Consider the following 54,253-nt stretch of genomic DNA (forward strand, 5'->3'; position numbering starts at 1 on the left):
CGTCCAGACCCTTGGTGCAGGCGAGCGTGTTGGTGCCGTCGATGTTCATCGCGCAGGAGCCGCAAATGCCTTCGCGACAGGAGCGGCGCAGCGTCAGCGTCGGATCGATCTTGTTCTTGATGTAGAGCAGGCCGTCGAGCACCATCGGACCGCAATCGTCGATATCGATGTAGTAGGTGTCGATGCTCGGGTTCTGGCCGTCATCCGGGCTCCAGCGATAGACGCGGAATTCGCGCGTGTTCTTGGCGCCGACCGGCTTCGGCCAGACCTTGCCTTCGCGCATCTGAGAGTTCTTGGGGAGAGCGAGTTCAACCATGGTCAGTTCCTCTCAGATCAGTACACGCGTGCCTTCGGCTCGATCTTGTGCGGATCGATGCCTTCGGCGATCAGGTCGGTGTGAACGGGACGATAGTCGAGCTTCACGTCACCGGCGTCGTTGACCCAGGCAAGCGTATGCTTGCGCCAGTTCTCGTCGTCACGGCCGGCAAACTTGCCCTCGGTGTAGTCCTCGCGGGCATGCGAGCCGCGGCTTTCCTTGCGGGCCTCGGCGCCGTAGATGGTCGTGATGGCGTTGGCCATCAGATTGTGCAGCTCCAGCGTTTCGACGAGGTCGGAATTCCAGATCAGCGAACGGTCGGTTACCTTGATGTCGGACATGTCCTTCCAGATCTCCGAAATGCGGCGGCAGCCGGATTCCAGCGATTCCTGGGTGCGGAACACGGCGGCATCTTCCTGCATGGCGCGCTGCATCTTCTCGCGAAGGGCAGCCGTCGGCGTGCCGCCGCTGGCATGGCGCAGGCGATCGAAGCGTTCCATGATCTTGTCGCAGGCGGCCACGTTGACCGCCGGAACCGGGCTGTTGCGGTCGATGACCTGGGCGGCGCGAATGGCGGCGGCGCGGCCGAACACCACGAGGTCGATCAGCGAGTTGGAGCCCAGGCGGTTGGCGCCGTGCACCGAGGCGCAGCCGGCTTCGCCGACGGCCATCAGGCCCGGCAGGATTCGCTCGGGATTGCTGCTGTCGGCATTCAGCACCTCACCCCAATAGTTGGTGGGAATGCCGCCCATGTTGTAATGGACCGTCGGCAGCACCGGGATCGGCTCACGGGTCACGTCGACGCCGGCGAAGATGCGCGCGCTCTCGGAAATACCAGGCAGGCGCTCATGCAGCACGGCCGGATCGAGATGGTCGAGATGCAGGAAGATATGGTCCTTATTCTTGCCGACGCCGCGACCCTCGCGGATTTCCAGCGTCATGCAGCGCGAAACCACGTCGCGCGAGGCAAGGTCCTTCGCCGAAGGAGCATAGCGCTCCATGAAGCGCTCGCCCTCGGAATTGACGAGATAGCCGCCTTCGCCGCGCGCGCCTTCGGTGATCAGACATCCCGAACCGTAGATGCCGGTCGGATGGAACTGCACGAATTCCATGTCCTGCAGCGGCAGGCCGGCACGGGCCACCATGCCGCCGCCGTCGCCGGTGCAGGTGTGGGCCGACGTCGCCGAGAAATAGGCGCGGCCGTAGCCGCCGGTCGCCAGCACCACCATCTTGGCGGCGAAACGATGGATCGTGCCGTCATCGAGGCACCAGGCAACGACGCCTGTGCAGCGGCTGCCATCGTCGGACATGATGAGGTCGAGCGCGAAATACTCGATGAAGAATTCGGCGTTGTTGCGCAGCGACTGGCCGTAAAGCGTATGCAGGATGGCGTGGCCGGTGCGGTCGGCGGCTGCGCAGGTGCGCTGCACCGGCGGTCCCTCGCCGAAGTTCTGCATGTGGCCGCCGAACGGGCGCTGATAGATCTTGCCTTCTTCGTTGCGCGAGAAGGGCACGCCGTAGTGCTCGAGCTCGTAGACGGCCTTCGGCGCTTCCATGACCATATACTGCATGGCGTCGACGTCGCCGAGCCAGTCCGAGCCCTTGACGGTGTCGTACAGGTGCCACTGCCAGCTGTCCGGCGTCATGTTCTGCAGCGAAGCCGCGATGCCGCCCTGGGCTGCGACGGTGTGCGAACGCGTCGGGAAGACCTTGGTGATGCAGGCGGTGCGGAAGCCCTGCTCGGCCATGCCGAGCGTTGCGCGCAGGCCGGCGCCGCCGGCGCCGACGACGATCACGTCATAGGAGTGATCGACATACTTGTAGGCTTTCCCGTTTTGAGCAGGCCCATTCTGAGTGGATGAGTTCGGTGCCATGATGCATTTATCCTACGAACGCGATCTTCAGAATGGCGAAAAGACAGAGCCCCGCCATGACGATCGCGAAGAACGTGTTGAGCATGAGAAGGACGATCTTGCCGAATTCGCCGTGGACATAGTCCTCGATGATGACCTGCATGCCGAGCTTCATGTGAATGATGCCGGAGACCACCATCAGGCCCATGATGACGGCGACGAGCGGGTTCGACAGCGCGTGCACGACTTCCGCGTAGGGCGCGCCGGCGTAGATCATCAGGAAGATGACGAAGAAGAGGAAGAGTGGAACGTTGGCAACCGCGGTCAGGCGCTGACGCCAGAAATGATCGGTGCCTTCCTTGGCGGAACCGAGACCGCGGACTTTGCCCAGAGGAGTGCGCATATCCATGAGAAATATCCTTTAAAGCACATGATCCCGAAAAGCGTTCGAACGCTTTCGGGAACAATCATGCCAATCAACCCAGCCGGATGACGATGCCGATGATCCAGACCAGCGCGGTCAGACAGATCGAGGCGACGAGCGTGAGCTTGGCCATCCTGGTCGAGACGGCGGGATCGAAGCCGTGCCCGAGGTCCCAGACGAAGTGACGCAGACCGCCGATCAGATGGTGCAGCAGCGCCCAGGTGTAGCCAAGCAGGATGATCCGGCCGATGATCGTGCCCATGATCCAGTTGACCAGGTCGAAATAGGCCTGGCCCGTCGCGGCGGCGATCAGCCACCAGGCGACCAGCAGCGTGCCGAAGTAGAGCGCACCACCGGTAATGCGGTGGACGATCGACATGACCATGGTGGGAATGGGTTTGTAGATTTGCAGATGCGGCGACAGTGGCCGGCTTTGTGTGACGTTCGCCATCAGAACCTCGCGGCGTTACGATACGCTTAGAACCCGGATCTCCGGGGCAACGCGCGCGCAAAGACGTGCAGTGTGCGTTGCATCATTGCGACCATTAATCGCCGAAATGCCTATCGACAAGCACAATTGATGCCTGCATTGAATTTAATCGATTGGGGTCGCTCTGCACTTTAGCGAGCATGCAACGACGAGCTTCCCATTCCGGGCTATTTACCATTTCGGCAACCCTGACGTGGACTTCGCGCCAGTCTTGGGGCAATCTGCCGTTAAGTTTTCATTAACGGACCGAAGCGGAGGACGAATCATGACGCCGCATCTTTTAAAGGCAGCAGCGCTCGTTTTGGCGGCAGCAGCCATTCTTTCCTCGACGCAGGCGTCGGCGGACGACTATCGACACAGGCATCATCACAACCATTCGGGCATCGTACGCCTGCACCAGATTTCCGAGCCACAGGGCGCCGGGCTGCAGCAGCCGGCCAGGATCGTGGTCATGGAGCGGCGCGACGCCGCGAACGCCGGCACCTATGCCGGGACGGCCGACGTCTATCATGCCAATGGCGGCACGTACGTATTGGGCTATGGCGGCTACAATCCCTATGCCCGCCCCGCCGTGACGCAGCCAAGGCCGCGGGCAAAGGTCATCAACGTCCGCTATGCCGGTAATCCTTGCTCATACGAAGCCGGCGTGTGCGTTATCCGGCACTGACGGGCCAGAGCATTTTCAGAAGAGATATGAAGCGGCGTTCTAGCCGGCGAGAAATCGCCAGACCGTGGTTTTCTTGACCTCGCTGTCCTCCAGCGCCCGCGTCACCGGCACCTGGTAAGTCGCCTGCTCTTCCAGGCGGTCCTTGGGAAGATAGGCCCTGCCGGGATCGCCGACCAGAACGGCCCTCCCTTCGCCCGCCAAGCGGCGCAGCCAGGGAACGAGGCCGGCGGCAAAATCGCGATCATAGAAGACGTCGCCGGCGAGAATTACGTCCGCATCCACGGCCCGGCCGACGATATTCTCACTGGAAAATTCGAGAGCGACGCCATTTTCGACGGCATTAAGTCGGATGGCAGTACCTGCCCACGGGTCGATGTCGACGGCAAGCACATGGCTTGCGCCCGCTTGCCTGGCCGCGATGGCGACAAGCCCGGAGCCGCTGGCAAAGTCGAGCACGGTCCTGCCGACCACGGCCTCGGGATGATCGAGGATATAGCGTGCCAGGCCTTGGCCGCCCGCCCAGGCGAAGGCCCAGAAGGGCGGCGGCAGGCCGATCTCTTCCAGCTCCTCTTCCGTCTTCAGCCACAGCTCATGCGCCTCGCTCGCCAGATGCAGCCGGATCTCCGGCACATGCGGCGGCGCCATCAGGCTGGTGTTGGCGCGGATGAAGCTTTCAGGATCGGTTTTCAAGGAGCCCGCACCCACCGAATCAGGCCGGATCAGACCGGCGGATTGTCCAGGCCGCCCATGCGGCAGACTTCGGCATATTCCTCATCTGTGACAGGTTGAACGGAGAGCCGCATGGAGGTGACGAGTGCCATCTGCGAAAGCTTCGGATTGGCCTTGACGTCCTTTAAGGACACCGGCTTCGGCATGTCGCGGACGGCGCGGATATCGACGCATTCCCAGCGCGGATCGTCCTTGGCGGTCGAATCGGGATGTGCCAGCGCGCAAACCTCGACGATGCCGACGATCTCCAGCCCGTCGTTGGAATGATAGAAGAAGCCCTTGTCGCCGATCTGCATGGCCCGCATGTTGTTGCGGGCGAGATAGTTGCGCACGCCGGTCCACTCGGTTCCCTTGTCGCCGGCATCCTTCTGCTGCTGCCAGGACCAGGAGGACGGCTCGGATTTATAAAGCCAGTGCGCCATGTCTCATGCCCCCGGATTGTTGAAGACCCAGTTGAACGGCTTGATCTCGACGCTCTCGAACAGGCCGGCCTTCGTGTAAGGATCCGCATCGGCGATCGCGACGGCCGCTTCGACGCTTTCGGCATCGACGATGACCAGGCTGCCGTTCGGCTTGCCTTCCGCGTCGAGGAAAGGACCCGCCATCTTCAGCGTCCCTTCGGCATTGAGCTTGTTCAGGTGTTCCACATGCGCCGGGCGCGTCTCCATGCGGACATTCAGGTAACCGGGCTTGTCCTTGCAGACAAAGGCGAACAGCATGGTTTGGTTCTCCCAATAAAATCGAAACTATCGATAGTGACGGATAAAGCCTCAATCGCGAGAGGTCATCACATTTCTGCGCGAAGGGGATTGATGATATCGAGGCCCCAGAAATCGGCTTCGTTATGGGTAGCGATAATGCAATCATTCGCAATTGCAACAGAGGCAATCAACATGTCCATAGGATCACGTTGCCTTCCCACCGCCTTGCCTTCCGCCATGAGTTGAGCCCAGATCAAAGCAGCGTTCTCCTCGAACGGGAGGATACGCCCGGCAAAATAGACTTGCGGTCCCTGACTACCAAGAAACCAGGATTCGAGATCATCACGCTTGCGCCCCTTCGACATGATCAGGATGCCGCGCCGAATTTCGGCGATCGTGGACGCTGCGATGAAAAGATTGTGATCCAATTGAGCCTCAAACCATCGCACGAGATACGGCGACGGTTCGGGTTTGATAGTGTTGCTGATGATATTGGTATCCAGCAAATAGCGCGTCAAAGATCGATCTCGCGCACTTCGGTTCTTACCCTTTCGAGATCGATGTCGGCTCCGACGAGCGGCGAACTGCGTAGCCAAGCGTAAACGCCGCCCTTTTTCGGCGGTTCGCCCGAAACTGTTTTCATCAGGACATCGCGAATCTGGGCCGATTGCGTTCCGCCCTCTGCCAGTCGCCGCGCCATATCCCTGATGAGAGCTTTATCACTATCGAGCCCAAGCACCTCAAAACGAGCGAGACCGCGCTCGCCAAGACGGGAGCGGTAGTTCTGAATTGCGCGTTTTTGCGAGTTGCTCATCAGACCCTCCGATATATCCAGTAATATATCCAGAGCGTCGGTGACATTCAAGCTATTCCGTGGTGATCGGCCGCGTCATCAATTGCCCGATAGCGGCCGTGATGTCGAGCTTGCCGTCGATGATGGCGGAAACTGCGTCGGTGATCGGCATGTCGACGCCGAATTCGTGGGCGAGCCGCGCGGCGATGGATGCGGCATAGGCGCCTTCGACCAGTGTGCCGTGCGCCGGGTCGACGATGTCGCCCTGGCCAAGCGCGATACCAAATCTGAGATTGCGGGATTGATGGCTGGTGGCCGTCAGCACGAGGTCGCCGAGGCCCGAAAGCCCGCGCACCGTTTCCGCCTTGCCGCCCTTGGCCGCGACGAAGCGCGACATTTCGGCGAGACCGCGGCTGATCAGCGCCGCGCGCGCGGAATCGCCGATCCCTCGGCCCTCGACGATGCCGCAGGCAATGGCGAGAACATTCTTCAGCGCGCCGCCGAGCTGCACGCCGATGCGGTCGTCCGATGCATAGAGACGGAAGGTCGGGCCGGAAATAGCCTGGGCAAGCCTTTCCGCCACGGCCATGTCGGCCGCGGCGATCGCCATGGCGGTCGGCAGGCCCTTGGCGATATCGGCGGCAAAACCCGGCCCGGAGAGAACGGCGACGGCGTGCTCCGGCAGCTCCCGCTCCAGCATGTCGGTCAGCAGATCGCCGGAAACCTTGTCGATGCCCTTGGCGCAGGTCACGACGATGGCATCCTCGGCAAGATAAGGACCATAGTGCCGGGCAGCATCGGCCTGCGCCTGCGAGGGCATGGCGAAAAGCACGATGCCGGCATTGGAAACTGCATCCGGCTCGGCGGAAAACTCCAGCGAATCCGGAAGTTCGATGCCGGGCAGCACGGCATCATGCATGCGATCGGCGGCAAGATCCGCCATCAGCCCGGCGTTGCGTCCGACGAGCGTCACGTCGCTGCGGCCGGTGAGCGCGATGACGGCTGCAAGCGCCGTGCCGAAAGCGCCTGCGCCGATGACTGCGATCCGCTCCCTGCCGCTCATGCTTTCGCTCCTCGCTTGCCGTGCCCGAGCAGAGTTTCCGCCTTCTGATCCAGCGGCCAGCGCGAACGCGGCTGCACGTCGAGATCGTCAGGTGCCCTGCCCGTCGCCATGCGCTCAAGTCCCGCCCAGGCGATCATGACGGCATTGTCCGTACACAATCTCAATGGCGGCGCGATGAAGCGGAAGCCGTTGGCATCGCAAAGCTCCTGCAGCGTGCGGCGCAGCTCGAGATTGGCGGCAACGCCGCCTGCCACCACCAGCGACGGCTTGTCCGCCATCTTCGGGAATTCCGCCTTGAACCGTTGCAGCCCGCGGCCGATGCGGTCCTTCAAGGTGCGCGAGATCGCCTTCTGGAAAGATGCGCAGATATCGGCGATATCCTGCTCCGTGACAGGCGCAATCGCCGTCGCCGCCTGCCGCACGGCCGTCTTCAGGCCGGAAAAGGAAAAGTCGAGGCGCGCCTCGCCGACCAGCGGCCGGGGAAGATCGAAGCGGTCCGGATTGCCGCTTTTCGCGGCGGCTTCCACGGCCGGGCCGCCGGGATAGGGCAATCCCAGCAGTTTCGCCGTCTTGTCGAAGGCTTCGCCGAGAGCATCGTCGATAGTCGTCCCCCAGCGCTCGTATTCGCCGACGCCGCGCACCAGGATCAGCTGGGTATGGCCGCCGGAAACGAGCAGCATGAGATAGGGAAAGCCAAGCCCGTCCGTCAGCCGCGCCGTCAGGGCATGGCCTTCCAGATGGTTGATGGCGTATAATGGCTTGCCTGTGGCACGCGAGATCGCCTTGCCGGTCATCAGGCCGACGAGCAACCCGCCAATGAGGCCCGGGCCTGACGTCGCGGCGATGGCGTCGACGTCCGAGAGCGACACATTGGCGCGTTTCAATGCCTCGTCGATCAGCGTATCCAGCGCCTCGACATGCGCCCGCGCGGCAATTTCCGGCACGACGCCGCCATAGGCGCTATGCTCGTCCAACTGGCTGAGGACGACATCGGAACAAACCGTGGGCGTGCCGTCATCCCGGCGCTCGACAATGGCTGCAGCGGTTTCGTCGCAGCTTGTTTCGATGCCGAGAATACGAAGAATGGGTGCCATGGAGAATGTTCGTTGCCTACAGGTCGATTGCGGTAAAGCGGAAATATGGTTACGGGAACTGTCGGTAACAACGGATCAAAGCGGATGCAAACAAAACCTTTCCGGATCGGCACGCGCGGCAGCCCGCTGGCGCTCGCCCAGGCGCACGAGGCACGCGACCGTCTGATGGCGGCCCATGGCCTTCCGGAGGAGATGTTCGAAATCGTCGTTCTCACGACCAAGGGCGACCGCATCACCGACCGCTCGCTGGCGGCAATTGGCGGCAAGGGCCTGTTCACGGAGGAGCTTGAAGAGAAGCTGACTTCGGGCGAGCTCGACTTCGCCGTGCACTCGGCCAAAGACATGGCGACCAAGCTGCCGCAAGGCCTGGCGTTGACGGCCTACCTGCCGCGCGAGGACATTCGCGATTCCGTCATCGGCCGCACCGCGCCGAAACTGACCGAGCTGCCGCATGGCGCGACCGTCGGCTCGGCCTCGCTGCGCCGCCAGGCGCTGATCCGCCGCCTGCGCCCGGATATCAACGTCATCACCTTCCGCGGTTCGGTCCAGACCCGTCTCCGCAAGCTGGAAGAGGGACAGGCCGACGCGACATTGCTGGCGCTCGCCGGCCTGAAGCGGCTCGGCATGGTCGAAATCATCACGGATATTCTCGACCCGGACGAATTCCCGCCGGCACCTGCGCAAGGCGCGATCGCTATCGAAAGCCGAATCGACGACGCGCGGATGAACGACCTGCTTGCCGCCATCAACGACGGGCCGACCTTCGATACCGTATCCTGCGAGCGGGCCTTCCTGGCCGCGCTTGACGGCTCCTGTCGCACGCCGATAGCCGGCTACGCAATCTGCGAAGGCGATCATCTGCGCTTCTTCGGCATGATCCTCACCCCGGATGGCAGGCAGGTGCACACGACCACCATCGAAGGCCACCGGCGCGATGCCGAGGCGCTCGGCATCAATGCCGGCCAGGCGATCCGCGCCGAGGCTGGCAGCACCTTCTTCGAAGACTGGACCTGACGAACGATGCGCGTCGTCGTCACCCGCCCTCGGCATTCGGGTGAACGCACCGTGCGGCGGCTGGCGCAGATGGGACACGAGCCCCTGCTGCTGCCGCTGGCAGAACCAGTCCATCGCCTGGAGGAGGCGAAGCAAGCGCTTCGACAGACTGAGGGCGCCATCGCCGTCACCAGTGCCGAGGCGATCCGGGTGCTGGCAGCATTGTCATCGGATCTGAAACCGCATCTGTCTCGTCCGCTCTTTGCCGTCGGCAAGGCAACGGCCAAAGAAGCGGCGGGCCTGGGATTTGACACTATCGTCGTATCGGAGGGTGGGGGCACCGAACTCGCGACCCTTATTTCAAGCCACCCGGCAAGCCTGAACGCCACCCCTCTCCTTTATCTCGCCGGCTCTCCCCGCGCAGCCGGGTTCGAAACGAGATTGGAGGAATTGCGCCTGCCGTTCCTAACGGTCGAATGCTACCGCATGCGCGACCTTAGCCCCGACGATGCCGTTCTCCGCCGGCTTTTCGTCGAGATCCGGGCGGATGCCGTACTGCTTTATTCCCATCAGACGGCCAAACGCCTTTTCAGCCTGCCTTTCGTCGAAAGGAACCCCGAAGTCTTCGCGGACATGCGGTTCCTCTGCCTGAGCGAGGCCATCGCCGAAGCGATTCCCGCATCGATGCGTTCGCATGTCGATATCGCCGACATGCCGACCGAAGACCGGCTTCTGACGCTTCTGATCCACGCGTGAGGCCGCAATTTTGATGTAAGGCCTTTCCATAATCGTCTTGTCTGTCTAACTTCGTTCCAGCGCATGAAAAGAGGACCTCATGGTACCGGGAAAACCGCCTAACCATTCGAAGCCCAACGACGAGCCGGTCACGATCGACCTGGAAGCCGAAAAAACTGCGCAGGACGCGGCGCCCGAAGATATCACCGAGCGCAGTCACGACGAATTCGGCTCCTCATCCGCCAATGAAGTGGAAATGCCGCTCGAAGCGGAGAGGGAGCCGCTTCGCAAAGACGTGCAGGAGCCTGTCTCCGCTTCCGAGCCGGAAGAGCCGCAGGCATCGGCACGGCACGCCGATCCCGCTCCTTCCTATGCCGAGCAGCCACAGCAGCCGCGGCGGGAAGGGTCGACCTCCGGCCTTGTCGCGGCCGGCATCGTCGGCGGTTTGATTGCGCTCGTCTGCGCGGGCGCCCTGCAATATGCCGGCGTCTTGCCCGGCGGCCGTAGCGGCAAGGACACGTCCGCCGATATCGCCGCATTGAATGCAGAGATCGATGGCCTCAAGCAGAGCGTCGCCAATCTCGCCGCCGCGCCCGCGGCCAAGCCGGACGAAACGCTTGCGGCCCGCGTCGCCGCCCTTGAGACCAGCGCTGCCAATGGCGCTTCGGCGGGCGGATCGGGCGAAACAAATGCGGCATCGGACCAGAAGATCGCTTCGCTGAGCGGCGAAGTCGAGCAGCTGAAGGCGGATCTCAGCAAGGCGACCCAGACTCAGGCCACATCCGATGCCGAAGTCAGCAAGCGTCTCGACGATGCCGAAAAGAAGCTGAGCGGACCGAGCCAGGAGAGTGCCGTTGCCCGCGCGATCGCGGCGGCTGCGCTGAAGGCCGCCATCGACCGCGGCGGCCCCTTCCAGCCCGAACTCGACACCTTCGCCAATGTCGCATCGGACGATCCAGCCGTCGCCGATCTCAAGAACTTCGCCCAGACCGGCGTTCCCTCCCGCGCCGACCTGATCCGTCAGGTTTCCGACGTGGCGACGGCGATCGTCGCGACGGCCCAGACCGACGATCCGAACCAGAGCTGGAGCGACCGCCTGATGTCGAGCGCCAAGTCGCTGGTCCAGGTTCGTCCCGTCGGCAACGTCCCCGGCGACGGCATCGATGCCATCGCCGCCCGTTTCGAGGACAAGGTCAGGAATGGCGATCTGCCGGGTGCCGTGACGGAGTGGAACAACCTGCCCGACGCAGCCAAGTCGGCTTCCGCCGCCTTCAAGCAATCGCTGGAGGCCCGCATCCGCGTCGAGGATCTGGTAAGCGATGCCCTGTCGAAGGCGATCGCCAATACCGGGAAACAGAATTAAGGACGGAGCGCGGCAATGATCAGACTGCTTATCTTCGCCATTCTTATCCTCGCTCTCGGCTATGGTTTTTCCTGGCTGGCGGACCGCCCCGGCGATCTCTCGCTGGTGTGGGAAGGCCAGCTTTACCAGACCAAGCTGATCGTCGCCGCCGCGATCCTGATCGCATTGGTCGCCGCCGTCATGATTCTCTGGTGGTTCGTGCGGCTGATCTGGACGTCGCCGCATTCCGTCACCCGCTATTTCCGCGCCCGCAAGCGCGATCGCGGCTATCAGGCGCTTTCGACCGGCCTGATCGCGGCCGGCGCCGGCAATGCATTGCTCGCCCGCAAGATGGCCGCCCGCACCCGTGGCCTCATCCGTGCCGATCAGGAGCCGCTCATCAACCTGCTGGAAGCGCAGGCGGCGTTGATCGAAGGCAAGCACGACGAGGCACGCCAGAAGTTCGAGCTGATGGCCAACGATCCGGAAACGCGCGAGCTCGGACTGCGCGGCCTCTATCTCGAAGCCAAGCGCCTCGGTGCCCATGAAGCTGCGCGGCAATATGCCGAGAAGGCCGCCGACCAGGCGCCCTATCTGCCCTGGGCAGCGCAGGCGACGCTGGAATATCGCAGCCAGGCCGGCCGCTGGGACGACGCCATCAAGCTTCTGGACCAGCAGAAGGTCGCCCACGTCGTCGACAAGACGACGGCCAACCGCCAACGCGCCGTGCTCCTGACGGCGCGCGCCGACGACAAACTGGAAAGCGATCCGGCCGGCGCCCGCGACGATGCGCTGTCCGCGCTGAAGCTTGTCGCCGATTTCGTGCCCGCGGCGCTGATTGCGGCAAAGGCCCTCTTTCGCGAGGACAAGGTGCGCAAGGCTGCCTCCATCCTCGAGCAGGTCTGGAAGACACATCCGCATCCCGAGATCGGCAGGGCCTATGTGCGGGCTCGCAGCGGCGATTCCGTCACCGACCGCCTGAAGCGCGCCGAACGACTGGAAGCCATCCGCCCGAACAATGTCGAAGCGCTGCTGCTGACGGCCAAGGCGGCCATGGACGCCGGCGATTTCGGCAAGGCCCGGGCCAAGGCCGAAGCCGCAGCGCGGATCGATGCGCGTGAAGGCGCTTTCCTGCTGCTGGCCGACATCGAGGAGGCCGAAACCGGAGATCAGGGCCGCGTCCGTCACTGGATGGCGCAGGCGTTGCGTGCGCCGCGCGATCCCGCCTGGGTCGCCGATGGCTTCGTATCGGAGAAATGGTTGCCGCTGTCGCCGGTCACCGGCCGTCTCGACGCCTTCGAATGGAAAGCACCCTTCGGCCAGATCGAGGGGCCAGTGGAAGAGGGCTCCACGGTATCGGTCGATGCGGCGCTGAAGTCGCTTCCCCCCATGCGTGAGGCAGCGCCTGCAACCACGACGGAGGCGCAGAATTCACCGAAAGTTGCATCGCCGACGGCCGATACCTATGTCATGGAATTGGAGCCCGCAACGGCAAAGCCCGCGCCGAGCGCGGCTGCCGCAACGCCGCAGCAGCCGTCGGAACAGCGACCCTTCTTCGGTGGCGCGCCGGACGATCCGGGCGTGAAAGATAGAAGGCTTGAACCGGAACCCAAGACACGGCTCAAGTTGTTCTGATGCAATTCCAGCAAAAGTGCGCAGCGGTTTTGCGTCCGGAATTGCATGGAAACAAAAAGATGGAGCATGGTGCCCCAAGAACCCTGCTCGGTTTGCTTTGAGAATGGATACGGATGTTTGAACGCTTTCAGGAATTCCTTCATAACCTGACCCAGGACCACCCCAGATCCGGCTTTGCACCCGACGACCCGCGCGTCGCCGTCGCGGCGCTCTGTATCCAGGTGATGGAGGCGGACGGCAAGATCGAGAACAGCGAGAAGAAAAGGCTGCGCAAGCTCCTGAAGGACCAATACGGTCTGGATGGCCGCCAGCTCGACCGTCTGATCGCCGCCGGCGAGGAGGCTGAAAGCGAGGCTGTCGACTATTATCGCTTTACCTCGGACCTGAAGCGCCACCTCGACAGCACCCAAAGGCTCGAACTCCTCGGTATCCTCTGGGATATCGTCTATGCCGATGGCGAGCGCAGCGAGATGGAAGACCACGCGATCTGGCGCATCGCCGATCTCATGGGCATTTCCGACCGCGAGCGCATCATGAAGCGCCAGGAAGCAGCAGCACGCGCGCCCGGTTCCAGGGTGGAGACAGGCAATGATGATTGAAGCGCCGAAGAGCGCTGGCCGCCCGATATTGATCGTCCTGCATCAGGAACGCTCCAGCCCCGGCCGCGTCGGCCAGATGCTGCTGGAGAAGGGCTATGATCTCGATATCCGCCGCCCGGTCCTTGGCGATCCCCTACCCCAGACGCTCGAAGCGCATGCCGGCGCCGTGGTCTTCGGCGGCCCCATGAGTGCCAACGATCCCGACGACTTCATCAAGACCGAGACCGACTGGCTGAAGATTCCGCTCAAGGAGAACCGGCCCTATCTCGGCATCTGCCTCGGCGCGCAGCTGCTCGCCCGCCACCTCGGCGCCAAGGTAAAGGCGCGCGACGATGGCAAGACCGAGATCGGCTGGTATGCATTGCAGCCGACGGAAAAGGGCCGGCTGCTGATGCGCTGGCCGCAGATGGTCTATCACTTCCACCGCGAGGGTTTCGAACTGCCGCACGGCGCCGATCTGCTGGCGACGGCCGAGACCTATCCCAACCAGGCCTATCGCTACGGCCCCAACGCCTGGGGCCTGCAGTTCCATGCCGAACTCACACGCGCCATGATGCAGCGCTGGGTGGTGCACGGCGAACATCGTTTCTGCATGCCGAACGCCCAGCAGGGCCGCGAGCACCTGGAAGGCCGGATGATCTTCGACGCCGCGCTGAAAGCCTGGCTATCGGAATTCCTCGACCATGTCTTTGCGGGCAAGCACGCGATGGCGGCCTGAAGCGGCGGCATATCGCCTTGAAGATCTGCTCGAACGCCCCTTAGCACCGCTCTGTACGGCTCCGCATGCCATGGAATTGCGGCTGCGTTCCGTCTCTTTGCTTTCATGCAATTCCGGACGGAAAGCCGCTGCGGACTTTTGCTGGAATTGCTCTAAGCCGTCTGCGGCTCGCCCTCGCGATCGGGCGCATTCAGGCTGTCGATCCGGCGAAGCTGCGGGAAGCCTGCGGCCCAGAGGCCAGCGACCGCAAGCGTGCCGATACCGCCAATGACAACGGCGGACACGGCGCCGAAATAATGGGCCATGGTGCCGGCGCGGAATTCGCCGAGCTCGTTCGAAGCGCCCACGAAAACCATGTTGACCGCATTGACGCGGCCGCGAACATGGTCGGGTGTCCAGAGCGTGATCAGCGTTTCCCGCACATAGACCGAGATCAGGTCCGATGCGCCCATGAGGGCGAGAGCAACGATCGACAGCCATGGCGTATGGGAGATGCCGAAGACCAGCGTTCCCACCCCGAACATGGCGACGCCGGCAAACATATAGAGGCCGGCGCGATGCCGGATGGGATAGGTCGCCAGAAACAGGCCCATGGCGATCGCGCCGAAGCTCGGTGCCGCGCGCAGCAGGCCAAGCCCCCAAGGCCCCAGCGTCAGGATATCGCGCGCATAGACCGGCATCAGCGCCACCGCGCCGCCGAGCAGCACGGCGAAGAGGTCGAGCGAGACGGCGCCGAGCACCACCTTCTCCGACCAGATGAAACGGAAGCCCGCCAGGATTTCGTTCATGCTCTTCGATTGGTGCGCGACACGCTGCTGCGGCTTCGGAATGAGAAAGGTCAGGATCGAGCCGGCCGTCAGGAAGACCACCGCGACCGTATAGGACACGCCGGCACCCACGCCATAGAGCAAGCCGCCGGCCACAGGCCCGAGAACAGCCGCCGCATCCCATGACATGGAGTTCCAGGTCACGGCATTCGAGAGATCCTGCGGCGGAATGAGATTGGGAGCAAGCGACTGCATGGCCGGCGTCATGAAGGCGCGCTCGACGCCAAAAACGGCAAGGATCAGAAAGACCGGCAGGGGCGCAAAGGTGCCGGTCACCGTCAGGAAGAGCAGTGCCGCCGTACAGAGCATGCCGACGAAGATGCAGACCGCGGCAACCCTGCGCCTGTTATAGCGGTCGGCCACCGTGCCGGTAACCAGGATCAGCAGCAGGGAGGGAAGGAATTGCACCAGCCCGATCAGCCCGAGATACACCGGATTTCCGGTGTGATCGTACATTTGCCAGCCAACCGAGACACTGACGATCTGGGTCGCAAAGCCCGTCAAAAACCGCGCGAAGAAGAAATAGGTATAGGGGATATGCCTGAAGGCGGCAAACCGGTCTCCGCTGGCAGCGAACGACATGGGGCGAGACTTTCCGGCGCGGCAGGCGACACAAACGCACGCACCGGCCTTTTAAACATGATTCAACATGCTTCGGAGCATGGGACTTGCTCGTTTAGTCGCCAATGTCTACATGTCTGTCAACCGCGAAATGGAGACGGACATGCTCGCCTTATTTCAAACCATTGATCTGGCTTTGAATCTTTATACCTGGATACTGATCGGCAGCGCCATCTTTTCCTGGCTCTATGCGTTCAACGTCATCAATTCGAGCAATCAGTTCGTCAGTTCCGTCGGTAATTTCCTCTATGCGGTCACGGAGCCGGCCCTGCGCCCGATCCGGCGCATCCTGCCCGATCTCGGCGGCATCGATATCTCGCCGGTCATCCTGCTGCTGATCATCTTCTTCATCCGCTCGCTCATGTGGAATTCGATCGTCCCCATGTTCCTGCGGTGAGCAAGCCCTGGCAGGCTTTTCCGGATCACCTGCGGCTTTCCGTGCGGCTCACGCCCAATGGCGGGCGTGACGCGATCGACGGGCTGGAAACCGGCAGCGACGGCGAATCCTATTTGAAGGCGCGTGTTTCGGCAGCACCCGAAAAGGGCAAGGCCAACAAGGCGCTGATCGTATTGCTGGCAAAGAGCCTCGGCATCCCGAAATCCTCGCTTGCCCTGCTGAGCGGCGACACGGCGCGCAAAAAAATCCTCCGGATCGAGGGCGAACCGGAGGATTTGATAAGGAGGCTTTGCGCCGTAACCGAAGGCCGATGATCAGGCCTTCTTGGCGCGCTCGATCGCTTCGAGAATGAGTTCGCCGGCTTCCTTCGAACCCTTCCAGCCGAAGATCTTGACCCACTTGCCGGGCTCCAGATCCTTGTAGTGCTCGAAGAAGTGCTCGATCTGCTTCAGCGTGATCTCGGGCAGGTCGGTATATTCCTTGACCTTGTCATAGCGCATCGTCAGCTTCGGCGCGGGAACGGCGATGATCTTCTCGTCCTTGCCGGAATTGTCTTCCATCATCAGCACGCCGATCGGGCGAACATTGATGACGCAGCCCGGCACCAGCGGACGGGTGTTGGCGATCAGCACGTCGATCGGGTCGCCGTCGTCGGAGAGCGTGTGCGGAACGAAGCCGTAATTGCCCGGATAGGTCATCGGCGTGTAGAGGAAACGGTCGACGACCAGCGTGCCGGCCTCCTTGTCCATTTCGTACTTGATCGGATGACCGCCGACCGGCACTTCAACGATGACGTTGACATCTTCGGGCGGGTTCTTGCCAATGGAAATCGCGTCGATACGCATGCTTGTCCCCTAAATAGGATGGTTGCCGCCAGCCAAATAATCGGATTCATGCGGCAACGCAACAACGCATCGGGAAAGAGGCGGATTTACTGCATAATTCCTTAAATCCGACTCGGTTTAAGGAATTATGCAGCGGGTTCAAAGTGCCACAGCGCCGCTCACGGCCAGACGAAACCGATCTTCCTGAGCTGCCTGTGGTCGAAAGTTTCGATGCCTTCGCAGAAATCCGCACCGCCCTGCCCGCGATAGAAGCGGTAGGCATTTTCATTTTCCTCGAGGCACCACACGACCAGTCCCTTGCAGCCGAGAGACTTCAGCAGCCGGCGCGCCTCGCCGAAGAGCATGCGCCCCAGGCCGAGGCCCTGATATTGCGGGCGCAGATAGAGTTCGTAGATCTCGCCTTCCTGAGGGAGCGCGCGGGCACGATTGAGCCCCAGCGTGGCATAGCCGGCAATTTCACCGGCGACATCCAGAACCAACAGCGTGGCCGGGCCGCTGGTCGCCTTGCGCCACCAGGATTCGCCGCGACGCTCGATCATCTGGCCGAGCGCGCGATGCGGAATGATGCCGGCATAGGTGTACTGCCACGACTGGCGGTGCACCTCCGAAATGGCTCGGGCATCATGGGGTTCTGCCCGCCGAACATCAATCGACAACGTCTTCATAACGTCTACTCTGGTCTCGCCAACGCGAATTAACCATCCTCATTCATAAAGATGGCGAACTTGCCCACAGGCTTTATCCGTGGATCATTAATAAAAATTAACGACTTTTTAACCTTTAGGACAAGGGCTCAAAAACCGAACACACAAATAAAAACCCCGGCACGATGGCCGGGGTCGAGTGGTTCTGGACGATACGCGATCAGGCCAGGCGGGCCTTCTCGAAGCGCTTGCGCTCGTTCGGATCGAGATACATCTTGCGCAGGCGAATCGACTTCGGCGTAACTTCCACCAGCTCGTCGTCCTGGATCCAGGAGAGCGCGCGGTCGAGCGTCATGCGGATCGGCGGCGTCAGCTTCACGGCTTCATCCTTGCCGGCGGCGCGGATGTTGGTGAGCTTCTTGCCCTTCAGCACGTTGACTTCGAGGTCGTTGTCGCGGGTGTGGATGCCGATGATCATGCCGGCATAGACCTTCTCGCCGGCATCGATGATCATCGGACCGCGGTCTTCCAGGTTGAACAGGGCATAGGCGACGGCTTCGCCGGCTTCGTTGGCGAGCAGAACGCCGTTGACGCGTCCGCCGATCTCGCCCTTGTAGGGCTGGTAGTCGTGGAACAGGCGGTTCATGACGGCGGTGCCGCGCGTATCGGTCAGAAGTTCCGACTGGTAACCGATGAGGCCGCGGGTCGGCGCCCAGAACACGAGTCGGACGCGATTGCCGCCCGAAGGACGCAGCTCGGCCATTTCGGCCTTACGCTCGGACATCTTCTGGACGACGATACCGGAATGCTCTTCATCGACGTCGATGACGACTTCTTCGATCGGCTCGAGAAGCTGGCCGCTCTCGTCCTTGTGCATGACGACGCGCGGACGCGACACGGCAAGCTCGAAGCCTTCGCGACGCATGGTTTCGATCAGAACGGCGAGCTGCAATTCGCCGCGGCCGGAGACATAGAACGAGTCCTTGCCTTCGGCTTCCTCGATCTTCAGCGCGACGTTGCCTTCGGCTTCCTTGAACAGGCGGTCGCGGATGACGCGCGAGGTGACCTTGTCGCCTTCGGTGCCGGCATAGGGGCTGTCGTTGACGATGAAGGACATGGTGACGGTCGGCGGGTCGATCGGCTGCGCGATCAGCGGCTCGCTGACCTGCGGATCACAGAAGGTATCTGCAACCGTACCCTTGGAAAGGCCGGCGATGGCGACGATGTCACCAGCCTGCGCTTCTTCGATCGGCTGGCGTTCGATGCCGCGGAAGGCGAGGATCTTGGAGATGCGGCCGGTTTCGATCGTGTTGCCGTCGGCGTGCAGAACCTTGACGGCCTGGTTCGGCTTGATCGAGCCGGAATGGATGCGGCCGGTGATGATGCGGCCGAGGAAGGGATTAGCTTCCAGGATCGTGCCGATCATGCGGAACGGGCCTTCGCCGACGGTCGGCTCCGGAACGTGCTTGACGACGAGATCGAGAAGCGGGCCGAGGCCTTCGTCCTTCGGACCTTCGGGCGAATAGTTCATCCAGCCGTTACGGCCGGAACCGTAGAGGATCGGGAAGTCGAGCTGTTCGTCGGTCGCGTCGAGATTGGCGAAGAGATCGAAGACTTCGTTGATGACTTCGTCGGCGCGGGCGTCCGGACGGTCGATCTTGTTGATCGCAACGATCGGGCGCAGGCCAACCTTGAGAGCCTTGCCGACGACGAACTTGGTCTGCGGCATCGGGCCTTCGGCGGCATCGACGAGAACGATCGCGCCATCCACCATCGACAGGATACGCTCGACTTCGCCGCCGAAGTCGGCGTGGCCGGGGGTATCGACGATGTTGATGCGGGTATCCTTCCAGACGACCGAGGTCGCCTTGGCGAGAATGGTGATGCCGCGTTCCTTTTCCAGATCGTTGGAATCCATGACGCGCTCAGCAACGCGCTGGTTCTCGCGGAAGGAGCCGGACTGCTTCAGGAGCTCGTCGACGAGGGTGGTTTTCCCATGGTCAACGTGCGCGATAATCGCGATGTTGCGAAGTGCCATATGTCTTAATCTCTGAGGCTGGGGCGCTGTATAAAGCAAACAGGCCAATTACGTTTGGCGCGCTCATACCCTTTTTTTCGCGAATGCGAAAGGGGGGAGGCAAGAAAGCAGCCGAAAGCCAGCTTTTCGTGCCTCACGAGCGCATCAACCTCGCAATTATAGTGAGGGTTCTCCGTTCTCCCTGCCGCCAACATCAAAGGCTGCGCCCGCCTTCTTTAGGACCACGCCATCCGTCAAGCGGCGCGCTTCAGCAGCCAAGCGTCATGATTGACCAGGAAAACCTTGAGACGATCCGCATAGTCGTGCGTCACCGCGTCCCGCACGCTTTGCCGCAAAGCCAATTCCTTGCGCCACGCCATGACACGCGGTAGCCGGTCGAAGACGCCGGTCGGTGTTATGGTGTCGAACACGTCAAAATAACGAAAGATCGGCGCAAAGACCGCATCGACCAGGCTGAACGCCTCGCCCGAGAAAAAGGGACCATCCTTCAACTCTGTCTCGACGCGAGCGAACTTTTCGGCCAGCGCTTTCCGCTTGATCTCGTAGATTTCCTCAGCCTTGGCGGTCTCGAATCCCCACAGGTCCGAAAGGATGGAAGAGCCGAATTCCATCCAGCCGCGATGCTGGGCACGGATCAGTGGATCGGCCGGATGGAGCTTTGCGCCGGACTGGGTTTCCTCGAGATATTCGCAGATCACGGCACTCTCGAACAGGACCGTTTCCGCTCCACCGTCTTCCCGCACGATCAAGAGCGGCACCTTGCCGAGCGGGGAAATGGCTAGAAACCAGTCGGGCTTGGCCGACAGATCGACATAGCGGAAATCGAATGGCGCACCCTTTTCGGCAAGCGTGATTGCGGCTCGCTGGACGTAGGGGCAAAGGTGATGGCTGATGAGGGTCAGCTTGGCGTCGGGCATGATCAAATCTCCTGGAGCCTTCGCTCAATATAGATGCATTTGCATCTATATGCGCACTTGCCAGCATGGTCAATATAGATGTAATTGCATCCATGTCCGATTGTTCAGATACCAAGACCCCGCAGCCCTCGCCCGCCGTCACCCGCGCGTGGATAGGCCTCATGCGGACACAACAGATCGTCCTGGCTGCAATCGAGCAAGACTTGAAAGCAGCCGGGCTGCCGCCGCTCGGCTGGTATGACGTGCTGCTGGAGCTGGTGCGGGCCACCGGCGGCAGACTGCGACCCTACGAAATCGAGGAGCGGACGCTACTTGCCCAGCATAACCTGTCCCGCCTGCTCGACCGGATGGAAAAGGCAGGCCTTGTCCGCCGCGAAGTGTTTTCAGAGGATGGCCGGGGCCGTTGGGTGGTTATCCGCGAGGCGGGCAGCGCCATGCGGGACCGCATGTGGACCGCCTATGCCTCGGCCCTTCAACGTCACCTCGGCGACAAGCTCGATGATGTTCAAGCCGATCAACTGACCGAGCTGTTGGCGCTGCTCTCGCGCAAATCCTGATTTACAGGGCAAAATCGGTCCGGGCACACAAATCGGCGGTAAGCAGATCTCAAGATCACTGACATGCCAATTTCACGGCGCTCAAAACAACTGCCACCCCACAGAGGCACATATGTTTAGAATTCTCTATCAAGGCGATCTTTTTGCTGACTACTTCCAGATATATCTGCGCGACGAAACCCACCCCGATCTGCCGGATAATTATACGGACGAGACGCTGGCACGCCGCCTTACCGTCGGACCCTATGCAATCATCTTCCATACGGCGCGCAACATGATGGTGCCAGTCAGCGTGGAGTGGCACGATCAGTGCCCAACTCCTGAGCTCGACGCCCAAAAGTATGTGGTCGAAGCCGGGTTCGACTGCCCTTCAGGCCAGCTCGTATTAGCCGGATTGACCGATTACGAGCCCGACGCTCCCCGACTTCCAGTGAAAGTGGGGCCGCTCGGCGTGCGCGTGAGCATGTTCGGCCTCGATACCCTTAGCGAAGACGGGCTCGATGGGGACGACCGCTATCTCGTGCAGCTTTGGCCCGAGGCTAAGAACGGGCGGCAGGGCTAGTTAGAGCATCCTCCATCGCGAGAATTCGTGTCCGGCCGTTAAATCAGGCCGCCAGCCCCTTCTTCTTCAGCATCGCATCCGGGCTCGGCAGCTTGCCGCGGAAAGCCTTGTAGGCGTCCTCCGGGTCGATCGACCCGCCGACCGAATAGATGTTGGCCTTCAATTTTGCGGCCATCTCCGGATTGAAGGCATCGCCGGTTTCCTCGAAGGCGGCGAAGGCATCGGCATCGAGTACCTCCGACCACATGTAGGAATAGTAGCCGGCCGAATAGCCGTCGCCGGAAAACACATGCTGGAAGTGCGGCGTCGCATGGCGCATGACGATCGATTTCGGCATGCCGATCCCCGCCAGCACTTCGCCCTGCACCGCCATCGGATCCTCGACTGCGCCGCGGGTATGAAACGCCATGTCGACCAAGGCCGACGAGGTGAACTCGACGGTGTTGAAGCCGGCATTGAAGGTGCGGGCTGCCAGAACCTTGTCGAGCAGCGCCTGCGGGATCGGCGCGCCGGTCTCGTAGTGGACGGCATATTGCTTGAGGATCGCGGGTACGGTCAGCCAGTGCTCGTAGAGCTGCGACGGCAGCTCGACGAAATCGCGGGAAACGCCCGTGCCCGAAACGGATGGGTAGGTGACGTTCGACAGCATTCCATGCAACGCATGACCGAATTCGTGGAACAGCGTGCGCGCGTCGTCGAGCGACAGCAGCGCCGGCCGGCCTTCCGCAGGCTTGGCGAAGTTGCAGACATTGTAGATGATCGGCAGCTCGCCGACCTCGCCGTTCTTCAGCGGCAGCTTGTGCTGCGACTGGAACGAGCTCATCCAGGCCCCGGAGCGCTTCGAGCTGCGGGCGAAATAATCGCCGAGGAACAGCGCGACCAACTTGTCCGAGCGGTCACGGATCTCGAAGACACGCACGTCGGGATGATAGGCGGGGATGCCCTTCTGCTCGACAGCCTTGATGCCGAAAAGGCGGCCGGCGACATCGAAGCAGGCGGCGATGATCTTTTCGAGCTGCAGATAGGGCTTCAGCTCCGTTTCGGAGAAATCGAACTTCCGCGTCCGGATCTTCTCGGCATAGTGCCGCCAGTCCCAGGGCATGACCTCGTGATTGCGGCCTTCCTCGGCGATCAGCGCGGCAATATCCTTTTCCTCCTCGCCGGCACGAGCCGCCGCCTTCGACCACACGGCCATGAGCAGATCGTTCACCGCTTCCGGCGTCTTCGCCATGGTGTTGTCGAGCTTCAGTTCGGCGAAATTGGCATAGCCGAGCAGCTTCGCCTTCTCCGCCCGCAGCGCCAGCGTCTCGCGGATGATCTCGCGGTTGTCGGTTTTGCCGCCATTGGCGCCGCGCGCCACCCATGCGTTGAAGGCCTGCTCGCGCAGGTCGCGGCGCTCGGAGGAGGTCAGGAAGGGTTCGATGATCGAGCGCGACAGCGTGACCGCGTACTTGCCGTCCTCGCCGCGCTCACGCGCGGCCGACGCCATCGCCTCGCGCAGATAGTCCGGCAGGCCGGCGAGATCGGCTTCTTCCGACAGCAGAAGCACCCAGCCCTTTTCATCGGCAAGCACGTTCTGGCCGAAATGCGCGCCAAGACCCGCAAGCGTCTCGTTGATCGTCGACAGGCGCTCCTGCTCGGCCTTCGGCAATTTCGCGCCCGATTTGACGAAACCTTTCCAGTGCCGCTCCAGCACACGGGTTTCTTCCACCGTCAGCCCGAGAGCGTCACGCCCCTCCCAGAGGGCGTCGAGGCGGGCAAAAAGAGCCGCATTCGTGCCGATCTTCGAATAATGCCGCGCCATCTTCGGCGCAATCTCGCGCTCCAGCGCCTGGATCGTCTCGTTCGTATGCGCGCCGGCCTTGTTCCAGAACAGCGCCGAAATACGCGACAGCTCGTCGCCGGCGATTTCGAGCGCGATCACCGTATTGGCGAAGGTCGGCGGCTCGCCGTCACCGGCAATCGCGTCGATCTCCGCCTCGTGCGAGGCAAGCGCCGCGTCGAAGGCGGCGGCAAAATCCGTATCCTTCACGGCATCGAAACGCGGCAGCCCCTGATGTCCGGTCCATTCGACGAGCGCAGGATTGACGGCGGTAAGGGAAGACATGCGGGGCATCCTTTCGACAGACATCTGATCGAAGCACGATATAAGGCGACCCCCGCCGAATTGGTATGGCGGCGAGCGAACAAATTGGAGGAGGACGATCAGGCCTTGCGCCAGCCGAGCAGGCCGGGCGTAGCATGCCAGAGCGCCTGCGCGGCAAAGCCCATGAAGAGCACGCCGGAACAGCGCACGATCAGCCGTTCATGCGCGCGATAGAACCGCCGCACGGCGCCCGCTCCGATGATGCCGATGAGAATCAGGTCCGCCGTTATGAAGCCGACGAAGGAGACGACGAGCAGCAACGGCAGCGCGCTGAAGGTCAGCGCGCTCGCAGAGCCTGCGACGAGGGCCGTGAAGGTCGCCAGCGCAACGGGATATCCCTTGGGATTGGTGACGCCGAAGATCAGGCCGCGACGGAAGGGACGGTCGACATTGACGAGCGATTTGCCGTCACCCTTCGGCTTGGCCGTCACCGCGTTCCAGCCGATCCAGGCAAGATAGAAGCCGCACAGCAATCCCAGCAGGTCGAAGACGAAGGTGCCGATGGTCTTGGCGCCGACGATGGCGACCAAAGCAAGCGTGGACCAGATGATATCGCCCAGCAGGTGACCGCTGACGAAGAGCGCGCCGGCCTTGCGCCCCTGCCCCGCTCCGATGCCGAGGAGAGCCAGGAAAGCGGGCCCCGGAATGAGCACATAAAAAAGCGCGGCAAGAAAGGCGCCGACAACAAGCGATTGCGTCATGATGGATGTTCCCGCTGGTAATCGCGTGAGAGTAGCAATCTGCGGAATCCGGTCAAGCCGCAGTTCATTTTAAGTCTGAAGAAGCCGTTGTGTTCGGGGAACGAAAACAATAAGAACGTAGCGGGGCCCCAAAAATTAAAGAGCGTAGGTAGGGAAGCGCTTATGAACAGCAGGATTAATACGGACTCGCTCGCTTTTCTTGTAAGCGATTGCGCCCGACTGATCAGAGCGGCCTTCGAGCGACGCATTCTTGTCGCGGGGCTCGGACTGACGGCGGGTGAAGCCCGAACACTGATGCAGGTCGCCGCCATCAATGGCAGCCGCCAGCTAGACATCGCCTCCCGGATGGGGCTGGAGCCGATGACCGTCAGCGCCTTTCTGGACAAGCTGCAGGCACGGGGCCTGATCGAACGCCAGCCGGACCCGCTCGACCGCCGCGCCAAGCGGATCGTGCTCTCGGAATCCGCCGACGCCAAGTTGAAACAGATCGACAGGGAAGTCTGCGAAGTCGAGCGCAATGCGACGCAGGGCTTCGACAAGGAGCTGCAGGTGCAACTGCATGACGCGCTCTGCGCCTTCCGCAGCAATCTGCAGAAGGCCGAAGCGCCTGCCGAAGTCGAACGCGAACTGCGGCCGGTCGACTAACCCGACCACCACCTTTCACAAAGAGAAAGCCCGCCTCCGGCGACCGGAAGCGGGCTTTTCTGTATCTGTTATATGATTTACTTCGACAGATTACGCTTGGCGAGCGTGCGCAGGCGCAGCGCGTTGAGCTTGATGAAGCCGGCTGCGTCCTTCTGGTCGTAGGCGCCCTGGTCGTCCTCGAAGGTGACGAGCTTGTCGGAGTAAAGCGACTTCGGGCTTTCGCGGCCGATCGTCATGACATTGCCCTTGTAGAGCTTCAGCGTCACTTCGCCTTCGACATGCTCCTGGCTCTTGTCGATCAGGGCCTGCAGCATCTCGCGCTCCGGCGAGAACCAGAAGCCGTAATAGATCAGCTCGGCATAGCGCGGCATCAGCTCGTCCTTGAGGTGCGCCGCACCGCGGTCGAGCGTGATGGATTCGATGGCGCGATGGGCTGCGAGCAGGATCGTGCCGCCGGGGGTCTCGTAGACACCGCGCGACTTCATGCCGACGAAGCGGTTCTCGACGAGGTCGAGGCGGCCGATACCGTTGTCGCGGCCATACTCGTTGAGCTTTGCCAGCAGCGTCGCCGGGCTCAGGCGCTCACCGTTGATCGACACGGCATCGCCCTTTTCGAAACCGACCTTGATGACGGTCGCCTTGTCCGGAGCCGCTTCCGGGGAAATCGTGCGCATGTGCACGTATTCGGGTGCCTCCTGCGACGGATCCTCCAGAACCTTGCCCTCGGACGAGGAGTGCAGCAGGTTGGCATCGACGGAGAACGGCGCCTCGCCCTTCTTGTCCTTGGCAACCGGAATCTGGTGCTTCTCGGCGAATTCGAGCAGGTCGGTGCGGCTCTTGAACGACCAGTCGCGCCACGGAGCGATGATCTTGATATCCGGGTTCAGCGCATAGGCCGACAGCTCGAAGCGAACCTGGTCGTTGCCCTTGCCGGTCGCGCCATGCGCGATGGCATCGGCGCCGGTCTTCTTGGCGATCTCGATCAGGTGCTTGGAGATCAGCGGACGGGCGATCGAGGTGCCGAGCAGGTAGACGCCTTCGTAGACGGCATTGGCACGGAACATCGGGAAGACGAAATCGCGCACGAATTCCTCGCGCACATCCTCGATATAGATTTCCTTGATGCCGAGCAGCTCGGCCTTCTTGCGCGCCGGCTCCAGCTCTTCGCCCTGGCCGAGATCGGCGGTGAAGGTCACGACTTCAGCGCCCAGCTCCGTCTGCAGCCACTTCAGGATAATCGAGGTGTCGAGACCGCCGGAATAGGCGAGAACGACTTTCTTCACGTCTTTATGTGATGCCATGATGAGTTCCGTTTCAAAGCGAGCCAGAGGAGAGGCCCGCAAACCTGTGTCGCGAAACTTTTAGCGAGATTATCGTGAGGCGCAAGGGGAAGCGCGGCATAGCGCCTCGCGCGGGTTCGACGCGGGTTTGACTCGCCTCCGGAAAGCACCATATTCGGCGCCGAGCAAGCAATGCCTCGGAGGGCACCCCTTTGACCGATATTCAGGACATTTTCAAGAAATCCAATGTTGCCGTTATCACCGGAGGCGCATCCGGCATCGGCTTCGCAGCCGCGAAATATTTCGCCTCGCTCGGCATGAGCGTCGCGATCGCCGATCTCGGCGGCGACAGGCTGGCGCAAGCAGCGGCCGAGCTCAAGGCGATCACAGGCGAGGAACACGTCCTGGCCGTCGAGACCGACGTCGCCAGCAAGGAGGCTCTGGAAGCGCTGGAGCGCGCCGTTCTGCAGCGTTTCGGCCGTGTGCATGTGCTGATGAACAATGCCGGCATCGGCCCGGAAACCTCGATCTTCAGCGCCCAGACCGGCTGGGACGCCATCCTCGGCGTCAATCTGCTCGGCGTCATCAACGGCACGCGGGTCTTCGGGCCAGGAATGCTGGCGCATGGCGAACCGGGCGTTATCATCAATACCGGCTCGAAGCAGGGCATCACCACGCCGCCGGGCAATCCGGCCTACAATGTCTCGAAAGCCGGCGTGAAGGTGTTTACCGAAGCGCTGCAGCACGAGCTGCGCAACACTGCGGGCGGGAAGATATCGGCGCACCTCCTCATTCCCGGCTTCGTCTTCACCGGCCTCACCAAGGGCGAGCGCAAGGAAAAGCCGGCCGCCGCCTGGACGCCGGAGCAGACGGTCGAGTTCATGGTGGAAAGCCTGGAACGCGGCGATTTCTACATCCTCTGCCCCGACAACGACGTGGCCCGTCCGACCGACGAACGCCGCATGCTCTGGGCGGCGGGCGATATCGTCGAGAACCGGCCGCCGCTGTCGCGCTGGCACCCCGACTATGCCGATCAATTCAAGGCCTTCCTCGAAAAGAAGGATTGATTTGCAATCCCCCGAAAGCCGGATAAGAAAACACGCATCCCGCCATCCGGCTTTCGGAGCATCCCATGGACTTCATACCCAGCCTGCCGACCCTTCTCGCCTTTTCGGCAGCAAGCCTGTTACTGGCGATGACGCCCGGTCCCGACATGACGCTGTCGATCAGCCGCGCACTGGCGCAGGGAAAGAAGGCCGCTCTCTTCGTCGTCCTCGGCACCACGCTCGGCGTGGTCGTCCACACCTGCCTGGTGGCCTTCGGCATTTCGGCGCTGATCACGGCCTCGCCGGTCGCCTTCACGGTACTCAAGACAGGGGGTGCGGCCTATCTTCTGTGGCTGGCGATCCAGGCGATCCGCTTCGGCTCCAGCCTGTCGGTCAAGAAGGTCGATGCGGTCAGCGGAACGCCGCTCTCCAACATCTCCAACGGCTTCTGGGTCAACCTGCTGAACCCCAAGGTCATCATCTTCTTCATGACCTTCCTGCCGCAGTTCGTCACGGCAGGCGATCCCGCCGTCACCCACAAACTGCTCTTCCTCGGCTTCTTCTTCATCGTGGTCGGCATGCCGGTGAACGTCATCGTCGTTCTTGCCGCCGACGGCCTGTCATCCTGGCTGCAGAGGAACCGCGGCGTCATGCGCGGTCTCGACTACGCCTTTGCCAGCGTCTTCTCGATTTTCGCGGTAAAGATCTTCTTCACTCAGGCTCGCTGAGGATAGGGTGCCGGCCGGCAATCAACCAGTAGACGGTAGCGCAGGCCGCTCCCAGGAAGGCGAAGCAGACCGCGATCGTGATCAGATTGAGGGGCTGCGGCTTTTCCATGGCACCTGAAATCAGGATGGAAGCCACCGTCGACAGGGCGGCGCCGTAGATCGCATAGCCGAACCAACGGCGGACGCCGCGCCATTCCATGATCGGAATGACGACCAGAGACGGCAGAATGCTGACGATCATCGCCGCCTTGGTCATCTCGACGGTCAGAGCCAAAAGCTCCGGCACTCCGGTCCCAGGCAGGGTATAGGCGGCGACGCAGGCCAGCACGAAGCCCATCAGCGCGCAAGCGGCGACATAGCCCCAAAGGAGCCTGATCGGCTTGCGCAGTCCGAGGAGCATCGATCTCAATCCTCGCCGTGATTGGCGATCATCATGGCTTCGAACGCCAATCGCTCCGTCTTGCGCATGCGCTCGGACTCCGACTTCAGCTGACCGCAGGCGGCGAGAATGTCGCGCCCGCGCGGCGTGCGGATCGGGGAGGCATAGCCGGCCGAATTGATGAAATCGGCAAACTTCTCGATCTGCTCCCAGTCCGAACACTGATAGTTGGTGCCGGGCCAGGGGTTGAAGGGGATCAGGTTGATCTTGGCCGGGATGCCTTTCAGCAGCTGGATCAGCCCCTTCGCATCCTCCAGGCTGTCGTTGACGCCCTTCAGCATCACATATTCGAAGGTGATGCGCCGCGCATTGGACAGGCCCGGATAGGCGCGGCAGGCGTCCATCAGCTCCTTCAGCGGATACTTCTTGTTGATCGGCACAAGCATGTCGCGCAGGTCGTCGCGCACGGCATGCAACGAGATTGCCAGCATGACGCCGATCTCGTCGCCTGTGCGATAGATTTCCGGCACGACGCCCGAGGTCGAAAGCGTGATGCGACGCTTCGAAAGAGAAAGGCCGTCGCCGTCCGACGCGATCAGCAGCGCCGTCTTGACGCTGTCGAAATTATAGAGCGGCTCGCCCATGCCCATCATGACGATATTGCTGACCTTGCGGCCCTCGGCCGGCATGATCGTGCCCTGCGGAGCCTCGCGATCCGGGAAATCGCCGAGACGATCGCGCGCCAACAGCAGCTGCGACAGGATTTCCTCCGCCGTCAGGTTGCGCACCAGGCGCTGCGTGCCGGTATGACAGAAGGAACAGGTGAGCGAACAGCCGACCTGGCTGGAAATGCAGAGCGTGCCGCGCCCCTCTTCGGGAATGTAGACCGCCTCGATCTCGACGGGCCGGCCGGCGCCGCGCGGCGGGAACCGCAGCAGCCATTTGCGGGTGCCGTCGTTGGAAACCTGCTCCTCGACGATTTCGGGACGCGCGATGGTGAAATGCGTCTTCAGCATCTCGCGCATGTCCTTCGACACATTCGCCATGGCATCGAAATCGGAGACGCCGCGCACATAGATCCAGTTCCAGAGCTGGCTGACACGCATCTTGATCTGCTTGTCGGGGACGCCCTTTTCCTTGAGCGCGGCACCCATTTCCTCGCGCGTCAGGCCGATCAGCGACGGCTTCGGCGAAAGTTCGACCGGCTGCGACACGGGCATCGGCTTGAGCTTGGGATGGGTCATGACATCGGTGGCGGACATAGGATCATTCCAACGGTTCACATCGGCGATGCCGCAAAAGCTGACGAAAGCTGCGGATGCGGGCAAGGCACGGAAATCTGAAGATTCATGCGGTGGCGGGACAAGCTGTCTGCCGCACACCTGCTGTTGGCGCGGCCTTTAGCATTAATTTCCGCCCGCGTCATCCCTTTCCCTCAAAAGCGCAGGCTGGCCCTCAAAAAGCGAAAGGCCGGTCCATACGGCCGGCCTCGTCTTTGCGGTCGCGGCGGCGGGAGGATCACGTTACCGTGATCTCTCGACGCTCGATCTTACTTGCAGTTTTCGATCTGCTTCAACGCGGCGCTGACGCCCTTCAGCGAATAGGTGTAGGAGGTCGCCGTCCCCTTCTTCGATGTCGCCGAAACCTTCAGCGAATGGCCGGACTTCAGAGCCGCCACCAGCGCGGGCTCCTGCGCCGCGTTCTCGACCCAGGCAGCCTTGTCCTTGGTGAACATCACGAAGGTCTTGTTGTCGATGACGACGTTGACCTTGGAGTTGTCCTTGAGGGGATAGCCCATCATCGCCTGCGGCTCATAGGAAATGTTCTGGCCCGGGCGCTGCGACACGATGAAGAAATTGTCACCATGGTCGATGCCCGTTGCCGGCATCTTCGCGGTCGGCACGGACAGAACGTAGCAGACCTTGCCGCCGGCGGACTGGTAGGAATAGGCGCCCCAGGCGTCGAATTGCTGAATGCGCGACGGAGAGGCCGGCGCCGCTGCTGCCGCTGCCTGCGTCTGCTTCTTGGTCTGTGCGGACGCGATACCGGTGCCGGCCAGAACGAGCGAGAGGGCGATTGCGAAGCTTTTTACAAACATGGTTTCCTGCCGATTTCTTGCGGTCCAGAGCTCATGGCGATTCGATTGACGCACGCCTATGCTCGTGAGCTGCCTCATTTTGACTTTATTCAGGTTACCAAACCGTCAACGGAGCGCTGCCCACCATCGGCTCCGTGTCATTTCAATCCAGATATCGTGCTAGGTTTGAAACACATCAGAAGGAATTGGAAAACCCGGATGGTGGAGCACCATCCTACGGGTTCGATTTAAGACAGAAAGATTCGGGCAAGAATTTGACCTCGCTAAAATCAGAGGAGCCTCATAAAGCTCTGGAAACCCGAGAGGATTCGGATCTCCCTCGCGGAGCCCGCATCAGACCGTCTTCATGCCCTCGGGTTCGTTCTCCAGAGCCCGGTCGGCGGCATCGTAATGTTCCTGGCGGATATGGCCCCTGATCATGCTGAAGGCGAGCGTCAGTACCGCGACGTCATCGGAGTAGCCGATGACGGCAAAAAAATCGGGAATGATGTCGATGGGCATGACGAAATAGCCGAGCGCCGCCAGCAATATGCCGCGAACACGCGTCGGCGTCTGCGGGTCGAGCGCGCAATAGAAGGCGGCCACGACATCGCGGGAAAACGGGATATGGCGAGCCGCCTTCCGCAAGGTCGGCCAGAATTTCCTGCGCACCGATTTCTCCTGCTCTTTTTGGGTCTCTTCGTCACCAGGCAACAGGATTTCCCCGTACTTGATGTCATCCATTCCATTCACCTCTACCGGGGCCCGTCGCCCGGGCCGTGTAAACATATGGTGATCGCCTGGCGCGATTCAATCGAGCCGACGCACGGCGGCCTTCTCCATCGCCTTGGCCAGCTTGACGTCATGGTCGGTCAACCCGCCGACATCATGCGTCGTCAGCTTCACTTCGACACGGGAATAGACGTTGAACCATTCCGGGTGATGGTTGAACTTTTCGGCGGCAAGGGCAGCTTCCGTCATGAAGCCGAAAGCCTCGACGAAATTGCGGAACTTGAACGTCTTCGAAAGCGAAAGACCATCGGCCGCAAGCGCCCAGCCATTCAGCTCGGCAAGGTTTTCATCGATTGCCGCGCGGTCCAGCTTCTCGTATTTCATGACAAATCACTCCTCTCTAGCGGTTGAACGATAGCATGGATCGTCACAGGATTCTTTTCGTCTGCGCCGGCAACATCTGCCGGTCGCCTCTCGCCGAAGGCATATTCAGGCATCTGGCGAGCGCGGCCGGCCGCGCGGGCGAATTCGAAATCGATTCGGCCGGCACCGGCGGCTGGCATCAGGGGCAGCGTCCGGATCGCCGTTCGATTGCCGCCGCGGCCGATCATGGAATCGATATTTCAGGCCAGCGTGCCCGACGCATCGCATCGGCCGACTTCGGCGGGTTCGATCTGATCCTGGCAATGGATCAAGACAATTTGAAGAACTTGCGCAAGACAGCGCCTGCCGATGCTCTCGGCAAGCTGCATCTTTTCAATGCCCTTGCGCTTGGCAGCAACAAGGACATTCCCGATCCCTATTACGGCGACCGCGAGGATTTCGAGATGGTCTACACCATGCTCTTGGCTGGCTGCAGCGCGCTGTTGCCCAAAGTCGGATAAGTGCTTCTGGGCTCGTGAAGCGGGAATATCTCTTCCGTCAGATAGGGACCGCCGCCGACCGACTCGCGCGACGACAGAAGCACGAAGCGCCCGACCGTGAACGGCTGGGTGTAGAAATTGCCGCGGCCGGAGAGATAGTGCACCACATCGTCGACCCGCGAGGATTTCAACCTGGCGAGCGTGACGTGCGGCGTGAACTTGCGTGGATCCGGCTGCAGGCCGATCCGCTGGCAGATGCGCTCGATTTCACCTTGCAGGGCGGACATGTCCGGTGACTGGGAGACCCCGGCCCAAACCGAATGCGGTTTCTTGGAGCCGAAGGAACCTATGCCCTCCAGCCGAAGCTGGAACTCAGGGCGATCTATCCGGTCCAGCCTGTCGACGATCTCATCAGCCGTCCGGCCATCGACATCGCCGATGAACCGCAGAGTGATGTGATAATTTTCAACGTCGATCCACCTGGCTCCCGGGAGACCACCGCGCAACAATGACAGGCTCATGGCCGCGTTGCGCGGAATTTCGAGGGCGGTAAAAAGTCTCGGCATGACGAGGACTCCCCGAATCTCTTGCAGGTTTGAGTAGGGAATCACGCATTTGCAGTCGGTGCAAGCATCTATTTCGCACCTGCGTCAATCATCCCTACAAAACTCATAACAGCCGGCAACATGCGCTCGACCATGACATCGACACCCTTTGGGTTCGGATGCATGCCATCCGAGAGTTGCAGATCCGCATGCGCGGCGACGCCGTCGAGAAAGAACGGATAGAGGGCAAGCTGGTATTTGCCGGCCAGACGCTTATAGATCGGATTGAATTTCTCTGCGTAGTCCGACCCCATGTTCGGCGGTGCCAGCATGCCCACGAGAAAGATCGGAATCTTTCTGTCCTTCAGCCGCTCGATCATCGTCTCGAGGTTCTTTTCCGTCTGCTCCGGCGGAATGCCGCGAAGCGCGTCGTTGGCGCCGAGCTCGAGAACGACGCCATCGGTGCCGTCGGGCACCGACCAGTCTATGCGCGAGAGCCCGCCCGACGTCGTATCGCCCGAGACGCCGGCATCGGCGACGGCCACGTCCAGCCCCTTGGCCTTCAGCGCGGCCTCCAGCTTGGCGGGAAATCCATCCCCGGGCGGCAGCTGATAGCCTGCCATCAGGCTGTCGCCGAAGCCGACCAGCTGGATCGTCCGCGCTTCTGCAGCGCCCACCGCGCCAAACAAAAGACCGAAAGTGATGACAGCGAATTGAAACGCGGCAACTTTAAAACCCATGATCCATTCCCTAAATTCGCTGCTCGGGCCTATCGCGCCCGCCATTGTCTCTGATGTTCTCTGATATATAGGGCGTTCGCATTGGCAAAAACCATTATCGAGCTGAAGAAGGCGGATTTGACGCTCGGCAATGCCGCCGCGTCGGTCCATGTGCTGAAGAGCATCGACCTCACGATCATGGAGGGTGAATCCGTCGGCATCGTCGGCCCCTCCGGCTCCGGCAAGTCCACCCTGCTGATGGTGCTGGCCGGCCTCGAAAAGCTCGACGGCGGCGAACTGGTGATCCGCGATACGCCGTTGCACAGCCTGAGCGAGGATCGCATCGCCGATTTCCGCGGCCGCAACATCGGCATCGTCTTCCAGTCCTTCCATCTCATCGCCAACATGACGGCGCTGGAAAACGTCGCCGTGCCGCTGGAGCTTGCCAACAACAAGGACGCCTTCGACATCGCCCGGCGGGAGCTGGAGGCGGTGGGGCTGGGCGAGAGGCTCACGCACTATCCCGGCCAGCTTTCCGGCGGCGAGCAGCAGCGCGTGGCAATCGCCCGCGCGCTCGCCCCCTCGCCGGCCGTCCTGATCGCCGACGAGCCGACGGGCAATCTCGACACCGACACCGGACGCCAGATCGCCGACCTGCTTTTTGCCCAGCAGGCCGAACGTGGCACGACCATGCTGCTCGTGACCCACGATCCGGCGCTTGCCGCGCGCTGCTCGCGCCAGATCCGCGTTCGATCCGGCGAAATCGAGAACGACAGCACGCGCACGCGCGCCAACCAGGCAGCCATTGCATGAGCCCGGCGGGACTTCGCCTGCCGCTCGCCTTCCGCCTCGCCCTGCGTGAACTGCGCGGCGGCCTTGGCGGCTTCTACATCTTCCTCGCCTGCATCGCGCTCGGCACCGGCGCGATCGCTGCCGTCAATTCCGTATCGCGCTCGATCACCGACGCGATCTCGACACAGGGACAATCGCTGCTGGCAGGCGACGTCCGTTTCGAGCTGCGCAACCGGGAGGCATCCCCCGAGGAGCTCGCCTATCTCCAGGGCCTCGGCACGCTCTCCCGCTCCACCAACCTGCGCTCCATGTCCCGCCTGCTCGATGGCTCCGACCAGGCGCTGGTCGAGGTCAAGGCGGTCGACGGCGCCTATCCGCTCTACGGCAGCTTCCAGGCCGATCCCGAGCAGCCGCTATCGACCCTGCTTGCCGCCAGAGATGGCGCCTATGGCGCCGTGGTCGCGCCGCTGCTGCTCGAACGGCTGAACCTCAAGGTCGGCGGCGATCTGCTGCTGGGCAACACCAGACTGCGCATCACCGGCACCATCGCCAATGAACCGGATGCCGTCTCCGAAGGTTTTGGCCTTGCCCCCCGACTGCTCACCAGCCGCGACGCATTGACGGCCTCCGGCCTGATCACCACAGGCAGCCTCGTCGAGCAGGCCTACAGGATCCGCATGGACAATCCTGCCGCCGGTCTGCGCAATATCGGCGATCGCGCCAATGCCGCCTTCCCACAAGCGGGCTGGTCGATCCGCACCAGCAGCCGTGCCGCGCCCGAGCTTGCCGACAACATCACCCGCTTCTCGCAGTTCTTGACGCTGGTCGGGCTGGCGGCCCTCATCGTCGGCGGCGTCGGCGTCGCCAATGCCGTGCGCGCCTTTCTCGACTCGAAACGCACCACCATCGCCACCTTCAAATGCCTGGGCGCACCGGCCTTCGTCGTGGTGCTGATCTATCTCATCCAGATCGCTGTCATCGCGCTGGCGGGCGTCGCCGCCGGTCTTGTCCTCGGCGCCATCGCTCCAGTGATCGCTTCGCAGTTCATGGCGGAATTCCTGCCCATTTCGACCGCACCCCGGCTCTATCCCGGCGCGCTGACGCTTGCTGCCCTCTTCGGCCTGCTGACGACCCTTGCCTTTGCCATTCCTCCGCTCGGCCATGCCCGCGAGGTGCCGGCGACGGCGCTGTTCCGCGAGCAGGGCTTCGAAACCCGCCGCCTGCCCGGCTGGCCCTATCTGCTCGCCGCGGGCCTGCTGATGGCGGCGCTTGCAGCGCTGGCGATCGTTACCGCCTATGACCGCTTCCTCGCGATCGTCTTCGTCGTCTCGATCGCCGGGGCCTTCGTCGTGCTGCGCGTGGTCGCTGCCCTGCTTTCCTGGCTTGCCCGCCGCAGTCCGCGCGTGCGCTCGCCGGCGCTGCGCCTGGCAATCGGCAACATCCACCGGCCGGGCGCGCTCACCTCCTCCGTCGTGCTGTCGCTCGGCCTCGGCCTGGCGCTGCTGGTGACCCTGACGCTGATCGACGGCAACATGCGCCGTGAGCTGATGGGACGCATGAGCGAACAGGCGCCGAACTTCTTTTTCGTCGATATCCAGGGACCGGAGCTGGAAGGCTTCCGCAAGATCGTGCTCGCCGAGGATCCGAAGGGCAAGCTCGTGGAAGCGCCGATGCTGCGCGGCCGTATCGTCGCCTTCAACGGCGAGGATGTGACGAAGATGAAAGTGCCGGCCGCCGGGCAATGGGTCCTGCGCGGCGACCGCGGCATCACCTATGCCGAAACCGTGCCGGAAAACGCCTCGGTCACCGAAGGCAAATGGTGGGACAAGGACTATGGCGGCGAACCGCTCGTTTCCTTTTCAGAGGAGGAAGGCAAGGCGCTCGGCCTGAAGCTCGGCGACAAGGTTACCGTCAACGTGCTCGGCCGCAACGTCACCGCCAGGATCGCCAGTTTCCGCAAGGTGCAATGGCAGTCGCTGTCGATCAATTTCGTGATGATCTTCTCGCCCAATACCTTCAAGGGCGCACCGCATGCCTGGCTGGCAACGCTGACCGATACGTCGGCGACCTCCGCACAGGAGGCCGCGATCCTGAGGAAAGTCACCAATACCTATCCGACCATCACCAGCGTCCGCGTCAAGGATGCGCTCGATGTCGTCAATACTTTGGTCGGGCAGCTCGCGACCGCCATCCGCTCGGCCGCCTCCGTCGCGCTGATCGCATCCGTGCTGGTGCTGGCCGGGGCGCTCGCCGCCGGCAATCGCGCCCGCACGCACGACGCCGTCATCCTCAAGACGCTCGGCGCGACGCGTGCCACGCTGATTCGCGCCTTCAGCTACGAATACCTGATCCTCGGCGCGGCGACCGCAATCTTCGCGCTGATCGCCGGGGCGGCATCCGCCTGGTATATCGTCAGCCATATCATGCACCTGCCGTCGGCCTTCCTGCCCGGCGTCGCCTTCTCGACGCTGATTATCGCCCTGGTGCTGACGGTCGGCATCGGCTTGATCGGCACATGGCGCATCCTCGGCCAGAAGGCGGCACCCGTTCTGCGCGAGCTTTGATTCGCGCGGAGAGCCGTCAAAACGGCCCGATATTACATCGATTTAACACGGGGCCGGCCGCTTGACCCTTGTGTATAAGGCCTGAAAGCCTCATATTCTGTGCAGGCATGCTGGAGCTCCGCAGCGGCGCCTGGGTCCGAAAGACCCGACACCGTATTCAAATCGGAGCTTGAAAGAGGAAAACATGGCTGACTTTCGCAATTACCAAAACCGGGTGCAGAGCGGTGCACAGTCCGGTGCGATGATAGACGCTGGCCTTCGAGCCTACATGCTCAAGGTCTATAACCTGATGGCGCTGGGTCTGGCGATCACGGGTGTTGCCGCCTATCTCTCCTTCTCGCTCGCTTTCGCAGACGGACAGATCACGACCTTCGGTCAGGCGATCTATCTGAGCCCGCTGAAGTGGGTGGTGATCCTGGCTCCGCTGGCAATGGTCTTCTTCCTGAGCTTCAGGATCAACCGCATGAGCGTGGCCGCCGCGACGACGACCTTCTGGGTCTACGCCGCGCTGGTGGGCCTGTCGCTGTCGTCGATCTTCATCATCTACACCGGCCAGAGCGTCGTGCAGACCTTCTTCGTGACCGCCGCCTCGTTCGGCGCGCTGTCGCTCTACGGCTACACGGCCAAGCGTGATCTCTCGGCGATGGGTTCGTTCCTGATGATGGGTCTCTTCGGCCTCATCATCGCCTCGCTGGTCAACATCTTCCTGGCTTCGTCCGCGCTGCAGTTCGCCATCTCCGTGATCGGCGTGCTGATCTTCGCAGGCCTCACCGCCTACGACACGCAGCGGATCAAGGAAATGTACTACGCCGCCGACGATGCCACCGTGGCCGGCCGCAAGGCCATCATGGGCGCCCTGTCGCTCTACCTGGACTTCATCAACCTGTTCATGTTCCTGCTGCGGTTCATGGGCAACCGAAACTAATCGCGCGGCGTGAACAACCATCGAAAAGGCGGCTTCGGCCGCCTTTTTATTTGCCTGGTCACAGCTCGTGCGATTTGATAGCAGCCGTCGCAAACCGCAGATCAGGCCACAAAAGCAGATGTCCGTCAGCCTTCGCAGCGCTTCCACAGACGACCTTTCCCACATCACGACAATCTATCGCGACTCCGTGCTGAACGGCACGGCGAGCTACGAGATCACGCCGCCGACCGAGGAGGAAATGGCGGCGCGCTTTCAGGCGATCCGGGAGAAGGGCTATCCCTATATCGTCGCCGAAGACGAGGCGGGCGCGTTTCTCGGCTATGCCTACGCCTCGTCGTTCCGCACGCGGCCGGCCTATCGCTGGATGGTGGAGGATTCGATCTACCTGGCACCGCAGGCCCGCGGGCGCGGCGTGGGCAGGCTGCTGCTAGATACATTGGTGGAGAGCTGCCAGACGCTCGGCTTCCGCCAGATGATCGCCGTGATCGGCGGCGCCCATCCCGCCTCCGTCGCCGTGCATCGCGCCGCAGGCTTCACCGAGGCCGGCCTCCTGAAAGGCACCGGCTACAAGCACGGCCGATGGCTGGATACCATGCTGATGCAGAAAGCGCTCGGGGACGGCAACGGCAGTGATCCGGATCCCGCAGTTTATCCGGGGACGTTGTTTGGAGGATAGATCTGCGCTCCTGTTGAGCCCCTGACACCCCTCCCCAACTGTGGAGAAACGGCTACTTGTCCACCAGCTTCAGCTGCTTGTCGAAAACCTTCAGGACCTGCTGCAGGTCGTGGCCGCGCTTCAGGATCATGCCATTGGTATTGATGACGGAGAAGGCGCCCTGCTTGGCCGCAAGCTTCGGATTCTTTTCGATACAGAAGAGCGGCATCTCGCCGGAACGCTTGAAGACGGAAAAAACCGCCTTGTCCTTGAGGTGGTCGATGGCGTAGTCCCGCCACTCGCCTTCGCCGACCATGCGGCCGTAGATCCACAAGATCGCGTCCAGCTCCCGGCGATGGAAGGTCACCGGCAGCGGATCCTTGCTCTGTTTGTATTCCCTGAGATCGACGACTACGGAGGAGTTCGTATCGACGGAACGGCTTTCACCGTGTCGCAAATCCGGCTGATCAGTCATCAATCCCCCAGGGGTTATCTCATGACAGGAGAATGACAGTTTGCCTCAGCCGCATCAAATTGCAAGACGGGTGAGGCCTCACAATTTCTTTCCCGCGCCTGAAACCATCTCCTCCATGCCGCATTTCAGTCAAAACGACGCCCAATTTACAGGAAGTATAGAGGGCCGTTTGGCGCCGCCGCGTCAAACGGCCCGGCCGGGGCGCATCGATTAAACCCCAGCCCCGAATGCGTCCCGCCGGGCACTTCCTCTTTTTGGCGCCAGCCAAAATAGAGACCTTTTTGGCGCAAGCCGAAATAGAGAGCTTTTGGGCGCAAGCCGAAACAGGAAGCTTTCGGCACAGGCCGAAATTCGGGGAAACCATTCAGCCGTCGGAACCGACCGTCAGAACCGTCGCCCCGAGGATCGCCGCCGGATCGCCCGAAGGCGTCGAGGATTGCAGGAGGACGGCCATTCCTCTTCGTCCGGCCTTGTCCAGCACGTTGGAAGGCAGCACGAGGCTCATGGCCTTGCCGTCCCACATGCCGACCGTTTCAACATCCGACACGGCATGCATATAGGCGATCTGCTGGCCATTGTTTTCGCCACCCTTCGGCGCCACCATCTGCTCCTTGTCGAAATAGACGATGACCACATTGGCCTTGCCCTGGCCGGCGCCGATCCTGATCTCCAGTTCGTCGCCCTTCATGGCCGCATTTACCGGGATCGTCAGCCCCTCGCCGACACGCTGGAAATCGTCGAGCTTTACATTGATGGCGTCGAGGTCGGCGCCGTTCATATGGTCCCGGCCGTTGACGATCGCCTGCGGCGTATAGACCCCGCTGCGCCCAAGCGTGCGGGCATAGGCATATTGGCGCGCCGTATTGTCCTTGGACGCCATGGTGTCGTTCCAGCCGAGATAGTTCCAATAGTCGACGTGATAGGCAAGGGCCACCACATCGCCCTGGCGGATCAGCTTGCGGAAGGCCGCATCGGCGGGGGGACAGGAGGCGCAGCCCTGCGAGGTGAAGAGCTCGACGACACCCTTGATCTTCGCGGCCTCCTGCGCGTGCAACGAACTTGCCAGCGCGATGCCTGCCAGAAGCGAAACCGAAAATCGAAGGCGCATTTCCCTTTTACCTCTGTCTCAAAGTTCCAGAGCCATCTGCCGCACAGGTCCCGAAACGCTCACGCTCCCTGGGCAACCAAGCCCACATCAAGCCCGAAAAATCTGAAACAAGAGATAATGGTTTAGCGCGATGACGCAAAGTCACGATGGGGTGAGACCAAGGCCCGGCACCGGGCTTGCCGTACACATCGGCGTGAAAAACAAGACGCCGCCGGGAGACTTTCCCCGGCGGCGTGCAAGCATGCTTGGAAGACCTATCAGGCGGCGAGATCGCGCAGAACGGTCTGCAGGATGCCGCCGTTGTTGACGTAGACGACCTCATCCAGCGTATCGATGCGGCAGATGATCGGAACGTCCTTCACCGAGCCGTCGCCATAGGTGATCTTGGCGATCTTGCGCTCGCGCGGCTTGATGTGCTCCAGACCTTCGATCGTGACGAGCTCGTCGCCCTTCAGGCCGAGGCTGGCCCAGGTGGTGCCTTCCTCGAAGACGAAGGGGATGACGCCCATTCCCACAAGGTTCGAGCGGTGGATACGCTCGAAGGACTGGGCGATCACGGCGCGCACGCCGAGCAGGTTGGTGCCCTTGGCAGCCCAGTCGCGCGACGAGCCGTTGCCGTACTCGACACCGGCGAAGATGACGAGCGGAACGCCCTCGGCCTTGTACTGCATGGCCGCATCGTAGATCGACGTCTCTTCCTTGGACGGATAATGGATGGTGTAGCCACCTTCCTTGCCGTTCGGGCCGAGCATGTGGTTGCGGATGCGGATGTTGGCGAAGGTGCCGCGCATCATGACTTCATGGTTGCCGCGGCGCGTGCCGTACTGGTTGAAGTCGGCAACGCCGACGCCATGGCCGATAAGGTAGGCACCGGCCGGCGAGGCAGCCTTGATCGAACCGGCCGGGGAAATGTGGTCGGTGGTGATCTTGTCGCCGAACAGGCCGAGAACGCGGGCGCCCTTGATGTCGGAAACGCCGGCGCCGGTCTTGCCCATGCCCACGAAGTAGGGCGGGTTCTGCACGTAGGTCGAGTTGTCGTCCCAGGCGTAGGTCTGGCCCGGAGGAACCTGCACGGCCTGCCAGTTGGCATCGCCCTTGAAGACGTCGGCGTACTTGGATTCGTAAAGTTCGCGGGTGACGTATTTCAGGATGAATTCCTGGATCTCATGCGAGGTCGGCCAAATGTCCTTGAGGAACACCGGCTTGCCGTTCTGGTCTTCGCCGATCGGCTCCTTCGTCAGGTCGAGCTGCACCGTGCCGGCAAGCGCATAGGCGACGACCAGCGGCGGCGATGCCAGGTAGTTGGCCTGGACGTCGGGCGAGATACGGCCTTCGAAGTTGCGGTTGCCGGAGAGAACGCCTGATACGATCAGGCCCTTGTCGTTGATCGTCTTCGAGATCGGCGCCGGCAGCGGGCCGGAATTGCCGATGCAGGTGGTGCAGCCGAAGCCGACCAGGTTGAAGCCGAGCTTGTCGAGATCGGCCTGCAGGCCGGACTTGGCGAGATATTCGCCGACGACCTGCGATCCGGGAGCCAGCGAGGTCTTGACCCACGGCTTGCTCTTCAGGCCCTTGGCAACGGCGTTGCGGGCGAGAAGTCCGGCCGCGATCAGCACCGACGGGTTCGAGGTGTTGGTGCAGGATGTGATGGCGGCGATCGCCACGTCACCATGACCGAGATCGAAATCCGTGCCTTCGACGGCATAGCGGTTCGAAAGCTGGCCGGGCTTCTTGTATTCGGTTTCGAGCGACGTCGCGAAACCGGAGGCGATGTTTTCCAGGGGAATACGGCCTTCCGGGCGCTTCGGGCCGGCCATGGCCGGCACGACGTCGCTAAGCTCGAGTTCCAGCGTATCGGTGAAGACGAGGTCGGCGCCATCATTGTCGCGCCACATGCCCTGCGCCTTCGAATAGGCTTCGACCAGTGCGATACGATCCTTCGCGCGGCCGGACATGTCGAGATAGTTCAAGGTTTCCTTATCGACCGGGAAGAAGCCGCAGGTCGCGCCGTATTCCGGACCCATGTTGCCGATGGTGGCGCGGTCGGCGAGCGGCAGCGCGTCGAGGCCGGGGCCGAAGAATTCGACGAACTTGGAAACGACCCCCTTCTTGCGCAGCATCTGCACGACGGTCAGCACGAGGTCGGTCGCGGTAACGCCTTCCTTGAGCTTGCCGGTGAGCTTGAAGCCGATGACCTCGGGCAGCAGCATGGAAACGGGCTGGCCGAGCATGGCGGCCTCAGCTTCGATACCGCCGACGCCCCAGCCGAGAACGCCGAGACCGTTGATCATGGTCGTGTGCGAATCGGTGCCGACGCAGGTGTCCGGATAAGCGATCGTTTCGCCATCCTCTTCCTTCGTCCAGACGGTCTGGCCGAGATATTCGAGATTGACCTGATGACAGATGCCGGTGCCGGGAGGAACGACGCGGAAGTTCTTGAATGCCTGCTGGCCCCACTTCAGGAAGCGGTAACGCTCGCCGTTGCGCTGATATTCGAGTTCGACGTTGCGGGCGAAGGCCTGCGGCGTGCCGAATTCGTCGACGATGACGGAGTGGTCGATGACGAGGTCGACGGGAACGAGCGGGTTGATCTTTTCCGGATCGCCGCCGAGCGAAACCATCGCGTCACGCATGGCAGCAAGGTCGACCACGGCCGGAACGCCGGTGAAGTCCTGCATCAGCACGCGCGCCGGGCGATAGGCGATTTCGTTCTCGACGGTGCCCTTATTGGTCAGCCATTCGGCGACGGCAAGGATATGGTCCTTCGTGACCGACTGCCCGTCTTCAAAACGCAGCAGGTTTTCCAGGAGCACCTTCATGGAGTAAGGCAGCTTGGCAACGCCGGGCAGACCATTCGCCTCAGCCTTGGGCAGGCTGAAATAGACATAGTCTTTCCCGTTCACGGTCAGCGTGGAACGACAATTGAAACTGTCAAGAGATTTAGACACGAGATACCCCGTTTCTGATAGCCAACACAGTCGTGCGAACGCCTATGCACTTTATGCACATCAGGATGCGGGTACGGCCATTTCCGCTGTCCGCACGTAAGGCAGAAAACCTTATGTTCGGCGCAAGGATGAAATTCACGCCGACCGCTGGCGTGGTTGCAGGTCTTATAGATAATTTCGTAAAGACTTGCCAGAGTGACAAGATGCAAATTTGGACAATTTTTTGCGCGTTGCGGCAACGAAAATAGGGAAAGCCTGGGCGAATGCATCTAAGCGCTGAAAATCTGGCGGCGAGGCGGGGCGAAGACCTGATTTTCTCGAACGTTTCCTTTGGCTTGGGGGGCGGCGATGCCCTCGTTCTCACGGGGCGAAACGGCTCCGGAAAGTCCACGCTTTTGCGTGTGGTGGCCGGTCTTCTGAGGCAGGAAAAGGGCCGTGTCGCATGGACGGGCAAGGACGGCGATTCGGACCGGCCGGCCGGCGAGGCCAGCCACTATCTCGGCCATCGCAATGCGATGAAATCCGAGCTCACCGTGGCTGAAAATCTCTCTTTCTGGAAGACCTTCCTCGGCGACATGGCGGGCGGCTTCGGCCTCGGTGTCGACGAAGCCGTTGAAGCCGTCGGGCTTGCCGGCATCACCCACCTGCCCTTCGGCTACCTCTCCGCCGGCCAGCAGCGGCGAATCGCTTTCGCCAAACTCCTGGTGGCCCATCGGCCGATCTGGATTCTCGACGAACCGACCGCGGCGCTGGACACTTCGGCGGACCAGCTCTTCGCGCAGCTGATCACCGCTCACCAGAAGAATGGCGGCATTGTCCTTGCGGCCACGCACCAGCCGCTGGGGCTGGAGAAGGCACAGGAAATGCGGATGACGGGATTTGCCGGGGTGAGCGAAGGGGTGTGGGGATGAAGCAGGTATTCTTTCCCGCGTGGAGACTGCTACACCCCCCTCTGTCACTTCGTGACATCTCCCCCACAAGGGGGGAGATTGCCGGGAGATTGCCGAACCTGCTTGCAAAGCCAACAGGCCTGGTCTCTGCGGATTGGATCTCGGATAAGGGCACGCGCGCGCCACAAGTTCCCAATCTCCCCCCTTGTGGGGGAGATGTCCCGAAAGGGACAGAGGGGGGTCTCTCTCGCCAAGGCAGGAGTTATCCATGACCGCCCTCTTCCTCCGCGACCTCAAGCTTTCGGTGCGCGCCGGCGGCGGGGCGTTGATCGGCATCCTCTTCTTTCTCACCGTCGTCGCCGTCATCCCCTTCGGCGTCGGTCCGGACCTCAAGCTTCTGTCGCGCATCGGCCCGGCCATCGTCTGGATCGGCGCTCTGCTGGCCAGCCTCCTCGGCCTCGACCGGCTGTTCCAGGCCGAGCGCGACGACGGCTCGCTCGATCTGCTCGTCATGCAGGAGACGCCGCTGGTGCTGACGGTTCTCGTCAAATGCGCGGCCCATTGGGTCGCGACCGGCCTGCCTCTCGTCATCGCCTCGCCGCTTCTCGGTCTCTTTATGAATATGAACGGGACGGCAATCGGCGTGACGGCTCTGACCCTGCTCGTCGGCTCGCCGGCTATCACCTTCATCGGCGCGGTCGGTGCTGCCGTCGCCGTGGCATTGCCGCGCGGCGGCCTGCTGGTCTCCATTCTGGTGCTGCCATTGGCGATCCCGGTGCTGATCTTCGGCGTCGGCGCCACCTACGCCGCCGTCGAGGGACCGCAACCCTTCCTGCCGCCGTTCCTGATCCTGATCGCGCTGACCCTGTTCTTCGCCGTTATCGGCCCGGCCGCCGCAGCGCTCGCGCTGCGCAACACGACAGATTGATCTTGATGAGAGACTGTTTCGTCGATCTGAGACAATGCTGTCGATTGCCGGAAAAGCCATATCGGGTTAAACAAGCCGCATGAGCGATATCAGCCCTGCGATCAGCCGATTTTCCGACCTCGCCAACCCCACGCGGTTCCTGGCTTTTTCGGCGCGTCTCATCCCGTGGCTGGCGGTGATCTCGGCCATTCTCTTCGCGATCGGCCTCTACCTCTCCTTCTCCACCGAAGGCGATTACCAGCAGGGCGATACCGTCCGCATCATGTATATCCACGTCCCGGCCGCCTGGCTTTCGATGATGTGCTACACGATCATGAGCATGTCGGCGATCGGCACGCTCGTCTGGCGCCATCCGCTGGCCGATGTCGCGGGCAAGACGGCAGCACCGCTCGGCGCCGCCTTCACCCTGATCGCGCTCGTCACCGGCTCGCTCTGGGGCAAGCCGATGTGGGGCACCTATTGGGTCTGGGATGCGCGGCTGACCTCCGTCTTCATCCTGTTCCTCATGTATCTCGGCCTGATCGCGCTCAACCGCGCCATGGACGATCCGTCGAAGGCGGCCCGCGTCGCCGCCGTGCTGACGCTGGTCGGCTTCATAAACATTCCGATTATCAAGTTTTCGGTCGACTGGTGGAACACGCTGCATCAATCGGAAAGCATCATGCGCCTCGACGGTCCGGCCATCGACGCGGAATTCCTCTGGCCGCTCTTCATCATGGCGCTCGCCTTCACGCTGCTGTTCTTCACGCTGCACCTGATGGCGATCCGCAACGAGATCTGGCGCCGCCGCATTGCCGCGCAGCGCCGCATCGCCGCGCGCATGGCAAGCCGGGAGGACTAGCATGACGCATCCCTTCTACGTCCTCGGCTCCTACGGCTTTGCCGCCATCATGATCCTCGCCATCATCGCCTGGACATGGATCGACGGACGCCTGCGCCGCCGCGAACTGGCAGCGCTCGAAGCTTCCGGCATCCGCCGCCGCTCGCAGCGCAAGCCGGAAGGCGACGCGAAATGACTGCCGATGCCGACGACAAGGATCAGCCGAAATCGGGTGGCGGCACCGCGCGCTATCTTCTGGCGCTGATCCCGCTCATCGTCTTTGCCTGCATCGCGCTCGCTGTCGGCAAGGTCATGTACGACCAGGAAGTGCACGGCACCGATATATCGGCCATTCCCTCGGCGCTGATCGGCACGAAAGCGCCCAAGCTCGCCCTGCCACCGCTCGCAGGCTCCAACCTGCCGGCACTGACCGACGACGCCATCAAGGGCAAGCTTACCCTCGTCAACGTTTTCGCCTCCTGGTGCATCCCCTGCCGGGACGAGCATCCCGTGCTGAAGGAGCTTGCCAAGGACGGACGGCTCAATATCGTCGCGATCAACTACAAGGATACGAGCGAGAACGCGCTGCGCTTCCTCGGCGAGCTCGGCAATCCCTATAACGCCATCGGCATCGACCCCAACGGCACCGCCGCCATCGACTGGGGCGTCTACGGCATCCCCGAGAGCTACCTCGTCTCGCCTGACGGCACGATCCTCTACAAGCAGGTCGGTCCGTTTACGGCCACCAGCCTGAAGGAAGGGCTCTATCCGGCGATTGAGAAGGCTCTGGGGAAGCCGGCGGCCTGAACTCCTTCTCCCCTCGGGGAGAAGGTGCCCGAAGGGCGGATGAGGGGGTCGGGAAACGAAGCGACTAGGGCCTTGAGCGGCAAGCGAGAGGCATCACTCTCCCGGTAACGCCCCCTCACCCGGCGCTATCGCGCCACCCTCTCCCCGATGGGGCGAGGATAAGACTAAATCCCGCCCTGCCAGGTCTTGATCGCCTCGACCGGCCACACCAGCATCAGCACGTTGAGCGTGAGATTGTCGCGGATCAGCCAGCCGGTCAGCAGCTCGAAGAAGATGGCGATGGCGACCGTCACCAGCACGGGCGCGCGCCAGGCAAACAGGAAGCCGACGACCATGAACACCGCATCCATCGACGAATTGAGGATGCTGTCGCCGACGTAATCGAGCGAGATCGTCGCCGCCCTGTAGCGATTGATAATGATCGGCGAGTTTTCCAGGATCTCCCAACCGGATTCGATCAGCATGGCCACGAAAAGCCGCATCGACAGCGGCTTGCGGCGCATGATCAGATGCGTCAGCCCAAAGAAGAGGAAGCCGTGGATGATGTGCGACGGCGTGTACCAGTCGGCGATATGCTGCGAATTGCCGCTCGATTTCACGACCGGCTCGAAAAGCTTCACGTAGCCGCAGGTGCAGATCGGCACGCGGCCCATCATGTATTCGGTCACGATCTGCACGAGCAGGACGAGGCCACAGGCGATCAACCAGAAGCTCTGCTGCCGGTAGCGGTGTTGCGCGTCGATGGCTTCGCTCATTTTCCACCTTCCGCCGGCGGCTCGACCGTATGCTTCATGATCAACGGCATCTGCGACAGGGTGAAGAGGATGGTGATCGGCATTGTGCCCCAGACCTTGAAGTTCACCCAGAGATTGTCTGCGGCCTTCACGTCGGGCAGATAATACCAGTTCGACAGGCGCCAGACGACTTCGTTGAGCACGGCCAGAACCAGGAAGAAGAGGCCCCAGCGCAGTGTCAGCTTGCGCCAGCCCTCGCTGTCGAGCTGAAAGGCGGCATTGAAGACATAGCCGAGCAGCGATTTGCCGAAGGCGAGCCCGCCAAGCAGCACCACGCCGAACAGGGCGTTGACGATGGTCGGCTTCATCTTGATGAAGGTTTCGTTCTGCAGGTAGATGCCGAGAGCGCCAAAGACGAGAACCACGATGCCGGAGACGAAGGGCATCAGCGGCAGATGGCCGAGCATGACCTTCGAGACGACGAGCGAGAGCACCGTTGCCGCCATGAACAGGCCGGTGGCGACGAAAAGAGGCCCGCCGAGCGTCGCCAACTGCGGAAATTGCTGTGCCAGCCATTCTCCCCGCAGATTGCCGAAGAAAAATACCAGCAAGGGCCCGAGTTCCAGCACCAGCTTCAGCATCGGGTGATGCTTGTCGGCGGCGCTTGGGGTCAGTTCGTTGTCGCTGGTCGTCATTGCGGCACTTTCGCTATCGTCGAGTTTGTTCTTGTCGTTCATTGGCTGCTTCCGGCACCCGTTCCTGCGATGGCGTTGGCGAAATCTTCAGCCTCGAACGGCTCAAGATCGTCTACACCCTCGCCGACGCCGATGAAATAGACCGGCAGCTTGTGCTTGGCCGAGATGGCGACAAGGATGCCGCCGCGCGCCGTGCCGTCGAGCTTGGTCATGATGAGACCGTTGACACCGGCGACGTTGCGGAAGATTTCCACCTGGTTCAAGGCATTCTGGCCTGTGGTGGCATCCAGCGTCTGCAGCACGGTATGCGGCGCATCCGGATCGAGCTTGCCGAGCACGCGCACGATCTTTTCGAGCTCGGCCATCAGCTCCGCCTTGTTCTGCAGGCGGCCGGCGGTGTCGATGATCAGCACGTCGCTCTTGTTGGCCTTGGCCTGCTGGAAAGCATCGAAGGCAAGGCCGGCGGCATCGGCGCCGAGCTTGGTGCCGATGAATTCCGACTTGGTCCGGTCGGCCCAGATCTTCAGCTGCTCGATGGCGGCGGCGCGGAACGTATCGCCGGCGGCGACCATGACCTTCAGCCCGGCGCCGGAAAGCTTTGCCGCCAGCTTGCCGATGGTCGTCGTCTTGCCGGTGCCGTTGACGCCGACGACGAGAATGACATGCGGCTTGTGGCTGAGATCGAGCTGCAACGGCTTGGCGACGGGCTTCAGAACCTTGGCGATTTCCTGAGCCATGATGCGGCCGACGTCCTCGCTGGTCACATCCTTGCCATAGCGCTCGGAGGCCAGCGTATCGGTCACCCGCATCGCCGTCTCGACGCCGAGATCGGCCTGGATCAACAGATCCTCCAGATCCTGCAGCGTCTGGTCGTCGAGCTTGCGCTTGGTGAAAAGCGCCGCGATCTGGCCGGTGAGCTGCGACGAGGTGCGCGCAAGACCGGCGCGCAGGCGCTGGAACCAGGAGAGTTTCTGCTTTGGGGCTTCCGGAGTGGGCTCGGGAATGCTGGCGGCGGTTGCAAAGCCCTTGGGAAGGATGGGGGCGGTGTCAATGTCTTTCGACGCTAGGTCAGTCTCTGCCGCACCTTCGTCACCCCCCTCTGTCCTGTCGGACATCTCCCCCACAAGGGGGGGGATCGGTTCGGAAGTAACTTCCTGCGCCGCAACATCGGCTTCAGCGCTTTCGGCCTGCTCCGGCTCGGTTACCACATTATCTGTGGCTAGTTTGGAAACCGAAGTCTCGACGTCATGCGATACAGCCGCCTCTGCGATCTCTTCAGCCAATTGCTCTTGCTTAACCGGCGCGGCATCCCCCAACCGATCTCCCCCCTCGTGGGGGAGATGTCCCGAAGGGACAGAGGGGGGTGACGCAGGCTCGGCAAATTCGGAAGCCGGCGAAACATCCGCAGCGGGAGTTTCGACCTTCGCTGAATCCTCCGCAGGCGCTTGTTCTACCGCCGGCTTTTCACGGCCGAAGGTGAAGACTTTTTTGATGAAACCGAGCGCCATGAAGTATCCGTTGAAGCATTAGGCCGCGTCGGCGGCCAGAAGTTGCATGTCGAGGTGCTTGCCATTGTGGCCGGTGATTGCGACCTGCACAAGGTCGCGCGGGCGAAGGCCGGGGGCGGCGACAAGCGTGAAGTTTTCCGTATGCGCCAGCCCGTTGTTCTCGACGAGCAGCCATTGCCGTGTTCCGGCCATGCTGTCGAGATGGGTCTGGTGCAGTCTTTGTCCAGCCTCGCGCAGGCGCGCGGCGCGCTCCTTGACCAAGGCGCGGTCGAGCTGCGGCATGCGGGCGGCGGGCGTGCCGGGGCGCGGGCTATAGGGAAAGACGTGCAGATGCGCGATCGCGGCCTCTTCGGCAAGGCCGACGGCATTGGCGAACATCTCTTCCGTCTCCGTGGGAAAGCCGGCGATCATATCGGCGCCGAAGCTCGTCTCGGGGCGCAGGCGGCGCACGTCCTCGATGAAGCTGATAGCCTCGGCGCGCGAGTGCCGCCGCTTCATGCGCTTGAGGATCATGTCGTCGCCATGCTGCAGGGACAGATGCAGATGCGGCATGAAGCGCGGCTCGTCGGCGATGAGGTCCATCAGGTGCCGGTCGGCCTCGATGCTGTCGATGGAAGAAAGCCGCAGGCGGCGGATATCCGGGATCTGCTTCAAAAGCGTCTTGGCAAGCAGGCCAAGCGTCGGCGTTCCCGGCAGATCGGCGCCATAGCTCGTGGCATCGACGCCGGTCAGCACGATCTCGCAATAGCCGCTTTCGGTGAGGTTGCGCGCCTGATCGACCACGGCGCCCATCGGCACCGAGCGCGAATTGCCGCGGCCATAGGGAATGATGCAGAAGGTGCAGCGATGATCGCAGCCGTTCTGCACCTGGATGAAGGCGCGCACATGGCCATCGATATGGCGGATCATCTGCGGCGCTGTCGCCCGCACACTCATGATGTCGTTGACGCGCAGCTTCTCTTCGGCCGAAACGCCGAAATCCGGCAGGGAGCGATAGGAAGCGCTCTTCAGCTTCTCCTCGTTGCCGAGCACGGCATCCACTTCGGCCATTTCGGCAAAGGTCTGCTTCTCGGTCTGCGCCGCGCAGCCCGTCACGATGATGCGGGCATGCGGATTGTCGCGCCGCGCGCGGCGGATCGCCTGCCGCGCCTGGCGCACGGCCTCGCCCGTCACGGCGCAGGTATTGACCAGGATGGCGTTGTTGAGCCCGGCCTTCTCCGCCTCGGCCCTCATCACTTCGGATTCATAGGTGTTGAGACGACAGCCGAAGGTAATGACCTCGACCCCGCTCACCGCGCCTGAGCCCCCTGCTCCTGATCGCGCGCCCAAAGGCCGGTGATCGGATCGACGGTGCCGGACCATTCCCATTCGGCAGGACCGGTCATGACGACATGGTCGTCCGTCTCCCGCCATTCGATGGTGAGCAGACCCGGAGCAGGCGCGGAGGCGACATCGATCGTCACCTTGCGGCCGGTACGGCCGGTGCGGGCAGCGCTGACCGCGGCAGAGCAGGCGGCCGAGCCGCAGGCCAGCGTCAAGCCGGCGCCGCGCTCCCAGGTGCGGGTACGCACCGTCGTCGGCGAAAGCACCTGTGCCAGCGTGATATTGGCGCGCTCGGGAAACATCGGATGGTTTTCGAGCAGCGGCCCGAAACGGGCGAGATCGAAGGACATCGGGTCCTTGTCGACCCAGAAGATCGCATGCGGATTGCCCATCGACATCACGGATGGCGAATGCAGGACCGGATTGTCGATCGGCCCGATCTGCAGCTCGATGCGGCTCGTATCGGCAAACTCCTCGGCAAGCGGGATCTTGCCCCACGCAAAGACCGGCTTGCCCATGTCGACCGATATCGTGCCGTCCTCATGCTCGACGGCATTCAGGATGCCGGCGACGGTCTGGAAGGTGAAAACCTTCTTGCCCGTCTCGGCCGCGAGCGCCTGCACGACGCAGCGCGTGCCGTTGCCGCAGGCCTGCGCCTTGGTGCCATCGCAATTCAGGATATCGATCCAGGCATCGGTCTCTTGCGCCTTCGGATCGTGGATGGCCATGATCTGGTCGAACTGCGTGGCCGGATCGGCATTGAGCGCAATCGCCGCCTCAGCCGTCACCACATCCTTGCGGCCGCGCATGTCGACAACCAGGATCTTGTTGCCAAGCCCGTTCATCCGCGCGAATTCGACCGTATTGCTCATGGTGGTATGTCCGTCTGTGTTTTCGAGCTGTATATGGCGGAAATGCGGGGGAATTACCAGTGGGGCGTGAATAGCTGCACGTTTCAAGATTGCGCGGTCATCCAGGCCACCCCGATCCTTCGACAGGCTCAGGATGAGGGCGGAACGAATTGCGAGCCATGTAAGGGTGTAGCCCTCACGGTGAGGAGGCTCGCAGGGCCATCTCGAACCACGAGGGCGGGTGGCGCGTCTTTCCGTCGAATCCCCTATATGATCTCGGGGCAAATCTGACGGTATTGGCCTTGACGCAATTCAGTTTAAGAAAAAATCATTCCCAATGTCGGATCACCGAAACCTCACCCGTCTTAGGCTCGTCCACTCCGTCAAATCAGAAGGATTTAGACAATGCCGAATACCATACGCCTGCACCGCGTCCTGGCCACCAGCCCGGAAAAGGTCTATCGCGCATTCATCGAAGCGGATGCGCTTGCCAAGTGGCTGCCGCCGAACGGCTTCGCCTGCACCGTGCATCATCTGGAACCGAGCGTTGGCGGTACGTTCAAAATGTCGTTCCGCAACTTCACGACGGGCGAGAGCCATGCTTTCGGCGGCGATTTTCGCGAGCTGATCCCGGGCGAGCTGGTGCGCTACACCGACAAGTTCGACGACCCGAACCTGCCGGGGGAAATGGAAGTGACCGTGACGTTGAAGAAGGTTCTCGTCGGAACCGAGGTCAACATCACCCAGGCCGGCGTGCCCGACGTCATCCCGCCGGAGGCCTGCTATCTCGGCTGGCAGGAATCGCTGGTCAACCTGGCGAAACTGGTCGAGCCCGAGATTACACAGTAGGGCTTGCGACGCACGACGCAACCCCTTCTCCCCTCGGGGAGAAGGTGCCGACAGGCGGATGAGGGGGAATTGCCGCAAGCACAAAACTCTCGGATTCTGATCTAGTCAGCCCCCTCATCCGACCCTTCGGGCCACCTTCTCCCCGAAGGGAGAAGGAATTTGGTGCGTCCCTCACGCAACAGGCACGTCGAAGACTTCCCCTGCCCTGAGCGGGCGAAAGCGATCCGGCTCGACGCCCTCGGCCTTCAAGGCGACATCCAGCGCCTGAACGGGCGCATCGATCCCCTCGTCCGTCAGCTGGAAGGTCGCGAAATGATGGCCGGCGACATAGGCGGCATTGCAGAGCTTCATGCCCTTCACCGCCTCTTCCGGATTCTGGTGCTGGCCCTTCATGAACCAGCGCGGCTCATAGGCGCCGAACGGCAGGATCGCGAGGCGAAAGCCACCATGCTTTTCCCGGACGGCTTGATAATTGATGCCGTCGTGAAACCCGGTATCGCCGATATGATAGATCTTGCCCGATGGCGTGGTCAGCACGAATGCCGCCCAGAGAGCCATGCGCCGGTCGCCCATGCCCCGCGCCGACCAGTGATGACAAGGTTCGACATCGATGGTCACCCCGTCATTGACGGCAATGCGGTCGCCCCAATCGACCACGGTGATATTGGCATCGGGAACGGCACGGCGAATGATCGTATCGTTGCCGAGCGGTGTCACCATCTGCGGCCGATGCGCCGCCTGCAGGCGCGCGAGCGTGGCGAGATCGAGATGGTCATAGTGATTGTGCGTCACCAGGACGAGGTCGATATTCGGCAGGTCCTCGAAGCGGATGCCGGGCGGCACCACGCGCTTCGGCCCGACGGAACGGAAGGGGCTGACCCGATCCGACCAGACCGGATCGGTCAGGATGTTCAGACCGGCGATCTGCACCAGCATCGATGCATGCCCGACCATGGTCACACGCAACTGGCTGCCGAAAACGTGCCGGTCGGGCCTGGCCGGAGGGAAGGCGCTGATGACGGGATTGGGCCAGCGCACCCGGCCGCCGCCAAACTGCCATTTCAGCAGATCGAACGGACCGCCCGGCGCGACGCCGCCGGGATTGAAGAAGCGCTGACCATCGAAGTGGTCCGAGACCGGACCCTGATAATAGGGATTTTTCCTGGATGGACCGGATGAGCTCGTCATGACTTGTCCGCGCCTTGATGGTCCGCTGCCTGTCCTTGCGGCCGGCCGATCCTGGCAAGCCACTCCTCGGCCTCGCCCGCCGTCAGCGTTCCCTCGATCACGACATTCGCCGGCATGGCGAAGAGCTGCGGCGTAAAGAAGCTCGTATCCCAGAGGGCTGCTCCTTCGATCGGAGGTGAAAGCAGAATGACTTGCCGGTCATCGATGCGGGCTATCGTCTCGACAGGCGCCTCGCCGGAAATCTCGATGAGACCGGATTGGTCCGGCTGCACCGTCTCATAGCGCCACCAGGGCTCGTCGTTGCCGTCTTCGGCCACCGTCACGCACCGCGCCATGTCGGTGATGAACCTGTTGGGCGCGCGGCCGCCGGGCAACGTTTCGCCGAATGCCGCCTGGATGAGCGTGAACAGATGAAAGCAGTTGACGATATTGTCGTAGCGCAGGCGAAAGCCCTGACGGCTGGGCAGATGCAGCACGAGCAAGGCGTCGCTTCGGCTCAGGAGCACCTGGCGGACCCAGGCTGCGCCCGGCGTATAATCCTGCAGCTCGGCAAGCTGCGCCATCAGCGCCTTGTTGCCGGCCGCGAGCTTGCGTTCCTGCGGCATGGCGGAGAGATGCGAAACCGCCGACTGGCTCAGCAGCTGGAAGGCATCGAGCAGCTGTCTTTGCCGCGGGCTCAGCTCCTTGTGGCCTGCAAAGCCGCGATGGACCTGCGGCAGCCAGGCCATATAGAGCTCCCACACGGCCGCGCCGCTGCGCTCCACCGCACCGC

At 62.1% G+C, this 54,253-nt stretch carries 61 protein-coding genes (2 of these 61 only partly in view); 25 read left to right on the top strand and 36 right to left on the bottom strand.

Going from position 1 to position 54,253, the window contains the following annotated elements:
- The 4 genes from GR212_RS13315 to sdhC form a co-directional block, all read right to left on the bottom strand.
- On the bottom strand, positions 1 to 316 hold the 5' portion of the coding sequence (locus tag GR212_RS13315) for a succinate dehydrogenase iron-sulfur subunit (RefSeq protein WP_047630647.1). 464 nt of this gene lie to the left of the window's left edge; only the first 316 of its 780 coding nucleotides appear in the window; the start codon lies at positions 314 to 316; its stop codon lies beyond the left edge, outside the window.
- Between the two features lie 17 nt (positions 317 to 333).
- A complete protein-coding gene (gene sdhA / locus GR212_RS13320) occupies positions 334 to 2,190 on the bottom strand; it encodes a succinate dehydrogenase flavoprotein subunit (protein ID WP_163987047.1) in 1,857 nt (618 codons plus the stop codon).
- Positions 2,191 to 2,197: 7 nt separating this feature from the next.
- Positions 2,198 to 2,578 carry a succinate dehydrogenase, hydrophobic membrane anchor protein gene (gene sdhD, locus GR212_RS13325; RefSeq protein ID WP_163987048.1) on the bottom strand — a complete coding sequence of 127 codons (381 nt, stop codon included), beginning with the start codon at positions 2,576 to 2,578 and terminating at the stop codon, positions 2,198 to 2,200.
- Between the two features lie 67 nt (positions 2,579 to 2,645).
- Positions 2,646 to 3,044 carry a succinate dehydrogenase, cytochrome b556 subunit gene (gene sdhC, locus GR212_RS13330; protein ID WP_163987049.1) on the bottom strand — a complete coding sequence of 133 codons (399 nt, stop codon included), beginning with the start codon at positions 3,042 to 3,044 and terminating at the stop codon, positions 2,646 to 2,648.
- Positions 3,045 to 3,348: 304 nt separating this feature from the next.
- Between sdhC and GR212_RS13335 the strand changes: the two genes are divergently transcribed.
- Complete coding sequence (locus tag GR212_RS13335) at positions 3,349 to 3,750, top strand: hypothetical protein (protein WP_163987050.1); 402 nt, start codon at positions 3,349 to 3,351, stop codon at positions 3,748 to 3,750.
- A gap of 39 nt (positions 3,751 to 3,789) precedes the next feature.
- Here the strand turns inward: GR212_RS13335 and GR212_RS13340 are convergent, their stop codons facing one another.
- The 7 genes from GR212_RS13340 to tsaD all read right to left on the bottom strand — a co-directional run bounded on the left by GR212_RS13340 (position 3,790) and on the right by tsaD (position 8,130).
- Positions 3,790 to 4,440 carry a class I SAM-dependent methyltransferase gene (locus GR212_RS13340; protein ID WP_163987051.1) on the bottom strand — a complete coding sequence of 217 codons (651 nt, stop codon included), beginning with the start codon at positions 4,438 to 4,440 and terminating at the stop codon, positions 3,790 to 3,792.
- A 29-nt stretch (positions 4,441 to 4,469) separates the two neighbouring features.
- Positions 4,470 to 4,901: an EVE domain-containing protein gene (locus GR212_RS13345; protein WP_163987052.1), complete on the bottom strand. Its 432-nt coding sequence runs from the start codon at positions 4,899 to 4,901 to the stop codon at positions 4,470 to 4,472.
- Positions 4,902 to 4,904: 3 nt separating this feature from the next.
- Positions 4,905 to 5,198, bottom strand: coding sequence for a YciI-like protein (locus GR212_RS13350; RefSeq protein WP_163987053.1), 294 nt, complete (start codon positions 5,196 to 5,198; stop codon positions 4,905 to 4,907).
- A gap of 68 nt (positions 5,199 to 5,266) precedes the next feature.
- Complete coding sequence (locus tag GR212_RS13355; protein WP_163987054.1) at positions 5,267 to 5,698, bottom strand: PIN domain-containing protein; 432 nt, start codon at positions 5,696 to 5,698, stop codon at positions 5,267 to 5,269.
- Complete coding sequence (locus GR212_RS13360; RefSeq protein WP_163987055.1) at positions 5,695 to 5,994, bottom strand: hypothetical protein; 300 nt, start codon at positions 5,992 to 5,994, stop codon at positions 5,695 to 5,697. Before GR212_RS13360 ends, GR212_RS13355 begins: the two co-directional genes overlap by 4 nt.
- A 52-nt stretch (positions 5,995 to 6,046) precedes the next feature.
- Positions 6,047 to 7,036 (bottom strand): NAD(P)H-dependent glycerol-3-phosphate dehydrogenase, encoded by a 990-nt coding sequence (locus tag GR212_RS13365; RefSeq protein WP_163987056.1) that lies wholly within the window; start codon positions 7,034 to 7,036, stop codon positions 6,047 to 6,049.
- A complete protein-coding gene (gene tsaD, locus GR212_RS13370; protein ID WP_163987057.1) occupies positions 7,033 to 8,130 on the bottom strand; it encodes a tRNA (adenosine(37)-N6)-threonylcarbamoyltransferase complex transferase subunit TsaD in 1,098 nt (365 codons plus the stop codon). The genes GR212_RS13365 and tsaD overlap by 4 nt, the downstream gene beginning before the upstream one ends.
- 84 nt (positions 8,131 to 8,214) lie before the next feature.
- Here tsaD and hemC point away from each other — a divergent pair, with 84 nt between their 5' ends.
- The 6 genes from hemC (at position 8,215) to GR212_RS13400 (ending at position 14,152) form a co-directional block, all read left to right on the top strand.
- Positions 8,215 to 9,144: a hydroxymethylbilane synthase gene (hemC, locus tag GR212_RS13375; protein WP_163987058.1), complete on the top strand. Its 930-nt coding sequence runs from the start codon at positions 8,215 to 8,217 to the stop codon at positions 9,142 to 9,144.
- A 6-nt stretch (positions 9,145 to 9,150) separates the two neighbouring features.
- Positions 9,151 to 9,879, top strand: coding sequence for a uroporphyrinogen-III synthase (locus tag GR212_RS13380; RefSeq protein ID WP_163987059.1), 729 nt, complete (start codon positions 9,151 to 9,153; stop codon positions 9,877 to 9,879).
- Between the two features lie 79 nt (positions 9,880 to 9,958).
- Complete coding sequence (locus tag GR212_RS13385; protein ID WP_163987060.1) at positions 9,959 to 11,221, top strand: hypothetical protein; 1,263 nt, start codon at positions 9,959 to 9,961, stop codon at positions 11,219 to 11,221.
- A 15-nt stretch (positions 11,222 to 11,236) separates the two neighbouring features.
- On the top strand, positions 11,237 to 12,835 hold the full coding sequence (locus GR212_RS13390; RefSeq protein WP_163987061.1) for a heme biosynthesis protein HemY: 1,599 nt from the start codon (positions 11,237 to 11,239) through the stop codon (positions 12,833 to 12,835).
- 113 nt (positions 12,836 to 12,948) lie between these two features.
- Positions 12,949 to 13,434, top strand: coding sequence for a TerB family tellurite resistance protein (locus tag GR212_RS13395; protein WP_092717417.1), 486 nt, complete (start codon positions 12,949 to 12,951; stop codon positions 13,432 to 13,434).
- Positions 13,427 to 14,152: a glutamine amidotransferase gene (locus tag GR212_RS13400; RefSeq protein WP_163987361.1), complete on the top strand. Its 726-nt coding sequence runs from the start codon at positions 13,427 to 13,429 to the stop codon at positions 14,150 to 14,152. Before GR212_RS13395 ends, GR212_RS13400 begins: the two co-directional genes overlap by 8 nt.
- A gap of 152 nt (positions 14,153 to 14,304) precedes the next feature.
- On the opposite strand, the gene GR212_RS13405 is transcribed toward GR212_RS13400, so the two are convergent.
- Complete coding sequence (locus tag GR212_RS13405) at positions 14,305 to 15,561, bottom strand: MFS transporter (protein ID WP_163987062.1); 1,257 nt, start codon at positions 15,559 to 15,561, stop codon at positions 14,305 to 14,307.
- Positions 15,562 to 15,673: 112 nt separating this feature from the next.
- On the opposite strand from GR212_RS13405, the gene GR212_RS13410 reads away from it, so the two are divergent.
- Complete coding sequence (locus tag GR212_RS13410) at positions 15,674 to 15,997, top strand: YggT family protein (RefSeq protein WP_163987063.1); 324 nt, start codon at positions 15,674 to 15,676, stop codon at positions 15,995 to 15,997.
- Positions 15,994 to 16,311: a DUF167 family protein gene (locus GR212_RS13415; RefSeq protein ID WP_163987064.1), complete on the top strand. Its 318-nt coding sequence runs from the start codon at positions 15,994 to 15,996 to the stop codon at positions 16,309 to 16,311. The genes GR212_RS13410 and GR212_RS13415 overlap by 4 nt, the downstream gene beginning before the upstream one ends.
- Here GR212_RS13415 and ppa read toward each other — a convergent pair whose 3' ends face one another.
- The 4 genes from ppa to GR212_RS13435 form a co-directional block, all read right to left on the bottom strand.
- Positions 16,312 to 16,842, bottom strand: coding sequence for an inorganic diphosphatase (ppa, locus tag GR212_RS13420; protein ID WP_163987065.1), 531 nt, complete (start codon positions 16,840 to 16,842; stop codon positions 16,312 to 16,314).
- Positions 16,843 to 17,000: 158 nt separating this feature from the next.
- Complete coding sequence (locus GR212_RS13425) at positions 17,001 to 17,507, bottom strand: GNAT family N-acetyltransferase (protein WP_163987066.1); 507 nt, start codon at positions 17,505 to 17,507, stop codon at positions 17,001 to 17,003.
- A gap of 199 nt (positions 17,508 to 17,706) precedes the next feature.
- Positions 17,707 to 19,524, bottom strand: coding sequence for a translational GTPase TypA (gene typA, locus GR212_RS13430; RefSeq protein WP_163987067.1), 1,818 nt, complete (start codon positions 19,522 to 19,524; stop codon positions 17,707 to 17,709).
- Positions 19,525 to 19,757: 233 nt separating this feature from the next.
- Positions 19,758 to 20,441: a glutathione S-transferase family protein gene (locus tag GR212_RS13435; protein WP_163987068.1), complete on the bottom strand. Its 684-nt coding sequence runs from the start codon at positions 20,439 to 20,441 to the stop codon at positions 19,758 to 19,760.
- Positions 20,442 to 20,533: 92 nt separating this feature from the next.
- Between GR212_RS13435 and GR212_RS13440 the strand changes: the two genes are divergently transcribed.
- Positions 20,534 to 20,998: a MarR family winged helix-turn-helix transcriptional regulator gene (locus GR212_RS13440; protein ID WP_163987362.1), complete on the top strand. Its 465-nt coding sequence runs from the start codon at positions 20,534 to 20,536 to the stop codon at positions 20,996 to 20,998.
- Positions 20,999 to 21,110: 112 nt separating this feature from the next.
- Positions 21,111 to 21,560: a hypothetical protein gene (locus tag GR212_RS13445; RefSeq protein WP_163987069.1), complete on the top strand. Its 450-nt coding sequence runs from the start codon at positions 21,111 to 21,113 to the stop codon at positions 21,558 to 21,560.
- 43 nt (positions 21,561 to 21,603) lie between these two features.
- Here the strand turns inward: GR212_RS13445 and GR212_RS13450 are convergent, their stop codons facing one another.
- Both GR212_RS13450 and GR212_RS13455 read right to left on the bottom strand, forming a co-directional pair.
- Positions 21,604 to 23,667 (bottom strand): M3 family metallopeptidase, encoded by a 2,064-nt coding sequence (locus GR212_RS13450; RefSeq protein ID WP_163987070.1) that lies wholly within the window; start codon positions 23,665 to 23,667, stop codon positions 21,604 to 21,606.
- A gap of 98 nt (positions 23,668 to 23,765) precedes the next feature.
- On the bottom strand, positions 23,766 to 24,407 hold the full coding sequence (locus GR212_RS13455; protein WP_163987071.1) for a LysE family translocator: 642 nt from the start codon (positions 24,405 to 24,407) through the stop codon (positions 23,766 to 23,768).
- A gap of 162 nt (positions 24,408 to 24,569) precedes the next feature.
- Between GR212_RS13455 and GR212_RS13460 the strand changes: the two genes are divergently transcribed.
- On the top strand, positions 24,570 to 25,052 hold the full coding sequence (locus GR212_RS13460; RefSeq protein WP_163987072.1) for a MarR family winged helix-turn-helix transcriptional regulator: 483 nt from the start codon (positions 24,570 to 24,572) through the stop codon (positions 25,050 to 25,052).
- 77 nt (positions 25,053 to 25,129) lie between these two features.
- On the opposite strand, the gene GR212_RS13465 is transcribed toward GR212_RS13460, so the two are convergent.
- Complete coding sequence (locus tag GR212_RS13465) at positions 25,130 to 26,353, bottom strand: argininosuccinate synthase (protein WP_163987073.1); 1,224 nt, start codon at positions 26,351 to 26,353, stop codon at positions 25,130 to 25,132.
- Between the two features lie 191 nt (positions 26,354 to 26,544).
- Between GR212_RS13465 and GR212_RS13470 the strand changes: the two genes are divergently transcribed.
- Both GR212_RS13470 and GR212_RS13475 read left to right on the top strand, forming a co-directional pair.
- The gene (locus tag GR212_RS13470; RefSeq protein WP_163987074.1) at positions 26,545 to 27,399 is read left to right on the top strand and encodes an SDR family NAD(P)-dependent oxidoreductase; all 855 of its coding nucleotides are present in this window, start codon (positions 26,545 to 26,547) and stop codon (positions 27,397 to 27,399) included.
- Between the two features lie 65 nt (positions 27,400 to 27,464).
- Complete coding sequence (locus GR212_RS13475; RefSeq protein WP_163987075.1) at positions 27,465 to 28,106, top strand: LysE family translocator; 642 nt, start codon at positions 27,465 to 27,467, stop codon at positions 28,104 to 28,106.
- On the opposite strand, the gene GR212_RS13480 is transcribed toward GR212_RS13475, so the two are convergent.
- The 5 genes from GR212_RS13480 to GR212_RS13500 form a co-directional block, all read right to left on the bottom strand.
- Positions 28,090 to 28,506 carry a hypothetical protein gene (locus GR212_RS13480; protein WP_163987076.1) on the bottom strand — a complete coding sequence of 139 codons (417 nt, stop codon included), beginning with the start codon at positions 28,504 to 28,506 and terminating at the stop codon, positions 28,090 to 28,092. The genes GR212_RS13475 and GR212_RS13480 overlap by 17 nt on opposite strands.
- 5 nt (positions 28,507 to 28,511) lie before the next feature.
- On the bottom strand, positions 28,512 to 29,729 hold the full coding sequence (rlmN, locus tag GR212_RS13485) for a 23S rRNA (adenine(2503)-C(2))-methyltransferase RlmN (protein WP_432444368.1): 1,218 nt from the start codon (positions 29,727 to 29,729) through the stop codon (positions 28,512 to 28,514).
- A gap of 305 nt (positions 29,730 to 30,034) precedes the next feature.
- On the bottom strand, positions 30,035 to 30,583 hold the full coding sequence (locus GR212_RS13490) for an invasion associated locus B family protein (protein WP_163987078.1): 549 nt from the start codon (positions 30,581 to 30,583) through the stop codon (positions 30,035 to 30,037).
- 333 nt (positions 30,584 to 30,916) lie between these two features.
- Positions 30,917 to 31,306, bottom strand: a complete 390-nt coding sequence (locus GR212_RS13495) for a YkvA family protein (RefSeq protein WP_163987079.1) — start codon at positions 31,304 to 31,306, stop codon at positions 30,917 to 30,919.
- A 66-nt stretch (positions 31,307 to 31,372) separates the two neighbouring features.
- Positions 31,373 to 31,678, bottom strand: a complete 306-nt coding sequence (locus GR212_RS13500) for a 4a-hydroxytetrahydrobiopterin dehydratase (RefSeq protein ID WP_163987080.1) — start codon at positions 31,676 to 31,678, stop codon at positions 31,373 to 31,375.
- 35 nt (positions 31,679 to 31,713) lie between these two features.
- Here GR212_RS13500 and GR212_RS13505 point away from each other — a divergent pair, with 35 nt between their 5' ends.
- Positions 31,714 to 32,178, top strand: coding sequence for a low molecular weight protein-tyrosine-phosphatase (locus tag GR212_RS13505; RefSeq protein WP_163987081.1), 465 nt, complete (start codon positions 31,714 to 31,716; stop codon positions 32,176 to 32,178).
- Here GR212_RS13505 and thpR read toward each other — a convergent pair.
- Both thpR and GR212_RS13515 read right to left on the bottom strand, forming a co-directional pair.
- Complete coding sequence (gene thpR / locus GR212_RS13510; RefSeq protein ID WP_163987082.1) at positions 32,127 to 32,723, bottom strand: RNA 2',3'-cyclic phosphodiesterase; 597 nt, start codon at positions 32,721 to 32,723, stop codon at positions 32,127 to 32,129. The genes GR212_RS13505 and thpR overlap by 52 nt on opposite strands.
- A 68-nt stretch (positions 32,724 to 32,791) precedes the next feature.
- Positions 32,792 to 33,442 carry an arylesterase gene (locus GR212_RS13515; protein ID WP_163987083.1) on the bottom strand — a complete coding sequence of 217 codons (651 nt, stop codon included), beginning with the start codon at positions 33,440 to 33,442 and terminating at the stop codon, positions 32,792 to 32,794.
- 81 nt (positions 33,443 to 33,523) lie between these two features.
- Between GR212_RS13515 and GR212_RS13520 the strand changes: the two genes are divergently transcribed.
- The 4 genes from GR212_RS13520 (at position 33,524) to GR212_RS13535 (ending at position 38,378) form a co-directional block, all read left to right on the top strand.
- Positions 33,524 to 34,234 (top strand): ABC transporter ATP-binding protein, encoded by a 711-nt coding sequence (locus GR212_RS13520; protein ID WP_163987084.1) that lies wholly within the window; start codon positions 33,524 to 33,526, stop codon positions 34,232 to 34,234.
- Positions 34,231 to 36,777, top strand: coding sequence for an ABC transporter permease (locus GR212_RS13525; protein ID WP_163987085.1), 2,547 nt, complete (start codon positions 34,231 to 34,233; stop codon positions 36,775 to 36,777). Before GR212_RS13520 ends, GR212_RS13525 begins: the two co-directional genes overlap by 4 nt.
- A gap of 184 nt (positions 36,778 to 36,961) precedes the next feature.
- Entirely contained in the window at positions 36,962 to 37,702 is a 741-nt protein-coding gene (locus tag GR212_RS13530; protein ID WP_163987086.1) for a Bax inhibitor-1/YccA family protein, read from the top strand.
- Positions 37,703 to 37,820: 118 nt separating this feature from the next.
- On the top strand, positions 37,821 to 38,378 hold the full coding sequence (locus tag GR212_RS13535; protein ID WP_163987087.1) for a GNAT family N-acetyltransferase: 558 nt from the start codon (positions 37,821 to 37,823) through the stop codon (positions 38,376 to 38,378).
- Between the two features lie 52 nt (positions 38,379 to 38,430).
- Here GR212_RS13535 and GR212_RS13540 read toward each other — a convergent pair whose 3' ends face one another.
- The 3 genes from GR212_RS13540 to acnA form a co-directional block, all read right to left on the bottom strand.
- Entirely contained in the window at positions 38,431 to 38,832 is a 402-nt protein-coding gene (locus GR212_RS13540; protein ID WP_163987088.1) for a DUF2794 domain-containing protein, read from the bottom strand.
- 364 nt (positions 38,833 to 39,196) lie between these two features.
- The gene (locus GR212_RS13545; RefSeq protein ID WP_163987089.1) at positions 39,197 to 39,940 is read right to left on the bottom strand and encodes a DUF1223 domain-containing protein; all 744 of its coding nucleotides are present in this window, start codon (positions 39,938 to 39,940) and stop codon (positions 39,197 to 39,199) included.
- 257 nt (positions 39,941 to 40,197) lie between these two features.
- Positions 40,198 to 42,888, bottom strand: a complete 2,691-nt coding sequence (acnA, locus tag GR212_RS13550; RefSeq protein ID WP_163987090.1) for an aconitate hydratase AcnA — start codon at positions 42,886 to 42,888, stop codon at positions 40,198 to 40,200.
- A 263-nt stretch (positions 42,889 to 43,151) separates the two neighbouring features.
- On the opposite strand from acnA, the gene ccmA reads away from it, so the two are divergent.
- The 5 genes from ccmA (at position 43,152) to GR212_RS13575 (ending at position 46,333) form a co-directional block, all read left to right on the top strand.
- Positions 43,152 to 43,799: a heme ABC exporter ATP-binding protein CcmA gene (gene ccmA, locus GR212_RS13555; protein ID WP_163987091.1), complete on the top strand. Its 648-nt coding sequence runs from the start codon at positions 43,152 to 43,154 to the stop codon at positions 43,797 to 43,799.
- A gap of 247 nt (positions 43,800 to 44,046) precedes the next feature.
- Entirely contained in the window at positions 44,047 to 44,706 is a 660-nt protein-coding gene (ccmB, locus tag GR212_RS13560; RefSeq protein ID WP_163987092.1) for a heme exporter protein CcmB, read from the top strand.
- 79 nt (positions 44,707 to 44,785) lie between these two features.
- Positions 44,786 to 45,547: a heme ABC transporter permease gene (locus GR212_RS13565; RefSeq protein WP_163987093.1), complete on the top strand. Its 762-nt coding sequence runs from the start codon at positions 44,786 to 44,788 to the stop codon at positions 45,545 to 45,547.
- Position 45,548: 1 nt separating this feature from the next.
- The gene (gene ccmD, locus GR212_RS13570) at positions 45,549 to 45,722 is read left to right on the top strand and encodes a heme exporter protein CcmD (RefSeq protein ID WP_163987094.1); all 174 of its coding nucleotides are present in this window, start codon (positions 45,549 to 45,551) and stop codon (positions 45,720 to 45,722) included.
- The gene (locus tag GR212_RS13575; protein WP_163987095.1) at positions 45,719 to 46,333 is read left to right on the top strand and encodes a DsbE family thiol:disulfide interchange protein; all 615 of its coding nucleotides are present in this window, start codon (positions 45,719 to 45,721) and stop codon (positions 46,331 to 46,333) included. The genes ccmD and GR212_RS13575 overlap by 4 nt, the downstream gene beginning before the upstream one ends.
- 164 nt (positions 46,334 to 46,497) lie before the next feature.
- On the opposite strand, the gene GR212_RS13580 is transcribed toward GR212_RS13575, so the two are convergent.
- From GR212_RS13580 to dapF, 5 genes are read right to left on the bottom strand one after another with little or no spacing between them, the layout of a single operon-like run.
- Positions 46,498 to 47,088, bottom strand: coding sequence for a DUF2585 domain-containing protein (locus tag GR212_RS13580; RefSeq protein ID WP_163987096.1), 591 nt, complete (start codon positions 47,086 to 47,088; stop codon positions 46,498 to 46,500).
- Positions 47,085 to 47,804, bottom strand: coding sequence for a septation protein A (locus GR212_RS13585; protein ID WP_163987097.1), 720 nt, complete (start codon positions 47,802 to 47,804; stop codon positions 47,085 to 47,087). Before GR212_RS13585 ends, GR212_RS13580 begins: the two co-directional genes overlap by 4 nt.
- Complete coding sequence (gene ftsY, locus GR212_RS13590; RefSeq protein ID WP_163987098.1) at positions 47,801 to 49,270, bottom strand: signal recognition particle-docking protein FtsY; 1,470 nt, start codon at positions 49,268 to 49,270, stop codon at positions 47,801 to 47,803. Before ftsY ends, GR212_RS13585 begins: the two co-directional genes overlap by 4 nt.
- An 18-nt stretch (positions 49,271 to 49,288) precedes the next feature.
- A complete protein-coding gene (gene mtaB / locus GR212_RS13595) occupies positions 49,289 to 50,563 on the bottom strand; it encodes a tRNA (N(6)-L-threonylcarbamoyladenosine(37)-C(2))-methylthiotransferase MtaB (RefSeq protein WP_163987099.1) in 1,275 nt (424 codons plus the stop codon).
- Positions 50,560 to 51,465, bottom strand: a complete 906-nt coding sequence (gene dapF / locus GR212_RS13600; protein ID WP_163987100.1) for a diaminopimelate epimerase — start codon at positions 51,463 to 51,465, stop codon at positions 50,560 to 50,562. The genes mtaB and dapF overlap by 4 nt, the downstream gene beginning before the upstream one ends.
- A 384-nt stretch (positions 51,466 to 51,849) precedes the next feature.
- On the opposite strand from dapF, the gene GR212_RS13605 reads away from it, so the two are divergent.
- Positions 51,850 to 52,293 carry an SRPBCC family protein gene (locus tag GR212_RS13605; protein ID WP_163987101.1) on the top strand — a complete coding sequence of 148 codons (444 nt, stop codon included), beginning with the start codon at positions 51,850 to 51,852 and terminating at the stop codon, positions 52,291 to 52,293.
- Positions 52,294 to 52,464: 171 nt separating this feature from the next.
- On the opposite strand, the gene GR212_RS13610 is transcribed toward GR212_RS13605, so the two are convergent.
- Both GR212_RS13610 and GR212_RS13615 read right to left on the bottom strand, forming a co-directional pair.
- Positions 52,465 to 53,481, bottom strand: a complete 1,017-nt coding sequence (locus tag GR212_RS13610; protein ID WP_163987102.1) for an MBL fold metallo-hydrolase — start codon at positions 53,479 to 53,481, stop codon at positions 52,465 to 52,467.
- Positions 53,478 to 54,253: the 3' portion of a hypothetical protein gene (locus tag GR212_RS13615; RefSeq protein WP_163987103.1), read on the bottom strand. The gene runs 214 nt beyond the window's last position; only the last 776 of its 990 coding nucleotides appear in the window; its start codon lies beyond the right edge, outside the window; it ends in the stop codon at positions 53,478 to 53,480. The genes GR212_RS13610 and GR212_RS13615 overlap by 4 nt, the downstream gene beginning before the upstream one ends.

It is taken from the genome of Martinezella lusitana, assembly GCF_010668395.1.
In the GTDB taxonomy this organism is placed as follows: domain Bacteria; phylum Pseudomonadota; class Alphaproteobacteria; order Rhizobiales; family Rhizobiaceae; genus Rhizobium; species Rhizobium lusitanum_A.

What these genes read in the sequence shown, in the direction of transcription:
- hemC (WP_163987058.1), top strand. Translation starts at nt 8,215, where the DNA reads ATGCAAACAAAACCTTTCCGGATCGGCACGCGCGGCAGCCCGCTGGCG.
- sdhA (WP_163987047.1), bottom strand. Translation starts at nt 2,190, where the DNA reads ATGGCACCGAACTCATCCACTCAGAATGGGCCTGCTCAAAACGGGAAA.
- GR212_RS13490 (WP_163987078.1), bottom strand. Translation starts at nt 30,583, where the DNA reads ATGTTTGTAAAAAGCTTCGCAATCGCCCTCTCGCTCGTTCTGGCCGGC.
- GR212_RS13365 (WP_163987056.1), bottom strand. Translation starts at nt 7,036, where the DNA reads ATGAGCGGCAGGGAGCGGATCGCAGTCATCGGCGCAGGCGCTTTCGGC.
- GR212_RS13455 (WP_163987071.1), bottom strand. Translation starts at nt 24,407, where the DNA reads ATGACGCAATCGCTTGTTGTCGGCGCCTTTCTTGCCGCGCTTTTTTAT.
- GR212_RS13440 (WP_163987362.1), top strand. Translation starts at nt 20,534, where the DNA reads ATGTCCGATTGTTCAGATACCAAGACCCCGCAGCCCTCGCCCGCCGTC.
- GR212_RS13345 (WP_163987052.1), bottom strand. Translation starts at nt 4,901, where the DNA reads ATGGCGCACTGGCTTTATAAATCCGAGCCGTCCTCCTGGTCCTGGCAG.
- sdhC (WP_163987049.1), bottom strand. Translation starts at nt 3,044, where the DNA reads ATGGCGAACGTCACACAAAGCCGGCCACTGTCGCCGCATCTGCAAATC.
- GR212_RS13385 (WP_163987060.1), top strand. Translation starts at nt 9,959, where the DNA reads ATGGTACCGGGAAAACCGCCTAACCATTCGAAGCCCAACGACGAGCCG.
- GR212_RS13575 (WP_163987095.1), top strand. Translation starts at nt 45,719, where the DNA reads ATGACTGCCGATGCCGACGACAAGGATCAGCCGAAATCGGGTGGCGGC.
- ppa (WP_163987065.1), bottom strand. Translation starts at nt 16,842, where the DNA reads ATGCGTATCGACGCGATTTCCATTGGCAAGAACCCGCCCGAAGATGTC.
- ftsY (WP_163987098.1), bottom strand. Translation starts at nt 49,270, where the DNA reads ATGGCGCTCGGTTTCATCAAAAAAGTCTTCACCTTCGGCCGTGAAAAG.
- GR212_RS13545 (WP_163987089.1), bottom strand. Translation starts at nt 39,940, where the DNA reads ATGCGCCTTCGATTTTCGGTTTCGCTTCTGGCAGGCATCGCGCTGGCA.
- GR212_RS13405 (WP_163987062.1), bottom strand. Translation starts at nt 15,561, where the DNA reads ATGTCGTTCGCTGCCAGCGGAGACCGGTTTGCCGCCTTCAGGCATATC.
- GR212_RS13425 (WP_163987066.1), bottom strand. Translation starts at nt 17,507, where the DNA reads ATGAAGACGTTGTCGATTGATGTTCGGCGGGCAGAACCCCATGATGCC.
- GR212_RS13475 (WP_163987075.1), top strand. Translation starts at nt 27,465, where the DNA reads ATGGACTTCATACCCAGCCTGCCGACCCTTCTCGCCTTTTCGGCAGCA.
- GR212_RS13480 (WP_163987076.1), bottom strand. Translation starts at nt 28,506, where the DNA reads ATGCTCCTCGGACTGCGCAAGCCGATCAGGCTCCTTTGGGGCTATGTC.
- GR212_RS13530 (WP_163987086.1), top strand. Translation starts at nt 36,962, where the DNA reads ATGGCTGACTTTCGCAATTACCAAAACCGGGTGCAGAGCGGTGCACAG.
- GR212_RS13410 (WP_163987063.1), top strand. Translation starts at nt 15,674, where the DNA reads ATGTCTGTCAACCGCGAAATGGAGACGGACATGCTCGCCTTATTTCAA.
- GR212_RS13350 (WP_163987053.1), bottom strand. Translation starts at nt 5,198, where the DNA reads ATGCTGTTCGCCTTTGTCTGCAAGGACAAGCCCGGTTACCTGAATGTC.
- GR212_RS13610 (WP_163987102.1), bottom strand. Translation starts at nt 53,481, where the DNA reads ATGACGAGCTCATCCGGTCCATCCAGGAAAAATCCCTATTATCAGGGT.
- GR212_RS13435 (WP_163987068.1), bottom strand. Translation starts at nt 20,441, where the DNA reads ATGCCCGACGCCAAGCTGACCCTCATCAGCCATCACCTTTGCCCCTAC.
- GR212_RS13495 (WP_163987079.1), bottom strand. Translation starts at nt 31,306, where the DNA reads ATGGATGACATCAAGTACGGGGAAATCCTGTTGCCTGGTGACGAAGAG.
- thpR (WP_163987082.1), bottom strand. Translation starts at nt 32,723, where the DNA reads ATGCCGAGACTTTTTACCGCCCTCGAAATTCCGCGCAACGCGGCCATG.
- GR212_RS13540 (WP_163987088.1), bottom strand. Translation starts at nt 38,832, where the DNA reads ATGACTGATCAGCCGGATTTGCGACACGGTGAAAGCCGTTCCGTCGAT.
- GR212_RS13390 (WP_163987061.1), top strand. Translation starts at nt 11,237, where the DNA reads ATGATCAGACTGCTTATCTTCGCCATTCTTATCCTCGCTCTCGGCTAT.
- tsaD (WP_163987057.1), bottom strand. Translation starts at nt 8,130, where the DNA reads ATGGCACCCATTCTTCGTATTCTCGGCATCGAAACAAGCTGCGACGAA.
- sdhD (WP_163987048.1), bottom strand. Translation starts at nt 2,578, where the DNA reads ATGGATATGCGCACTCCTCTGGGCAAAGTCCGCGGTCTCGGTTCCGCC.
- GR212_RS13515 (WP_163987083.1), bottom strand. Translation starts at nt 33,442, where the DNA reads ATGGGTTTTAAAGTTGCCGCGTTTCAATTCGCTGTCATCACTTTCGGT.
- GR212_RS13585 (WP_163987097.1), bottom strand. Translation starts at nt 47,804, where the DNA reads ATGAACGACAAGAACAAACTCGACGATAGCGAAAGTGCCGCAATGACG.
- GR212_RS13400 (WP_163987361.1), top strand. Translation starts at nt 13,427, where the DNA reads ATGATTGAAGCGCCGAAGAGCGCTGGCCGCCCGATATTGATCGTCCTG.
- GR212_RS13580 (WP_163987096.1), bottom strand. Translation starts at nt 47,088, where the DNA reads ATGAGCGAAGCCATCGACGCGCAACACCGCTACCGGCAGCAGAGCTTC.
- GR212_RS13380 (WP_163987059.1), top strand. Translation starts at nt 9,151, where the DNA reads ATGCGCGTCGTCGTCACCCGCCCTCGGCATTCGGGTGAACGCACCGTG.
- GR212_RS13505 (WP_163987081.1), top strand. Translation starts at nt 31,714, where the DNA reads ATGGATCGTCACAGGATTCTTTTCGTCTGCGCCGGCAACATCTGCCGG.
- GR212_RS13465 (WP_163987073.1), bottom strand. Translation starts at nt 26,353, where the DNA reads ATGGCATCACATAAAGACGTGAAGAAAGTCGTTCTCGCCTATTCCGGC.
- GR212_RS13500 (WP_163987080.1), bottom strand. Translation starts at nt 31,678, where the DNA reads ATGAAATACGAGAAGCTGGACCGCGCGGCAATCGATGAAAACCTTGCC.
- GR212_RS13460 (WP_163987072.1), top strand. Translation starts at nt 24,570, where the DNA reads ATGAACAGCAGGATTAATACGGACTCGCTCGCTTTTCTTGTAAGCGAT.
- dapF (WP_163987100.1), bottom strand. Translation starts at nt 51,465, where the DNA reads ATGAGCAATACGGTCGAATTCGCGCGGATGAACGGGCTTGGCAACAAG.
- GR212_RS13525 (WP_163987085.1), top strand. Translation starts at nt 34,231, where the DNA reads ATGAGCCCGGCGGGACTTCGCCTGCCGCTCGCCTTCCGCCTCGCCCTG.
- ccmA (WP_163987091.1), top strand. Translation starts at nt 43,152, where the DNA reads ATGCATCTAAGCGCTGAAAATCTGGCGGCGAGGCGGGGCGAAGACCTG.
- rlmN (WP_432444368.1), bottom strand. Translation starts at nt 29,729, where the DNA reads ATGACCCATCCCAAGCTCAAGCCGATGCCCGTGTCGCAGCCGGTCGAA.
- GR212_RS13445 (WP_163987069.1), top strand. Translation starts at nt 21,111, where the DNA reads ATGTTTAGAATTCTCTATCAAGGCGATCTTTTTGCTGACTACTTCCAG.
- typA (WP_163987067.1), bottom strand. Translation starts at nt 19,524, where the DNA reads ATGGCACTTCGCAACATCGCGATTATCGCGCACGTTGACCATGGGAAA.
- GR212_RS13395 (WP_092717417.1), top strand. Translation starts at nt 12,949, where the DNA reads ATGTTTGAACGCTTTCAGGAATTCCTTCATAACCTGACCCAGGACCAC.
- GR212_RS13360 (WP_163987055.1), bottom strand. Translation starts at nt 5,994, where the DNA reads ATGAGCAACTCGCAAAAACGCGCAATTCAGAACTACCGCTCCCGTCTT.
- GR212_RS13605 (WP_163987101.1), top strand. Translation starts at nt 51,850, where the DNA reads ATGCCGAATACCATACGCCTGCACCGCGTCCTGGCCACCAGCCCGGAA.
- ccmD (WP_163987094.1), top strand. Translation starts at nt 45,549, where the DNA reads ATGACGCATCCCTTCTACGTCCTCGGCTCCTACGGCTTTGCCGCCATC.
- GR212_RS13535 (WP_163987087.1), top strand. Translation starts at nt 37,821, where the DNA reads ATGTCCGTCAGCCTTCGCAGCGCTTCCACAGACGACCTTTCCCACATC.
- GR212_RS13335 (WP_163987050.1), top strand. Translation starts at nt 3,349, where the DNA reads ATGACGCCGCATCTTTTAAAGGCAGCAGCGCTCGTTTTGGCGGCAGCA.
- ccmB (WP_163987092.1), top strand. Translation starts at nt 44,047, where the DNA reads ATGACCGCCCTCTTCCTCCGCGACCTCAAGCTTTCGGTGCGCGCCGGC.
- GR212_RS13565 (WP_163987093.1), top strand. Translation starts at nt 44,786, where the DNA reads ATGAGCGATATCAGCCCTGCGATCAGCCGATTTTCCGACCTCGCCAAC.
- GR212_RS13450 (WP_163987070.1), bottom strand. Translation starts at nt 23,667, where the DNA reads ATGTCTTCCCTTACCGCCGTCAATCCTGCGCTCGTCGAATGGACCGGA.